We start from the raw sequence: 57,671 nt of genomic DNA on the forward strand, positions 1-57,671 counted from the left end.
CGTCAAATCATCATGCCCCTTATGACCTGGGCTACACACGTGCTACAATGGACGGTACAAACGGTTGCCAACCCGCGAGGGGGAGCTAATCCGATAAAACCGTTCTCAGTTCGGATTGTAGGCTGCAACTCGCCTACATGAAGCCGGAATCGCTAGTAATCGCGGATCAGCATGCCGCGGTGAATACGTTCCCGGGCCTTGTACACACCGCCCGTCACACCACGAGAGTTTGTAACACCCGAAGCCGGTGGGGTAACCCTTTTGGGAGCCAGCCGTCGAAGGTGGGACAGATGATTGGGGTGAAGTCGTAACAAGGTAGCCGTATCGGAAGGTGCGGCTGGATCACCTCCTTTCTAAGGATATTTAACGGAATGGTTGACCTTGTGGTCAAACCAACATTAACGTTTTGTGTTCAGTTTTGAAGGTTCAGCAATGAATTTTCAAATTGTGCTCCTGCCGCGAAGAAAAGCTAGGAAGTAATTCAAAGCTTTCGTCGCAAATCTGCACGGAGTATTTCACTGATGTTTAGTCACGATGTGATTGAAGTCAGCTGATTTGTTCTTTGAAAACTGGATAAAACGACATTGAAAGCAACAAAATTCAAGTAATTGATTGTGTAGTTCTTAAGTCTTTTCTTTTTTAGAAAAGCAGTAACTGATCTTTATAGGTTAAGTTATTAAGGGCGCACGGTGGATGCCTTGGCACTAGGAGCCGAAGAAGGACGGCACTAACACCGATATGCTTCGGGGAGCTGTAAGTAAGCTTTGATCCGGAGATTTCCGAATGGGGGAACCCACTGTTCGTAATGGAACAGTATCTTGACGTGAATACATAGCGTCTTGAAGGCAGACCCAGGGAACTGAAACATCTAAGTACCTGGAGGAAGAGAAAGAAATTATTCGATTCCCTGAGTAGCGGCGAGCGAAACGGGAAGAGCCCAAACCAAGAGGCTTGCCTCTTGGGGTTGTAGGACACTCTATACGGAGTTACAAAGGAATGAATTAGGCGAAGCGATCTGGAAAGGTCTGCCATAGCGGGTAAAAGCCCCGTAGTCGAAAGTTCATTCTCTCTTGAGTGTATCCTGAGTACGGCGGAACACGTGAAATTCCGTCGGAATCCGGGAGGACCATCTCCCAAGGCTAAATACTACCTAGTGACCGATAGTGAACCAGTACCGTGAGGGAAAGGTGAAAAGCACCCCGGAAGGGGAGTGAAATAGAACCTGAAACCGTGTGCCTACAAGTAGTTAGAGCCCGTTAATGGGTGATAGCGTGCCTTTTGTAGAATGAACCGGCGAGTTACGATTACGTGCAAGGTTAAGCTGAGAAGGCGGAGCCGTAGCGAAAGCGAGTCTGAATAGGGCGAATGAGTACGTGGTCGTAGACCCGAAACCAGGTGATCTACCCATGTCCAGGGTGAAGGTGAGGTAACACTCACTGGAGGCCCGAACCCACGCACGTTGAAAAGTGCGGGGATGAGGTGTGGGTAGCGGAGAAATTCCAATCGAACTTGGAGATAGCTGGTTCTCTCCGAAATAGCTTTAGGGCTAGCCTCGTGATAGAGAATACTGGAGGTAGAGCACTGTTTGGACTAGGGGGGCATCTCGCTTTACCGAATTCAGACAAACTCCGAATGCCAGATATTTATACACGGGAGTCAGACTGCGAGTGATAAGATCCGTAGTCAAAAGGGAAACAGCCCAGACCACCAGCTAAGGTCCCAAAGTAATCGTTAAGTGGAAAAGGATGTGGCGTTGCTTAGACAACCAGGATGTTGGCTTAGAAGCAGCCATCATTTAAAGAGTGCGTAATAGCTCACTGGTCGAGTGACGCTGCGCCGAAAATGTATCGGGGCTAAACGATTCACCGAAGCTGTGGATGGACATCTAAGATGTCCGTGGTAGGAGAGCGTTCTAAGTGCGTTGAAGTCAGACCGGAAGGACTGGTGGAGCGCTTAGAAGTGAGAATGCCGGTATGAGTAGCGAAAGATGGGTGAGAATCCCATCCACCGTATGACTAAGGTTTCCTGAGGAAGGCTCGTCCGCTCAGGGTTAGTCGGGACCTAAGTCGAGGCCGATAGGCGTAGACGATGGACAACAGGTTGATATTCCTGTACCACCTCCCCGCCGTTTGAGTAATGGGGGGACGCAGTAGGATAAGATAAGCGTACCGTTGGTTGAGTACGCCCAAGCAGTAAGGCGTGGAAGTAGGTAAATCCGCTTCCTGTAACGTTGAGCTGTGATGGGGAGCGAGTTTCTCGCGAAGTATCTGATTTCACGCTGCCAAGAAAAGCCTCTAGCGAGGCGGGAGGTGCCCGTACCGCAAACCGACACAGGTAGTCGAGGAGAGAATCCTAAGGTGTGCGAGAGAACTCTCGTTAAGGAACTCGGCAAAATGACCCCGTAACTTCGGGAGAAGGGGTGCTCTCAGCAATGAGAGCCGCAGTGAATAGGCCCAGGCGACTGTTTAGCAAAAACACAGGTCTCTGCAAAACCGTAAGGTGACGTATAGGGGCTGACGCCTGCCCGGTGCTGGAAGGTTAAGAGGAGGGGTTAGCGCAAGCGAAGCTCTGAATTGAAGCCCCAGTAAACGGCGGCCGTAACTATAACGGTCCTAAGGTAGCGAAATTCCTTGTCGGGTAAGTTCCGACCCGCACGAAAGGCGTAACGATCTGGGCACTGTCTCAACGAGAGACTCGGTGAAATTATAGTACCTGTGAAGATGCAGGTTACCCGCGACAGGACGGAAAGACCCCGTGGAGCTTTACTGTAGCCTGATATTGAATTTTGGTACAACTTGTACAGGATAGGTAGGAGCCAGAGAACTCGGAGCGCCAGCTTCGAGGGAGGCGTCGGTGGGATACTACCCTGGTTGTATTGAAATTCTAACCCATACCCGTAAGCCGGGTAGGAGACAGTGTCAGGTGGACAGTTTGACTGGGGCGGTCGCCTCCTAAAAGGTAACGGAGGCGCCCAAAGGTTCCCTCAGAATGGTTGGAAATCATTCGTAGAGTGTAAAGGCACAAGGGAGCTTGACTGCGAGACCTACAAGTCGAGCAGGGTCGAAAGACGGGCTTAGTGATCCGGTGGTTCCGCATGGAAGGGCCATCGCTCAACGGATAAAAGCTACCCCGGGGATAACAGGCTTATCTCCCCCAAGAGTCCACATCGACGGGGAGGTTTGGCACCTCGATGTCGGCTCATCGCATCCTGGGGCTGTAGTCGGTCCCAAGGGTTGGGCTGTTCGCCCATTAAAGCGGTACGCGAGCTGGGTTCAGAACGTCGTGAGACAGTTCGGTCCCTATCCGTCGTGGGCGTAGGAAATTTGAGAGGAGCTGTCCTTAGTACGAGAGGACCGGGATGGACACACCGCTGGTGTACCAGTTGTCTTGCCAAAGGCATCGCTGGGTAGCTATGTGTGGACGGGATAAGTGCTGAAAGCATCTAAGCATGAAGCCCCCCTCAAGATGAGATTTCCCATTACGCAAGTAAGTAAGATCCCTCAAAGACGATGAGGTAGATAGGTTCGAGGTGGAAGTGTGGTGACACATGGAGCTGACGAATACTAATCGATCGAGGACTTAACCAAATCTTGAATGCAGTCAATGTCTTTATCCAGTTTTGAGAGAACAAAGTTCTTTCAACTAAATAAGTCTAGTGATGATGGCAAAGAGGTCACACCCGTTCCCATACCGAACACGGAAGTTAAGCTCTTTAGCGCCGATGGTAGTTGGGGGCTTCCCCCTGTGAGAGTAGGACGTCGCTAGGCAAATGAAACCACTGAGGATTCAGTGGTTTTTTTATTGTGTTTTAGAAACCCCCTACTGTGCAGGGAATTGAGGATAACTTTAGCTATGGAAAATAAAAAACTCCAATCGTACAATAAAGTCAGGTCTGGTAAACTGACTTCTTACGAATGGAGTATCCAATTTAAAAAATAAAAGTTTAGCACATACAGAATGAATTTCTACGTATTACATAGTTGTTGCGCCAAAGTATAGAAGACAAATGATTTATTGAAAAATCAAAGCGGATATAGGAAAAATACTTTGCCAACTATGTGGGAGAAAAGGGGTTGAAATAACTGAAACGAAAGCATGTCTCAATCACATACATAAATTGGTGAGTATTCCCTCTAAGTTAGGCTCATTATAACTTTATAAATTGAGCAAGACTCAGTGGTGCGTTTTTAGGAATTATTGAAACACACCATCACGAACGATTTTGGTATTTACTGTGACGTTCACTTTCATTTCTGTATACATTTCATGCCACTTTTCTAAATCAATATTTGCTTTTCGAACTTGGGCTTTATAGCGTTCGCCAAATCGGAAAATATCGGAATTAATTTCTTGGCTATATTGAATAATTCGATTTATTTCACTTTCTATTTTCTTATTTATTGCTTTTTCGAGATTTTCAGTTGATTCTATATTCTTTATACGTAAATTAGAAGGAACTTCTACTAATCGACTTTCAAGATCGATTAATAAATCAAATTCAGGTACCGTTTTATCAGCTAATTTGATTTTTCGCTTCGATTTAATAGAATCAACGGCTATTTGTATTTCTTCAGAAGAATCATCAGAGCTTAATTCTAAAGTTGTAGTGGGTAATGCTAACCCAAGTGAACCATCTTGTAGATTATCTCGAATCATTTTAATATAAAGAAAGTCTTCTGCAGGAAGACTTCCAACAAATTTATCCTCTTTAAAAAAACCAATACTTGAGATTTCAACATATTCTCCTTGCTTTTTTAACATGGGTAGCGAATAATCACCTAATTTGGAAAGGTTTTCGCGATTTATTTCATGAAGCGTTGATGAAAGAACATGGTTTTGGTCTATATTATGCTCGATTAACTGAAAAATATGTTGACCAATATCCGTAATATTTTTATAGTTATTTTCAATTAAGGATTTGGAATTCCCCTCAACTACAGCTAAGTAGATACCGTTACTGATTTCAGGATTTATTTTTAATGTGTGTATACTATCAACAATACCAGCTTTCGCTAACTCCTCACCGAATAATACAACTCTTAGTTGTCCGGAGCCAATTTTTTTTGACGTTTTTAGATCGATTTTCAAACGAGCGCCTCTGCTTGTAGGTTCTGTTGCAGATTGTATTTCTACATTACTTTCTAGATCGGGGTTGATCTGTCGGATAGCAGCAGTAACAGTAATCTGATCATCTTCTGCTAAATCATAACCAATTAACGTTGTTAAACTAGTTCTCTCAAGAATATGCTGCTCTGTGCAACCCATTAAGATAATACAGGTTGTACAGAGCAGAACTAATAATTTATAGGAATTCAACTTTTTCTCACCTATCGTTTTATGATTTTTTTCTTAAAAAATGCAATCAAATATACAAATAACGGAAATGTAAACACTAAATAAAATGAAGTTTGCGAAACAAACGTGCTAATTTCCTCCAGTTGCATTTGCGTTTGGATAAGTAAGGTTCCGATAAAAATAATCATTGAAAAAATTAAAATGAACTTTTTCTCATTTATTTTAATCATGCGTTTAAAAGCACGATAGGCTGACCAAGCAAATATACAAAGATTCGGTAAAATAATAATTATCCAAAAACAAACAGTAAAAATTTCAATTCTTTCAAAGAAAGGGAGGCGAATAATGCTAAACAATGATAATGTAGCCCATATTACTCTCTCAAGCTGTTCTCCACTAAAAAAAGTTAAGGAAATTAGCATAACAAAAAGATAAATGATCAGTGTGTAGAGTAAACCTAAATGGACATACAATTTCGCTTTCTTCTTTTCTTTAACGAAAGGATAAAGTACATTTATTACTTCGAAACCTACTATTGTTAAGGTCATGGAGTAGGCCCCTTTTAGAAGACTTATAATATCATTATCAAAGATAGGGAAAAGGTAATTTATATTGGCAAATTCTAATGGATACAATAGGATAACGAGCATCCATTGCGGAAAAAAGAAACATAAAAAACAAAGGCCAATAATTACTCTTAGTCCACCTGTGAAAGCATAAATAACAAGTAATAGTATGGTAATGACGATAAAAGATGGATTTAAGTTGGGAAATACCCATGTAACAATCACTTCTGTGAAGTTTTCAATGATAACGGTAAATAATAATCCATAATAAACAATAAATATTAAATTAACGAAGTTACCTAAAAATTTACCAAATAAATCTAAGTGTATTCCGTAGATATCATCTGACTTATATAACTCCAGTGTTTTAAAAATGATAACTACAAGAATATGTGCTGCAAGAAAACTAATGATAATAGAAATCCATGAATCTTGTTTTGCATCTTTATAGATGACGCTCTGGAACCCATAGACTCCGATACCAATTTGAACTTTACTAATAATAAAAAAGAGAAGAAAAGCATTAAACTTTTGAGTAGAATTTACTTGTAACATACTGTTCACTCTTTCACCTTCTCTTTGCCTTCCAATGTCATGCTAACAGTTTGATCATCTGTATTACTTACCCTTGCATTTGGTGACTTTCGAATCATGAATGGGATCGGTAAGCGAATAATACTATCCCCCCAGTTTTTAAATCTCGGTGGGTAAAATGGTGACATATAAGGAGCACCTAAGCTTGTTTGACGCAATAAATGAATTATGAGAGCACAAAAAGCCAAAATAATTCCATAATATCCCCAGAATCCAGCTAAAATAATAATAGGAAATCGAAGTACTCTGATAACATTCCCCATCATATAGTTCGGTGTAGTAAAAGAGGAGAGTGCGCACAAAGCGATAATGATAATAAGAATATTACTCGTTATACCTGCTTGCACTGCAGCTGTACCTAGTACAATCCCCCCAACAATCCCGATGGTTTGACCAATTTTAGTAGGCAATCTTGCCCCTGCCTCACGAAGTAATTCAATAATTAATTCTAAAAAAAGAGCTTCCAGTATTGGTGGAAATGGCACGATAGCTCGTGATTCACTGAGTGGAACTAAAAGCGGTTGTGGAATCACTTCATAATGGAAAGTTAGAGATGCTACATACAAGGGTGTAAAAAAGATTGAAATAATAAGAGCCGCAAATCTTAATAATCGAACAAATGTGGCAACTGGCCATCGTAAATTCTTGTCTTCTCTACTATGAAAAAACTCAATAAATGAATAAGGACATAAGATGGCCATTGAGCTACCATCTACAAGAATACCTATTTTTCCACTAAGTAATCCGTCGCAAAATCGGTCAGGACGTTCGGTTAGTAACATTTGAGGAAACATAGATAAGGAATTATCATCAATTAGTTCTGAAAGCATTGTGCTGTCAAGTAAGTCTTGAATGTGCAGAGATTCTATTCTTTGGCGTACGGTATTAACATTTTGTTCAGTTGCGATACCGTCAATATATAGCAAAGCAATGTTGGTGTTGGTTTGTTTTCCAACCTTTAATTTTTCATTACAAAGATTCGGATTCATAATATACCGTCGAATAAGAGATATATTTGTTGAGATACTTTCATTAAAACCTACTTGAGAACCTATTACTTGTGATTCGTTTTCAGGTGTAGATAAAGTGCGTGACTCAATTGTTGGTATTTCAGCTAAAACTGATTGTGAATATCCTTCAATGTGAATAATGACAGCACCTATCAACATGGTATCAATACACATATTCAATTGATTGGATATACTAACTTGTGGTAGTGGTAAGGTTTTTTGAATGATAGTCGGTGTTTCTTCGTTAATGTTCTGCAATCTAGGCAGTATTTTTTCATTCAAAACATCTTCTTTAATTAAGTTTTCGATAAATACAACCGTGATAGTATCAGTGACATAATGAGTTACCAAATCAGCTGGTGAATGGAGTTTCTTCGTTATTGATTTAACAAATTCTTTAGTAGAAGATTCAATATCACCATTCAAAACCTTTTCAGTAGATGAATTACTTGATATTTCTTTTGATAAAATGTCACTTTTCGTTAGACCATTTCCATTTGTTTGATTTGATTTTTTACTATCAATGCTCTCATTAGGATTTGATGTTTTGGATAACGGAATTTTTTTTCTTTTTCTAAAAAATATGAGGATTACCTCCTTCTCATAGTTTTCTATTTGTATGAGTGATAGATAAATTAACCACTTTCTTTATTTCTTTATATCTAGGTGTAATAATTGATGATATTAGTGAATAGTCATTAACTCTATTAAGTTCTTCAGTAGACTATTTTCATAATGTCCATATTTTTCAAATTTTAATCTTAATAGATGGATATCTTTTTAATTTAGCAGAGGTTTTTAAAGAATTAGAGGTTATATACATAATTTTTCCAACCTATTTAAAATTTGAGGTTTCCATAGCTTGTAGTCGATATAATGGAGGAGAAGTATATGTTAATGGAGTGGTTTGCATAAAATTGTTGAGTCTATTATTCTTACTCAGGAGCATTTATCTAAAAATTAAGAGACGTAATTTTAGTTTGAAGAAAACCGGCCCCATGCGTACTTTTTGGCTGCAAGGATGTATATTATCTACAAATATAAATAGGATCTTTACTATATTCCTGGTTTTCAAGTTGTTCTATAAGATAGATAGCAACCAGCTTTAATATTTATTTCTGTATATTTATGGTTTAGCACTTGCAAATCTTATATTATATTGGTATATTAGTATTCTTCGCTAAAACGAGTTGGATAATTATTATTTAATAACAAATTTTAATTGACTCCACTTTTTTAACTTGATATAATAATTTAGCTGTCGGATAAACATTTTAGTCGTTAATAAAAAAGTTGTTGACAACTGTTTTGCTAGATGGTATTATTTAAAATTTGCTGTTCAAAGCGATGAAATAAAAGATTTAAAAAAGGGTTGACAACTAAGTTGTTAGCGAGTACAATATAAAAGTTGCCATTAGGAAATAGGCGGCGAAATGAACCTTGAAAACTGAACAACAAAACGTTAATGAACATAGTTTCCTCTATTAATTTAGAGAAACGAAATTTTGGACATCAAAATTGATGCCAGCAAAATTTGAGCTAATCAAATTTTCTCTTTTATGGAGAGTTTGATCCTGGCTCAGGACGAACGCTGGCGGCGTGCCTAATACATGCAAGTCGAGCGGACTTGATGGGAGCTTGCTCCTTGTCAAGTTAGCGGCGGACGGGTGAGTAACACGTGGGCAACCTGCCCTATAGTTGGGGATAACTCCGGGAAACCGGGGCTAATACCGAATAATACATTTCAACTCCTGTTGAAATGTTGAAAGATGGTTTACGCTATCGCTATGGGATGGGCCCGCGGCGCATTAGCTAGTTGGTGAGGTAACGGCTCACCAAGGCGACGATGCGTAGCCGACCTGAGAGGGTGATCGGCCACACTGGGACTGAGACACGGCCCAGACTCCTACGGGAGGCAGCAGTAGGGAATCTTCCACAATGGGCGAAAGCCTGATGGAGCAACGCCGCGTGAGTGAAGAAGGTTTTCGGATCGTAAAACTCTGTTGTAAGGGAAGAACAAGTACAGTAGTAACTGGCTGTACCTTGACGGTACCTTATTAGAAAGCCACGGCTAACTACGTGCCAGCAGCCGCGGTAATACGTAGGTGGCAAGCGTTGTCCGGAATTATTGGGCGTAAAGCGCGCGCAGGTGGTCCTTTAAGTCTGATGTGAAAGCCCACGGCTCAACCGTGGAGGGTCATTGGAAACTGGGGGACTTGAGTGCAGAAGAGGAAAGTGGAATTCCAAGTGTAGCGGTGAAATGCGTAGAGATTTGGAGGAACACCAGTGGCGAAGGCGACTTTCTGGTCTGTAACTGACACTGAGGCGCGAAAGCGTGGGGAGCAAACAGGATTAGATACCCTGGTAGTCCACGCCGTAAACGATGAGTGCTAAGTGTTAGGGGGTTTCCGCCCCTTAGTGCTGCAGCTAACGCATTAAGCACTCCGCCTGGGGAGTACGGTCGCAAGACTGAAACTCAAAGGAATTGACGGGGGCCCGCACAAGCGGTGGAGCATGTGGTTTAATTCGAAGCAACGCGAAGAACCTTACCAGGTCTTGACATCCCATTGACCGCTATGGAGACATAGCTTTCCCTTCGGGGACAGTGGTGACAGGTGGTGCATGGTTGTCGTCAGCTCGTGTCGTGAGATGTTGGGTTAAGTCCCGCAACGAGCGCAACCCTTGTTCTTAGTTGCCATCATTTAGTTGGGCACTCTAAGGAGACTGCCGGTGACAAGCCGGAGGAAGGTGGGGATGACGTCAAATCATCATGCCCCTTATGACCTGGGCTACACACGTGCTACAATGGACGGTACAAACGGTTGCCAACCCGCGAGGGGGAGCTAATCCGATAAAACCGTTCTCAGTTCGGATTGTAGGCTGCAACTCGCCTACATGAAGCCGGAATCGCTAGTAATCGCGGATCAGCATGCCGCGGTGAATACGTTCCCGGGCCTTGTACACACCGCCCGTCACACCACGAGAGTTTGTAACACCCGAAGCCGGTGGGGTAACCCTTTTGGGAGCCAGCCGTCGAAGGTGGGACAGATGATTGGGGTGAAGTCGTAACAAGGTAGCCGTATCGGAAGGTGCGGCTGGATCACCTCCTTTCTAAGGATATTTAACGGAATGGTTGACCTTTTGGTCAAACAACATTAACGTTTTGTGTTCAGTTTTGAAGGTTCAGCAATGAATTTTCAAATTGTGCTCCTGCCGCGAAGAAAAGCTAGGAAGTAATTCAAAGCTTTCGTCGCAAATCTGCACGGAGTATTTCACTGATGTTTAGTCACGATGTGATTGAAGTCAGCTGATTTGTTCTTTGAAAACTGGATAAAACGACATTGAAAGCAACAAAATTCAAGTAATTGATTGTGTAGTTCTTAAGTCTTTTCTTTTTTTAGAAAAGCAGTAACTGATCTTTATAGGTTAAGTTATTAAGGGCGCACGGTGGATGCCTTGGCACTAGGAGCCGAAGAAGGACGGCACTAACACCGATATGCTTCGGGGAGCTGTAAGTAAGCTTTGATCCGGAGATTTCCGAATGGGGGAACCCACTGTTCGTAATGGAACAGTATCTTGACGTGAATACATAGCGTCTTGAAGGCAGACCCAGGGAACTGAAACATCTAAGTACCTGGAGGAAGAGAAAGAAATTATTCGATTCCCTGAGTAGCGGCGAGCGAAACGGGAAGAGCCCAAACCAAGAGGCTTGCCTCTTGGGGTTGTAGGACACTCTATACGGAGTTACAAAGGAATGAATTAGGCGAAGCGATCTGGAAAGGTCTGCCATAGCGGGTAAAAGCCCCGTAGTCGAAAGTTCATTCTCTCTTGAGTGTATCCTGAGTACGGCGGAACACGTGAAATTCCGTCGGAATCCGGGAGGACCATCTCCCAAGGCTAAATACTACCTAGTGACCGATAGTGAACCAGTACCGTGAGGGAAAGGTGAAAAGCACCCCGGAAGGGGAGTGAAATAGAACCTGAAACCGTGTGCCTACAAGTAGTTAGAGCCCGTTAATGGGTGATAGCGTGCCTTTTGTAGAATGAACCGGCGAGTTACGATTACGTGCAAGGTTAAGCTGAGAAGGCGGAGCCGTAGCGAAAGCGAGTCTGAATAGGGCGAATTAGTACGTGGTCGTAGACCCGAAACCAGGTGATCTACCCATGTCCAGGGTGAAGGTGAGGTAACACTCACTGGAGGCCCGAACCCACGCACGTTGAAAAGTGCGGGGATGAGGTGTGGGTAGCGGAGAAATTCCAATCGAACTTGGAGATAGCTGGTTCTCTCCGAAATAGCTTTAGGGCTAGCCTCGTGATAGAGAATACTGGAGGTAGAGCACTGTTTGGACTAGGGGGGCATCTCGCTTTACCGAATTCAGACAAACTCCGAATGCCAGATATTTATACACGGGAGTCAGACTGCGAGTGATAAGATCCGTAGTCAAAAGGGAAACAGCCCAGACCACCAGCTAAGGTCCCAAAGTAATCGTTAAGTGGAAAAGGATGTGGCGTTGCTTAGACAACCAGGATGTTGGCTTAGAAGCAGCCATCATTTAAAGAGTGCGTAATAGCTCACTGGTCGAGTGACGCTGCGCCGAAAATGTATCGGGGCTAAACGATTCACCGAAGCTGTGGATGGACATCTAAGATGTCCGTGGTAGGAGAGCGTTCTAAGTGCGTTGAAGTCAGACCGGAAGGACTGGTGGAGCGCTTAGAAGTGAGAATGCCGGTATGAGTAGCGAAAGATGGGTGAGAATCCCATCCACCGTATGACTAAGGTTTCCTGAGGAAGGCTCGTCCGCTCAGGGTTAGTCGGGACCTAAGTCGAGGCCGATAGGCGTAGACGATGGACAACAGGTTGATATTCCTGTACCACCTCCCCGCCGTTTGAGTAATGGGGGGACGCAGTAGGATAAGATAAGCGTACCGTTGGTTGAGTACGCCCAAGCAGTAAGGCGTGGAAGTAGGCAAATCCGCTTCCTGTAACGTTGAGCTGTGATGGGGAGCGAGTTTCTCGCGAAGTATCTGATTTCACGCTGCCAAGAAAAGCCTCTAGCGAGGCGGGAGGTGCCCGTACCGCAAACCGACACAGGTAGTCGAGGAGAGAATCCTAAGGTGTGCGAGAGAACTCTCGTTAAGGAACTCGGCAAAATGACCCCGTAACTTCGGGAGAAGGGGTGCTCTCAGCAATGAGAGCCGCAGTGAATAGGCCCAGGCGACTGTTTAGCAAAAACACAGGTCTCTGCAAAACCGTAAGGTGACGTATAGGGGCTGACGCCTGCCCGGTGCTGGAAGGTTAAGAGGAGGGGTTAGCGCAAGCGAAGCTCTGAATTGAAGCCCCAGTAAACGGCGGCCGTAACTATAACGGTCCTAAGGTAGCGAAATTCCTTGTCGGGTAAGTTCCGACCCGCACGAAAGGCGTAACGATCTGGGCACTGTCTCAACGAGAGACTCGGTGAAATTATAGTACCTGTGAAGATGCAGGTTACCCGCGACAGGACGGAAAGACCCCGTGGAGCTTTACTGTAGCCTGATATTGAATTTTGGTACAACTTGTACAGGATAGGTAGGAGCCAGAGAACTCGGAGCGCCAGCTTCGAGGGAGGCGTCGGTGGGATACTACCCTGGTTGTATTGAAATTCTAACCCATACCCGTAAGCCGGGTAGGAGACAGTGTCAGGTGGACAGTTTGACTGGGGCGGTCGCCTCCTAAAAGGTAACGGAGGCGCCCAAAGGTTCCCTCAGAATGGTTGGAAATCATTCGTAGAGTGTAAAGGCACAAGGGAGCTTGACTGCGAGACCTACAAGTCGAGCAGGGTCGAAAGACGGGCTTAGTGATCCGGTGGTTCCGCATGGAAGGGCCATCGCTCAACGGATAAAAGCTACCCCGGGGATAACAGGCTTATCTCCCCCAAGAGTCCACATCGACGGGGAGGTTTGGCACCTCGATGTCGGCTCATCGCATCCTGGGGCTGTAGTCGGTCCCAAGGGTTGGGCTGTTCGCCCATTAAAGCGGTACGCGAGCTGGGTTCAGAACGTCGTGAGACAGTTCGGTCCCTATCCGTCGTGGGCGTAGGAAATTTGAGAGGAGCTGTCCTTAGTACGAGAGGACCGGGATGGACACACCGCTGGTGTACCAGTTGTCTTGCCAAAGGCATCGCTGGGTAGCTATGTGTGGACGGGATAAGTGCTGAAAGCATCTAAGCATGAAGCCCCCCTCAAGATGAGATTTCCCATTACGCAAGTAAGTAAGATCCCTCAAAGACGATGAGGTAGATAGGTTCGAGGTGGAAGTGTGGTGACACATGGAGCTGACGAATACTAATCGATCGAGGACTTAACCAAATCTTGAATGCAATCAATGTCTTTATCCAGTTTTGAGAGAACAAAGTTCTTTCAACTAAATAAGTCTAGTGATGATGGCAAAGAGGTCACACCCGTTCCCATACCGAACACGGAAGTTAAGCTCTTTAGCGCCGATGGTAGTTGGGGGCTTCCCCCTGTGAGAGTAGGACGTCGCTAGGCAAATGTAAAACCACTGAGGATTCAGTGGTTTTTTTATTTAGTAAACAAACTATAACTTGAAAATGGTTTAGCCTGTTTACTGATCAGAGTAGAGGTTCATTAGCAACCATAACCAATTTCTTCTTTAAATATTTTTAAAATAATACGCTCCCTATATTTACCTGATTTTAGTTAACCGATGTATAATTTTATATATGCTGTTTGAATGAAAGGGGATGAAGGAAGTTGAAGTTTTATGGGGATTTTACAAAGAAAGATTGGTTAGATGCTTTTGGTGTAGATGAGAAACAAATTCCTTTATCATTCATAATTCACGGTGAATGGAACCACGAAGAAAATCTAGCCTTTTGGAAAGACCTCTTAAAAAAAGAATTGTGGTTGCCGAAATGGAACACTATTATTGGGGAATACAAAGAAACCAAAATTGGATTTGCCAATGTATATGGTAGCCCTATTGCAACTATGATCACACATCAATTTGCTTTGGCTGGAACCAATCAGTTTATCCAGACAGGTTATTTTGGTGGCTTATCCATTGATGTAAAATACGGTGATATTTTAATTGTTTCACAGGCAGAAATGCAGGATGGTGCGTCTCATTGGTATCTACCTAATTCCAAAATGGTTAAATCCGACGAAGAATTATTAAGTGCCGCAATCGATTATTGTGAAAAAAGAGGGTACTCATATGTAGTTGGAAGTGTTCTATCTACTAGCGTAATGTTGCTTGAAACCCAAGAAATGATTAATGAATGGGCATCGAACGGTCATTTGGGAGTAGATATGGAAACAGCAGCGACTTTATCGGCAGCCAAAAGGTTCGATAAAAAAGCGATTGCTTTGTTAAATCTGTCAGACCATTTAATAGTAGGAGATTCACTTTACTCTTACACAAAAGAAAGAGAATTAATTGAAGCAGAAACAGATATAAAAATAAGGGACCTAGCACTATATTTATCATCAATCTCAAAGTAGCTTAAATAATGGTATTTTTTTAAATGCAACGATTCATTATTTCTACTAAGGATCCTTATCCAATTCACTTCCGTTTTCACTCTCTATACGACTATAATAGGAAGGGATAAATGAACGGAGTGAGAAGATGAAAAGGGAAAGACCGGTCGTTTCGGCTCTACAAAAATTTGCTAAAGATGAGCCAATGAGTTGGCATGTTCCGGGACATAAAAACGGCTTATTATCAAACTTACCAAGAAATCTCAAAGAAGCACTTACATACGATCTAACAGAGTTGACAGGCTTGGATGATTATCACCATCCAGAAGAAGCCATTGCGCAGGCAGAAATGCTTTTAGCCAGTGCATACCAAACAAATAGAAGTTTCTTTTTAGTGAACGGTTCGACAGTAGGAAATCTGGCAATGATCTATGCAACCTGTAAACGAAATGAAAAAATTATCGTGCAAAGAAATGCACATAAATCCATTTTTCATGCTTTAGAGCTTGTAGGGGCAAAAGCTATATTTGTGGCACCTGCATGGGATATGACAACCACTACTGCTGGAGCTGTTTCAACAACAACATTGAAAGAAGCATTGCAGCTTCATCCTGATGCTAAAGCCGTTGTATTAACTTATCCTACCTACTATGGGTTAGCAGGTAAGGAGCTGGAGACACAAGTAAAATTGTGTCATGAAATGAAAATACCAGTTCTTGTTGACGAGGCTCATGGCGCCCATTTCATAGCGAGTCAATCATTCCCACCCTCTGCCATCCAATTAGGGGCAGATGTTGTTGTACAATCTGCACATAAAACACTTCCAGCTATGACCATGGCCTCTTTTTTACATGTGAACTCAAATTTACTTAAAGTAGAAAAGATTAATCATTATTTACGTATGCTTCAATCCAGTAGTCCGTCATATTTGCTTCTTGCTTCTTTAGATGACGCAAGAGACTATATAGATACCTATTTAGAAAGTGATGCAACCTATTTACAAGAGAAAAGAAATCAGTGGATAGAAGCATTGCGTTCAATAGATCCTTTACAGGTCATTGAAGTTGATGACCCGTTGAAGCTATTATTACGCTTCCCGGGATATACTGGCTTTCAGTTGAAAGAGGTACTTGAACAACAACGGATATATGTCGAGCTTGCTGATGCTTATCAAGTATTATTTATCCTACCGCTACTAAAACATGGACAAGCTTACCCATTTGCTGAGGCACGAATACGAATAAAAGAAGCCATTTTTAATTTAAGGAAAAAAGGGGTAAATACCATTCAAACGGTTACACCATCCAATGAATATACAACCGTTTCGATGCCGGAGTATTCCTATGATGAATTAGAACAACTTGAAAAGGAGTGGGTTCCATATATGCGGGCAATTGGACGTGCTGCTGCAAGCATGTTGATTCCATATCCACCCGGTATCCCATTATTCGTGCCAGGAGAAAAAATTACAGTGGCTAAATTGAGTCAACTAGAAGAGTTACTTGCAGTAGGTGCAGCTTTTCAAGGACAACATCGTTTGGACGAAAAGCTGATTTACGTCATAAAGTAACAGTCGGAGGAATATAGAAATGAAAAGCAATCTATTTATTACATTTGAAGGCCCTGAAGGAGCAGGAAAAACGACCATTTTAACGAAAATTTCCGAGCGACTGCGTGAACAAAACATCGATTTATTAGCCACGCGAGAACCAGGTGGTATTGAAATTGCGGAAAAAATCCGTGAAGTAATCTTAAACCCTGCAAATACAGCAATGGATGAAAGAACAGAAGCATTATTGTATGCTGCTGCTCGAAGCCAGCATTTTTTCGAAAAAGTAGAGCCAGCCATCAAACAAGGAAAACTCGTATTATGTGATCGTTTTATCGATTCTTCATTAGCCTATCAAGGATATGCTCGTGGAATTGGCATGGATGAAGTATTATCGATAAATGAATTCGCAATTGGGAAACGTATGCCGGATTTAACCATATTATTTGATTTAAATCCTGCAGTTGGACTAGCCCGAATTCATGCACACAATGAGCGTGAGTTGAATAGACTTGATGTTGAGAGCTTATCATTTCACGAAAAAGTTAGGGAAGGTTATCATGAAGTAGTAAAGCGTTATCCTAATAGAATTAAAGTAGTGAATGCTGATCAGTCTGTGGAGAATGTAGTAGAAGAAGTCTGGCGTCTAATATGTGAAGCGCTAGATGAAAAGTAAATGAAGTAGGCTACTTTGTATGCTATAATATAAACACCAATTCAATATAGGGAGTGAGTGCGGATGAAGTTAGTTGTTGCAGTCGTTCAGGACCAAGATAGTAATCGTTTGTCTAGCGCGTTAACTAAAAATAATTTTCGCGCAACGAAATTAGCAAGTACTGGCGGGTTTTTACGTTCAGGAAACACAACCTTTATCGTCGGAACGGAGGATTCTTTAATTCCCCAATTGCTTGATATAATTCGAGATAATTGTCGTTCCCGCGAACAGATGGTGTCACCCGTTTCACCTTTAGGTGGGAATGCAGACTCCTATATCCCGTATCCCATTGAAGTTGAAGTTGGGGGAGCAACAGTATTTGTGTTACCAATCGAACAGTTCCACCATTTCTAACCTTATTTAGTAGAAATTTTCTTATAGTTCATTCATCGATTTAATGTAGAATTTATATAGCGAGATTTTCAACAAACAGTGAGGTTAACCGTGGTGGTTGTCAACTATGTATCATGAACATATAGACACACCTGCGCTATTCGGTTTTTGATAGGTGGAGGCGAAAGGTAATTGAAGATAAATCAAGATTTGCGATTGGGTTTAAAAACGAATCATCATGATATAAAACATGCGAACCAATCAGGAAATCGCTTTGGCGAAGTGCTTGTTAAACAGGGCACTAAGCTTCAAAACGAGCAGTTAACCAGATTAATGGGCGATATATCTGCTGCTGGTGACCGTGTTGCAAGGTCTCGTAATCTGCGTGAGTTGACTCGTTTTAAAATGCTAATCAAACGTTTCTTACAAGAAGCCGTAGAATATGGTCTTGATATGAAACAATCTCATACATGGAATCGTTTTGGAGAAGGGCGTCGTCTCAAAATTGTCGAAACGATTGATGAGCGATTAGTAGAACTTGCACAAGATATTTTAATTGAAGAGAAGAGTTCAATTGATTTGCTTGATAAAATCGGTGAAATAAAAGGATTATTAGTGAATCTATATATGTAAAACCCGTGTCTATTTACTTTCCTGTATGGGACACGGGGTTTTTTCTAAAATAAGTTAAATTGGAAGACTTAACTTCATTTTGATAAATGTTACGGTTAGAGAAAAAGGTGATCAAAGTGGTAGAAAATGTCGAAGAACTTAAGGTGTTACAGCCTTTAGTAATGAAGCAGTTACTCACGATTTTTGAAAAGAATAGAACCGGCCATGCGTACATATTTGATGGTGAAAAAGGAACGGGTAAAAATCAAATCGCAATTTTTTTCATAAAACTACTTTTGTGTCTGAACCCGTCGAAAAATGTTCCATGTGAAACATGTCGAAATTGCAAACGCATTGAAACAGGGAATCATCCAAATGTGAAGCAGTTGGAACCAGATGGACAATTTATCAAAATCGACCAAATTCGAGAGCTTATTTCTGGAATGACGAAAACTAGCATGGAGGAGGGACGTAAAATTTATGTCCTTCATCACGCAGATCGCATGAATATCTCTTCCGCTAATACACTACTAAAATTTTTAGAAGAGCCTGAAGGTAATGTGACAGCTATTCTATTAACAGAAAGCTATCAGTCCATCTTACCGACAATACAGTCACGTTGCCAGCATATAAAATTTGCTACTATTCCACGTGATATTTTATTGAAGCAACTTCAAGAACAGGGTATCACCTTTTCAATGGCGTCTACTGTTAGCATGTTAACTAATAGCTTAGAAACAGCGATTTTATTAGCACATGATGAGCAGTTTGCACATGCAAGAAAAACAGTGTTAAAATTAGTAGAGACAGTCAGAAAAAATGTCCATGAGGCATTGTTAGTTGTGTATGAAGATTGGCTGGTTTCGTTTAAGGAAAAAGACGAAATAGAACAAGCCTTAGATTTACTACTATTCGCATATCGTGATATTGTAGCTATAAAAGCGAATCCACAAAGCTCATGTACATATCCAGACATGTTGCAAAGTTGGAAGGAAATCGCGTTACACACAACTTATGATCGTCTGTCAGATCAATTGCAGGCAATTTTACAAGCTAGACAAAATTTGCAGCGCAATATGAATCGGTCGCTTTTGATGGAGCAGCTAATGCTTAATCTGCAGGAGGGGTATACATTTGTATAATGTAGTAGGAGTCCGTTTTAAAAAAGCGGGTAAAATATATTATTTTGACCCCGGTGATTTTCTACTTGAAAAAGGGCAGTATGTTATAGTAGAAACAGCAAGAGGGGTCGAATACGGAAAGATTGTCGTTCCAACGAAGCAAGTTGGGGAGAATGATGTTGTTTTACCATTAAAACAAGTATTACGCCCAGCGGATGAACGAGATCGAATCCAGGTTGAGGAAAATAGGCAAGAATCACAGCGAGCTTTTGAACTAGCCAGCACGAAAATTAGTGAGCATAAGTTAGAAATGAAGCTAGTTGATGTTGAGTATACATTTGATCGAAATAAAATTATCTTTTACTTCACGGCTGAAGGAAGAGTTGACTTTAGGGAATTAGTAAAAGATTTAGCTTCGATTTTCCGTACACGTATTGAACTACGACAAATTGGTGTGCGTGACGAAGCAAAACTTCTTGGTGGGATTGGCCCTTGTGGTAGAATGCTTTGCTGTTCGACATTTTTAGGAGATTTTGATCCAGTGTCGATTAAAATGGCAAAGGACCAAAACCTATCATTAAATCCGACGAAAATCTCCGGACTTTGCGGTCGTCTCATGTGTTGTCTTAAGTATGAGAATGATGATTATGAAAACGCAAAAGAAGGAATGCCTGATATCGGTGATTCAACCATGACACCAGATGGCCCAGGTAAAGTAGTAGGAATTAATGTTTTAGAAAGATTGATTCAAGTCTTCTTAGAAGAGCAGGTACGTACTGTTGAATATACATTAGAAGAAATTATAGAATGTGAGAAGAATTTGATTTAGATAAACAATGGGGTGGCATTCTAGTGAAGGACCGTAATTTCTTAGATACTGTTATGGAATTCGAACAACAGCTCGAAACACTACAGCAACAATATAATGATTTGAAAAAATATGTTGCACATATGGTGGAAGATCATCAAGCTATTCAAACGGAGAACCTTCACCTGCGTAGACGTCTAGAAGAGCTTTTATCTACAGATTCTACAGATGAAAGTAGTAATGAAGAGAAAGCGAGCTTATTAGATATTGGAGAGGGATATGATAATTTAGCACGTCTATACCAAGAAGGGTTCCATGTTTGCCACGTACATTTTGGCGGTTCTCGAAAAGGTGAAGATTGTTTATTTTGCCTATCGTTTTTGAATAAACAAAATGCATAATTTCCCTCTGAACGATAAAAGGCTGATACCACTCCACGTGGTTTTCAGTCTTTTCTTTTGGATAAGAGTTACAAAGTTATTAAAGGAGGTTGTTTATGGAACAATGGTTAAAAGAGGATGAGCGGCTTGATTATTTATTGGCTGAGGATTTAAGAATCATCCAAAGCCCTTCTGTATTCTCTTTTTCGTTAGATGCAGTCTTATTATCAAGGTTTGTCAATGTCCCTATAAATAAAGGGAAAATTGTCGACCTATGTTCTGGAAACGGAGTAATTCCATTATTCCTGAGTGCTCGTACAAAGGCTGAAATTATTGGTGTCGAATTACAAGAGAGACTATTTGATATGGCTGAACGGAGTATAAAGTATAATGGATTAGAAAATCAAATAAAGATGATTCTTGGAGACGTTAAAACGATTCCTCCTCAATTAGGAATTGAAAAATTTGACGTAGTAACATGTAACCCACCATATTTTTTAGCACATGAGCTGAGTGATAAAAATGTTAGTGAGCATTATGCTATTGCTCGTCATGAACTATATCTTACATTAGATGAAGCAATAGAGTCCGCAAGCAAATTGTTAAAACAGGGTGGAAAAGCAGCCTTTGTCCATCGACCGGGGAGACTATTGGATATTGTTACAGCAATGCGAGCAAATCGACTTGAACCAAAGCGCATCCGATTTGTCTATCCGAAAGTTGGTAAAGAAGCAAATACCTTATTAATAGAGGGAATAAAGGATGGGAAACCTGATTTAAAGGTATTACCTCCATTATACGTATATGATGACAACAATGAGTATACGGATGAAGTGAGTGAGATACTTTATGGAGACAAAAAATAATCATTTCTTTTATGTACTGGAGTGTGCGGATCATTCTCTTTATGCTGGCTATACAAATAATCTCGATAAACGAGTTGCTGCCCATAATTCTGGAAAAGGGGCAAAATATACAAAAGCCCACTTGCCTGTAAAATGCGTTTATTTTGAAACCTATGAAACGAAGCAAGAAGCAATGCGTGCAGAATATGCATTTAAACAATTAAAAAGAAGTGAAAAATTAAAGTATATTGGAGGGGCACCAAGATGAAATCACAAAAAAGCAGTCAGCATGAACAGGGAAGCTGTTTGTATTTGGTGGCAACGCCAATAGGAAATCTAGAAGATATGACGGTCCGTGCATTACGAATTTTGAAAGAAGTCGATGTAATTGCGGCTGAAGATACACGAAATACGAAAAAGCTATGTAATTATTTTGAAATCCAAACACCTCTTGTGAGCTATCACGAGCATAATCTTGAGCAAGGGGGAGAGAAGCTGCTAGGCTATCTAAGAGAAGGAAAATCTGTCGCCTTGGTTAGTGATGCTGGGCTACCTTGTATATCAGATCCGGGTGCAGATATCGTCGTAAAAGCAATTGAAGAAGATTTTGCGGTCGTACCGCTGCCAGGTGCAAATGCAGCTTTAACTGCATTGATTGCATCAGGAATAGCACCTCAACCCTTTTATTTCTTTGGATTTTTAAATCGCCAAAAGAAAGAGCGAAGATTACAGCTAGAGAAGTTAGCAAAACGAGAAGAGACAATGATTTTTTATGAGGCTCCTCATCGTTTAAAGGAAACATTAAAGGATTTAGAACTAGTTTTAGGGGACAGGAATATTGTATTAGCCCGAGAACTGACTAAGAAATTTGAAGAATTTTTGCGCGGAACTATTTCAGAAGCAGTGAAATGGGTCAATGAGAACGAAATTCGAGGCGAATTTTGCGTCATTTTGGAGGGGAATATGAACGGCGAGATGGAAGAGGAAGAAACAGCTTATTGGGCAAATTTATCAATCGTCGAACACATCGACCAATTAGTTGAAGAAAAACAGATGAACTCAAAGGATGCCATTAAAGAAGTAGCAAAATTAAGAGGTTTACCTAAGCGAGATGTCTACCAGCAATATCATATCTAATTTCTAATATTTGTATTACTGGATTGTATCTTGGTTAATATACATATATATTAACTTCTTAACTAGTAATAAAAAAGCATTGCTATTAATAATTCGATTAAATAGCAATGCTTTTTGCTATTTATGGCTATATAAAAAGAAAACGACTCTCGCTTTGTTGGCGAAAATCGCATTTTTCTCATGGTTTATTTTGAAAAGTGTTGTTGAATTTCTTTTACTAAAAGTTCCGCACCTTCTGGACTTAAGATTAATTTTCCTCCAGCAAGACGGAAATTCTCATCTGAAACTTCGCCAGTTACAGCACATGTCATGTTAGGCATGTATTTTTTAAGAATGATTTTATCGTCATCAACGTAAATTTCCAATGCATCTTTTTCTGCAATTCCTAGTGTGCGACGAAGTTCAATAGGAATAACTACACGTCCTAATTCATCGACTTTACGAACGATACCTGTTGATTTCATGACAATATTTCCTCCTATATTTTGTATAATATATTTTACATTCGTCAAAATTCGACATCTTTTTCCTGTCTGAATAGAATCATACCAAGTAATACCATAAACGTCAATTATTTAGTATTAATGGGTGAAACTTGATGTGAACAGGTTGTGAACGCTATTATAGATAAATGAGGTTTAATGATATTTAAATAGCATAAATTAGAGAATATTATTATAAAACGACAAATTTAGTTGTAAAGTTTCAATAAATTTACACCTTCTCCTAATGGTATTTTTCGACAAAATCCTGTAATAATATTCTTTCATTGAAACAATTTTCTTACTTCGATAAAATAAACATTATACAGTTGACAATGGAGGCCATATTAAGTGAACGAAAAGAACACATTTTATATAACAACCCCAATTTATTATCCAAGTGGCAAGTTTCATATCGGTACCGCTTACACAACAGTGGCATCAGATACAATCTCACGTTACAAACGTTTAAGAGGGTATGATGTTCGCTTTCTAACAGGAATGGACGAGCATGGGCAAAAAATTCAAGAAAAGGCCGCAGAAGCTGGCAAGAATCCTCAAGAGTATGTAAATGAAATTGCTGAAAGTGCTAAAAAACTTTGGGCTTTAATGGATATTTCCTACGATGATTTTATCCAAACCACACAAGATCGCCATAAGAAAAGTGTAGAAAAGATTTTCCAAAAGTTTTTAGATAATGGCGATATTTATAAAGGGGAGTATGAAGGCTGGTACTGTACACCTTGTGAATCATTCTATACGGAAACTCAATTAGTAGACGGAAATTGCCCAGACTGTGGACGCCCCGTACACAAAGTAAAAGAAGAATCTTACTTCTTTAATATGAAAAAATATTCGGAGCGCTTACTTCAGTATTATGAAGAGAATGTCGAATTTATTGAGCCTGAATCACGTAAAAACGAAATGATCAACAACTTCATTAAACCTGGTCTGGAAGATTTATCTGTATCTCGTACTTCGTTTGACTGGGGCATTAAAGTTCCTGGCGACCCAAGACATGTAATTTATGTATGGGTGGATGCATTGACGAACTATATTACTTCTTTAGGTTATGGCTCACATAATGAAGAATTATTTAACAAATACTGGCCAGCAGATGTGCATGTTGTCGGAAAAGATATTGTTCGATTCCATACGATATACTGGCCAATTTTCTTAATGGCTTTAGATCTACCACTACCTAAAAAGGTATTTGCACACGGCTTTATTATGATGAAGGACGGAAAAATGTCGAAATCCAAAGGAAATGTTGTTTATCCTGAAATGTTAATCGAACGCTATGGATTAGATGCAACACGCTACTTCCTTCTTCGGGAGCTTCCTTTTGGTTCGGACGGCGTATTCTCACCTGAATCCTTTGTTGAAAGAACAAATTTCGACTTAGCAAATGATTTAGGAAACTTATTAAATCGTACAGTATCCATGATGAATAAATATTTTGATGGTACTATTCCAACAGAAAATATTGTTGAAACCGAATTTGACGCTGCTTTAAAAGTACATGCGAAAGAAACGCGTTTAATTTACGAGAAAAATATAGAGAAAATGCAATTTAGTGTAGTATTATCAGATGTTTGGTCACTTGTTTCCCGTACAAACAAGTATATCGATGAAACGCAGCCATGGGTTTTAGCAAAAGACGAGGAAAATCAAGGTAAATTAGCTTCTGTAATGTTAAATTTAGCCGAAAGTCTTCGCCATATTGCAGTTATGTTACAGCCATTTATGACATCAACGCCTAAGCAAATTGTCGAACAATTAGGTTTAGACACGACTCATCTTGCTTGGGAAACAATTGAAACATTCGGAAATACTATTCCAGCAAACATTAAAGTGGTAGAAAAAGGAATTCCGATTTTCCCGCGTTTAGATGTCGAAGTAGAGGTTGCTTATATACGAGAACAAATGAGAGCATCAGTCAAAACGCCGCAAGAAGAGGAGAAAAAAGCAGAAGTGGAAGTACCGGAAGTACCGGAAATCTCCATCGATGATTTTATGAAGGTTGACTTGCGTGTTGCGACTGTTACAGCGTGTGAACCAGTTCCAAAAGCAGATAAATTATTAAAGCTTCAAGTTGACCTTGGGTACGAGCAACGCCAAGTGGTATCGGGGATTGCACAATACTATAAGCCTGAGGAATTAGTAGGTCAAAAAGTAATTGTTGTAGCAAACTTAAAGCCAGTAAAACTACGCGGTGAGCTATCACAAGGTATGATCTTGGCAGGATCACATGATGGGGTTTTAACACTTGCCACGGTAGATCCAAAACTTCAAAATGGTGCAAAAGTAAAATAATCAATAATATTTCATGAGCCTGTTGGACAAACTTCGTTCAACAGGCTTTTCACACGAAGTCTTTATACCTAAAAAGCTATATTATGATAATAAAATCATTTTATATAATTGTCGAAATAGGGAAATTATACTAAAACGAGTAGAAAGTTGTATGATTTATGACATAAATAATTCAGCTTGTAATACTTCTGTAATTTAGTTGTCAACTAAGAAATGATTTAATCCACTACAATAGGTTAGGAGAAAATAATATGTTTATAGATACACATGTCCATTTAAATGCAGATCAATATGATGATGATTTACAGCAAGTAATCGAGAGAGCATTAGAAGCAAAAGTTGAAAAAATGGTAGTAGTCGGTTTCGATCGAAAAACAATCGAAAGAGCTATGAAGCTGGCAGATGAGTTTGAATTTATATATGCGGTAATTGGTTGGCATCCTGTTGATGCAATCGACTGCACATCCGAAGATTTAGAGTGGATAGAAAAACTTGCCGCTCATCCCAAGGTAGTCGGTATTGGAGAGACTGGTTTGGATTATTATTGGGATAAATCACCAAAAGATGTGCAACAAGAGCTATTCCGCAAACAAATTCATCTAGCACAAAAATTGAAACTACCAATTATCATTCATAATCGCGATGCAACTGGTGATGTTGTGAAAATATTACGTGAAGAAAATGCTGCATCCGTTGGCGGTGTCATGCATTGTTTCAGTGGAAGTGTTGAAACGGCTCGTGAATGTATAGATATGAAGTTCATGATTAGTTTAGGTGGTCCTGTTACATTCAAAAATGCTCGAATGCCAAAAGAGGTAGCGAAAGAAATTCCGTTAGAGCATTTAATGATTGAAACAGATGCACCATATCTCGCACCACATCCTTATCGTGGAAAGCGTAACGAACCTTCATATGTGCCACTAGTTGCTGAAGAAATTGCTCGCCAAAAAGAGCTATCGATTGATGAAGTTGCCAAAGCGACAACCTCTAATGCTATTAAATTTTTTAATCTCGATGAATAGATTTCCTAAATGCCTCCAATACTGCGTTTAGGAAGGCTTGGTGTAAATGGACTATATTTTCGAAAAAGTTAATTTGGTTGACAGCTAGAAAAGTAGTCCGTATAATCCAACGAGTGCTAAGGAGGCGTTTTTTCATGTCAAAAATAAGTTCCATGAAAAACTTGTTCCGAGGATCATTGAGGAGTAAGCAAACAGTGGTTGGTGTAATTTCACTGATTCTGTTTGTTTCAGTAGTTTCGTTCGTAGTATACCAGGTCACCAAGGATACGGTGATCATCAATACCAACGGAAATGAAGAAGAAATATTAACTCACGCAAATACAGTAGGCGACCTTCTGGAAGAAGAAGGTATCGTAATCGCTCAATATGATAAAGTATCACCCTCACTGAATACAAAAATCGTTAATGATATGACGATTGATTGGGAACAAGCAAGAGAAGTAACAATTTCAGTTGACGGAAGTCAGTCAAAAGTTTGGACAACTGAAAGTAAAGTGAAGAACATTTTGGAAGAAGCAAATATCGAAGTAACAGAGCATGATGTATTATCTCAAGCTCTTACCGCTGAAGTAGGCGAGACTAACCAAATTGATATTCAAAAGGCGTTTCAGTTGACGCTTGTCGATGGTTTAGAAGAAAGACAAGTTTGGTCCACTTCGACTACGGTCGCTAACTTTTTGAAACAACAGGGAATTCAGCTTAATGAGTTTGATCGTGTTGAAAATAATCTGGAGAAAGTTATAACACCAGAAGATAAAATCACAGTTGTTCGCGTAGAAAAGGTTACCGATGTAGTGGAAGAATCTATTGATTTCGCAGTAGAAACGAAATCAGACTCTTCATTGTTAAAAGGAAAAGAAAAAGTTGTAACTAATGGCGAGAAAGGGAAAGTCGCTCGTACCTACGAAGTTACAAAAGAAAATGGTAAAGTGATAGATAAAGTTATTAAGTCAGAAGAAGTGATTCAAAAACCAACTACAAAAGTAGTAGCTGTTGGGACAAAAGTTGTCACAGCATCGGTTTCTCGTAGTAAGAGTTCAGCCTCTTCTTCTAGTAGCAGTAAAGAATTTTATGTAACCGCAACAGCATATACAGCAGATTGCTCAGGCTGTTCAGGTGTTACAGCAACTGGTTTAACTTTAAAAGATGGCATGAAGGTAATTGCTGTAGACCCGAGTGTAATTCCATTAGGAACAAAAGTATGGGTTGAAGGATACGGTAATGCGATTGCTGCTGACAAAGGCAGTGCCATTAAAGGGAATAAAATTGACGTATTTGTAAGCTCTGATAGCCAAGCAAACAATTGGGGACGCAAAAAAGTACGTATTAAAATTTTAAACTAATTCTAGCAACTTAAAAAAAGTTTAGCATATTTCAACCAAAATGTATGAAAGCCTTCCTGTAGACTGACAGGGAGGCTTTTCTTTTTAAACAATTAGATTGAAGGTGCGCACGCAATTTGTTTTTAGAGGAGATGAAACGCGTTCTGAAGGAGAATTGAATCCGAGCTGTGTTTCATAAGTATAGAATCTAATTTTATTGGGAGGTACCTTTCAATAAATGAATGAAAACGACGGCCCATGACTTTTCATGTTATTATAGTCAGAGATTGCTTTAGAAGAGGGGTATATTTTTGAATATACAAGAAATCATTGTTGTAGAAGGAAAAGATGATACAACGGCGATTAAAAGAGCAGTAAATGCAGATACAATAGAAACAAATGGTTCTGCTATTTCCGAGGAAACGATTCGTCGTATCCAACACGCTCAAACTAAACGTGGTGTAATTGTATTTACAGACCCAGATTACCCTGGACGTCGCATACGTGCAATTATTGAAGAAAGTGTTCCTGGAGTGAAGCATGCATTTTTAGCTAAGGAAAAAACGATCGCGAAAAATGGAAAGGGTCTTGGGATTGAGCATGCACGTGATGAGGATATTCGAGAAGCATTAAGTCACGTTTATACACCAAATCCAAACTTTAAGACCGAGATCGATATAACAATGGAAGATTTGCTACTAGCTCGACTGATTGGGCATCCACAATCAAAACAACGTCGCAATCGTTTAGGGGAAATCCTGAATATCGGGATGACAAATGGTAAACAATTGCATAAACGACTTGCAATGTTCCAAATTACTGCTGAGCAATTTGGTGAAGCAGTAGCTCAACTAGATCAGGAGGATCAAAATGAATAAAGATATCGCAACACCAATACGTACAAAAGAAATTCTAAACAAATATGGCTTTTCATTTAAAAAAAGTTTGGGACAAAACTTTTTAATTGATCCGAATATTTTACGAAATATTCTAAGCCATGCTAATTTAACAGAAGAAAGTGGAGCTATTGAGGTGGGACCTGGAATAGGTGCATTAACCGAGCATCTTGCTCGTGGTGCCAAAAAAGTAGTTTCTTTTGAGATTGACCAACGCCTTTTACCTGTACTTGAAGACACATTAAGTCCCTACAATAATGTTAAAATTGTTCATTCTGATATTTTGAAAGCGGATGTAGAAAAAGTAATAAAAGAGGAAATGCCAGGTATAGAAGATATCATGGTTGTGGCAAACTTACCTTATTACGTTACAACACCAATTTTATTGAAATTGTTAAATGACCGTCTACCTATTCGTGGTTTTGTGGTAATGATGCAAAAAGAAGTAGCGGATCGTATTACAGCTAAGCCAGGCACAAAGGAATATGGTTCATTATCAATTGCCATTCAATATTATGTAACAGCAGAGGTTGCAATGGTTGTTCCGAAAACGGTCTTTATGCCACAACCAAATGTGGATTCTGCCGTTATTCGTCTAATCAAGCATGATGCCCCCCCTGTAAAAGTGATTAATGAGGATTTCCTATTCGAAGTAACAAGGGCTTCGTTTGCACAACGCAGAAAAACGATTTTAAATAACCTGCAATCAGGGTTGCCTAGTGGGAAAGAAAAGAAACAGCTTATATTGGATGCACTAGAAACAGCGGGTGTGGAACCAACAAGAAGAGGGGAAACCCTTTCAATTCAAGAGTTCGGTAAATTGGCAGATGCACTCTACCCTCACTTTGGCAATCTACAATAGTTTGAACAAGAATCTATAATCTATAATATTTATGATTTTTTTATATAAAAAAAGTTGACAAAGATATTTGTCTGCTGATAAAATATTATAATTTGTTGACAGTTATCCATAAATGGGCTATAATATTGTGTAGTGAGGTGTATGCGAAATGCCAAAAACGTTAGCTGACATTAAGAAGTCTCTAGATTGTAATTTGGGTAAACGTTTGCGATTAAAAGCAAACGGTGGTCGCAAGAAAACGGTTGAGTGTGATGGAGTACTTAGTGACACATATCATGCAGTCTTTGTCGTAGAGCTCGATCAAGAAGATAACACTTGTAAACGTGTATCTTATAGCTACACAGATATTTTAACAGAAGCAGTAGAAATCACTTTTTTAGATGATGTACAGGTTGCCATTGCCAAATAGTTTTATTTGTCTTATTAAAACACTCGATTTTTCGGGTGTTTTTTATTTTCTTTCGCACATACTATTATCGTCAACCTACTTATTCCTAAGGAGGCAAAACTGCATGGCCAGAAGAAAAGGTATCATGTCGAGTCGTCTAAAAGAAGAGATAGCCAAGGAACTCGGATTTTACGATGTAGTCGAACGTGAAGGCTGGGGTGGAATTAAGTCACGTGATGCAGGTAATATGGTAAAGCGAGCAATTGAAATGGCCGAACAAGGTCTAGCACAGCAAAACCAAAACAATATGAATAAGTAGTGTTGACATATTGCCAATAGCTCCTAATGGAGTCTATTGGCTTTTACTTTATGCAAAAATTACGTAGCAAGGCAAGAATAATGAGCTAGCGACACTTGTACGTACAATATGTTAAAATATATGAAAGAATGAAGCTAAAATTTAAAAGCGAACAAAAGATTTGGATGGCAATCCGAGGAGGATATATATGCTTTATGTGAAAGCTCCAGCAAAAATAAATTTAACTTTAGATGTTTTATATAAACGCCCTGATAATTATCATGAAGTAGAAATGATTATGACAACTGTGGACTTAAGCGATCGTATAGGACTAGAGTCAAGAAATGATGGTTTGATCAAAATAATTTCAACAAATGGTTTTATCCCCGATGATAACCGAAATCTGGCTTATCAAGCGGCACAACTAATCAAAGATACATACGGTGTAGCTGAGGGTGTTACAATTTCCATTGAAAAAGAAATCCCGGTTGCTGCAGGACTTGCCGGTGGTAGTAGTGATGCTGCAGCTACATTGAAAGGGTTAAACGAGTTATGGAATTTAAACTTATCCATCGATACTTTAGCTGAACTGGGTGCAAAAATCGGTTCAGATGTTTCATTTTGTATTTATGGTGGGACGGCTCTTGCGACTGGACGCGGAGAAAAAATTCAAAAATTACCTGCTCCTCCGACTTGCTGGGTAGTCTTAGCCAAACCAAAAATCGGTGTTTCAACAGCACAAGTATATGGTGGACTAAATCTTGAGGGACTTGAACACCCAAATACGAAACAAATGATTCAATCAATTGAAACTAACGATTATGATTTAATGTGTAATTCGCTTGGAAATGTCTTGGAATCCGTTACATTCAAACTGCACCCGGAAGTGGTTATGATTAAAGAACAAATGAAACGTTTTGGTGCTGATGCAGTGTTAATGAGCGGCAGTGGACCGACAGTATTTGGTTTAGTGGATAATGAATCAAGACTGGGAAGAATTTATAACGGTCTAAGAGGATTTTGTGATGAGGTTTTTGCGGTCCGTTTATTAGGTGAAAGGAATTCACTTGCTTAAATGCGGATGTTTATGGTACTTTTTCTATAAAATATTCGTGTTTATAATGTGATTCAAATGAAAGAAACTCAAGAGAACTGTCTGCTATTAAATTAGTAGGCAGTTAATTTTACATGTATAGAAGTGGAGTGGATCTCGTGAAATGGAAACGAAGCGAACGCCTTGTTGATATGACGTATTATTTACTTGAGCATCCACATCAGCTAATCCCTTTAACTTTTTTTTCTGAAACATATCAATCTGCCAAATCATCTATTAGTGAGGATTTATCAATTGTTAAAGAAACGTTTGAAGAAAAGGGAATTGGGTTGTTGATGACCGTACCGGGAGCAGCAGGCGGGGTAAAATATATCCCTAAGATGTCTGGTAGTGAAGTACGGGAGATTATTCAAATCTTGATTAGTGAGTTAAGTCAGTCGGACCGCTTGTTGCCAGGTGGCTATTTGTTCATGACTGATTTACTAGGAAATCCAGAGCTTATGAATAGAGTTGGAAAAGTATTTGCAAGTATTTATGCTGACCAACAAATAGATGTCATTATGACGGTGGCAACAAAGGGGATATCGATTGCTCATTCGATAGCCAGACATTTAAATGTTCCTGTTGTTGTGGTACGTCGTGACAGTAAAGTAACAGAAGGCTCTACAGTTAGTATCAACTATGTATCAGGTTCTTCACGTCGTATTCAAACAATGGTACTTTCTAAACGCAGTATGAAAGGCGGCCAACGAGTACTGATAACGGACGATTTTATGAAGGTTGGCGGTACGATGAATGGAATGAAAAATCTATTGGAGGAGTTCGGCTGTGAACTAGCAGGTATGGCCGTTCTAGTAGAAGCAGAGCATGCTGACGAAACATTAGTAGATGATTACTATTCTTTGGTTAAACTTCATGCTGTAAATGAAAAGGATCGTACGATTGCTTTAAGTGAAGGTAATTATTTTTTAAAGGAGAGAAAATAAAATGAAAACAGTATCTACAACTAATGCACCAGCTGCAATTGGACCATATGCACAAGGTATCGTAGTAAATGGAATCTTTTATAGCTCTGGACAAATTCCTTTAACAGCTGCGGGCGAATTAATAGAAGGCGATATCGTAGCGCAAACAAATCAAGTCTTTGAAAATTTAAAAGCGGTTTTAGAAGCAGCAAGTAGTTCATTAGATAAAGTTGTAAAAACGACTGTATTTTTAGGTGATATGAATGACTTCGCGGCTATGAATGAAACTTATGCAAAGCATTTCGGTGAGCATAAACCAGCACGCTCTGCAGTAGAGGTTGCTAGACTGCCAAAAGATGTAAAGGTAGAAATTGAAGTAATTGCAGTAGTTGAATAAAAATAGAAAGATGATGGAGGCGAAAATAGCAACCATCATTTTTTTTACAAAAAAATATTTATAATTTTTCAAATTTTTGTATAATGGAAGAAGGGAAATTGAAATTTTTGTAGAATCATATCTTTTAAAGGCATCATAGAAGAGAGGAGTGAAATAATGGAAGTAACTGACGTAAGATTAAGACGTGTCCAAACTGATGGGCGCATGCGAGCAATCGCTTCAATCACATTAGACGACGAGTTTGTCGTACATGACATTCGTGTGATTGATGGCAACAACGGATTATTTGTTGCAATGCCAAGTAAGCGTACACCAGACGGAGAATTCCGTGATATCGCACACCCTATTAACTCTGATACACGAAATAAGCTTCAAGAAGTAGTATTAGCTGCTTACCACGCATCCAGTGAAGAAGAAGTTCTAGTACTAGAAGAAGCAAATGCATAATTTGTAAACAATAGGAGTCTACTCATTGCGGAGTAGACTCTTTTTTTTATAATTGAAAAAATTATCATAAATTACCAACGCAGATGTCATTGATTTGTCAAGTCTGGAAACCTTGAAAACCGGGTGAATTTACTATATAGTCATAAGAGAATATGAATAAAATTGGAGGACTCAAAGATCATGACGAATATTTTTGCGGTCATTTTGGCTGCTGGTCAAGGAACTCGCATGAAGTCCAAATTATATAAGGTGCTCCACCCTGTTTGTGGAAAGCCAATGGTAGAGCATGTTGTCGAGAACATTCAATCATTGAATGTGAATCGTATTGTAACTGTTGTTGGACATGGAGCAGAAAAAGTAAAAGAACAACTTGGTGAAAAAAGCGAGTATGTACTTCAAGAAGAACAGCTTGGTACGGCACATGCGGTGATTCAAGCTGAAGGCATTTTGAGTTCACTTGAGGGAACAACATTAGTTGTTTGTGGAGATACACCATTAATTCAACCAGAAACAATGAAAGCGCTATATGAACACCACCATAATCAAAAAGCAAAAGCAACAATCCTAACAGCTGTAGCTGGCAATCCAACTGGATATGGTCGAGTGATTCGTGATGCAGATGGTCAGGTTTCGCAAATTGTAGAGCAAAAGGACGCTACACCGGATCAGCAGTTAGTTACAGAAATTAATACAGGCACATATTGCTTTGATAACAAAGCATTATTTGATGCATTAAAGCTCGTTAACAATGAAAATGCACAGGGGGAATATTATTTACCCGATGTCATCGAAATCTTACAAAAACAAGGTGAAATCGTTTCAGCTTATACATGTACTAATTTTGATGAAACACTAGGAGTAAATGATCGTGTGGCATTGGCTCAAGCTGAAGAGTTAATGCGTGCCCGCATTAACGAAAAACATATGCGAAATGGTGTAACACTCATTAACCCAATGTCTACTCATATCAGTGCGGATGCACAAATTGGCCGTGATACGGTTATTAAGCCAGGCACGATTATCGAGGGGCATTCAATCATTGGGGAGGATTGTATTATAGGGCCAAATTCTAATATCGTAAATAGTAGAGTTGGTGACCGTACTACGGTACAAAATTCTGTTGTAACTGATAGTTATATAGGAGAAGATACTGCAGTTGGACCATTTGCCCATTTACGTCCGGAATCTCAATTAGGAAACCATGTAAAAATCGGTAATTTCGTTGAAGTGAAGAAAAGCACTTTAGGTAACGATTCAAAAGTTTCACACTTAAGTTATATTGGCGATGCCGAAGTTGGAAGTAATGTCAATGTTGGCTGTGGATCGATTACAGTGAATTATGATGGCAAAAATAAATTCAAAACAACTATAGAAGATAATGTTTTTGTTGGATGTAATTCTAACTTGGTAGCACCGGTTACGTTGGGTGCTGGATCATTTATCGCCGCTGGTTCAACCATTACAAAAGATGTACCGGCAGATGCATTAGGAATTGGACGTTCAAGACAAGAGAATAAATTGGATTACGCGAAGAAGTTAAAATAAATTTGTAAAACTATTAGGAGGCCATCATGCCGTATCAATATGCTGACACAAAATTAAAAATCTTTTCTTTAAATTCTAACTACCCTTTAGCACAAGAAATTGCAGAACAAATGGGTGTAGAGCTTGGTAAATCATCTGTAAAACATTTCAGTGATGGAGAAGTTCAAATTAGCATCGAAGAAAGTATTCGTGGTTGTGACGTATTTATCGTTCAATCTACTTCTGCACCCGTTAATGAACATTTAATGGAATTATTAATTATGATTGATGCTGTAAAACGTGCTTCTGCTCGTACAATTAACGTTGTAATGCCATACTACGGCTATGCTCGTCAAGACCGTAAAGCAAAAGCTCGTGAGCCAATCACAGCAAAATTAGTAGCAAATTTATTAGAAACTGCTGGTGCTAACCGAGTAATCGTATTAGACTTACACGCTCCACAAATCCAAGGTTTCTTTGATATCCTAATCGACCATTTACAAGCGGTTCCAATTCTATCTACTTACTTTAAATCTAAAAACTTCAATCCGGATGAAGTAGTAGTTGTATCTCCAGACCACGGTGGTGTTACACGTGCTCGTAAAATGGCTGAGCGTTTAAAAGCTCCAATTGCTATTATCGACAAACGTCGTCCAAAACCAAACGTGGCAGAAGTGATGAATATCGTAGGTAATATTGAAGGGAAAATTTGTATTCTAATCGATGATATCATTGATACAGCGGGTACGATTACAATTGGTGCTAATGCATTGATCGAAGCAGGAGCGAAAGAAGTTTATGCTTGCTGTTCACATCCTGTTTTATCAGGCCCGGCAATTGAGCGTATTGAAAACTCAGTTATTAAGGAACTTGTAGTAACAAATACAATCCAGCTTTCCGAAGAAAAAATGTCTCCAAAAGTAAAACAACTTTCAGTAGCAAATTTGATGGCTGAAGCCATTTCTCGCGTATATGAAAACAAATCTGTAAGTACATTATTCGATTAATTCAATTATTAAAGACAAGGCAAACGCTGCCTTGTCTTTTTTTCATTCTTTGAAACCAATGAGATCTAAAAAAATCTTCTATTAATGTTTGGGAAGTTTTGGAAAGAACGGATAACCAATTTGTAGTTGTCTCAATAATTTGTCTATGTACTTTGTGAAGGGAATACTCAAAATTTATATCTTGCCAGGATACTTTGGCAGTGGTTACACAGTTTACATGATAGGCTGCAGATTCAATATAAATGACCGATTCTGGAATAGTAGGACATAGGGAACTAACTTTTTTAACAGATTAATATCTTCAAAATTTTTCCTGCTAGTCAAATTTATGTGCTAGAAAAGTTTAGGATTCAAGAAAAAAAGGAATACTAATAGTGGTCATAACTTTGAAAGGGGTCTATTTTATGGATATCATTTTAGAAGCTAAACCTAGAGAAACAGGAGCACGTTCTACTTTAACAAAACTTCGTAATGAGGGACAATTACCTGGAGTTATTTATGGGTATAAAGTTGATAATAAACCAGTAACAATTGATTACAAAGAAATGGCAAAAGCTGTTCAAAAGTATGGTCGTACAAGTGTTTTCCAAATCGATTTAGAAGGTAAGCAAATCAATGCAGTTTTAACAGATGTACAAAGATGCGCACTAAAAGGTACTGTGAAACATGTCGATTTACTATCTATTAATATGGCCGAGGAATTAGAAGTAGATGTACCGATTACGGTCATTGGCGAGGCAGCTGGCGTCAAAGAAGGTGGCGTATTAATGCAGCCTGTTCGTGAATTGAAAATTAAAGTAAAACCTTCAAATATTCCTGAGTCAATTGAAGTCGATGCTTCCAATGTAGGAATGAATGAATCGATCTCAGTTGCTGAAATAAGAGATACGGTTGCCTATGAAATACTTAATGCAGATGAAGATACGCTTGTTTCTGTTACCCCTCCAGTAGTCGTAAATGATGACACAGCTGGACAAGGCGATACGGAAACCCAAGACATAAAAGCAATCGATGCCTCTGAATCACAAAGCTAACGTGTAAAATGTATGAGTCAACCGCTCATACATTTTTATTTTGGGCAAGGGAATTATAAAAGTGCGTCCTTTTGTGTTTATATCTACAGAGTTAATCGTGTAGTATAAGAAGCCTACTTATAACGTAAATAAACTGAATTAGAATCTTTATAAGTCCTTCCTAAATTCAGGTCTAATTTAATACCAACCTACATTTTTTTATATTTCATAAAATTAAAGGAATTTCCATTTTTATGAAGTAATAAATACATAAGTATCTAGTTTTTTCTCTTTCAATACAGCCTATGTTAAAATATTTACGATTAGTGGAAAAAAGGATGAGTATTCATGAAATTAATAATTGGATTAGGAAATCCAGGGAAACAATATGAACATACACGCCATAATATAGGTTTTGAATGTATTGATGCATTAGCTGAAAAATGGGATGCGCCATTAAACCAAATGAAGTTTAATGGGATGTATGCAACGGTTCACCGACCTGAAGGAAAAGTAATTTTGTTAAAACCTTTAACATATATGAATTTATCGGGGGAATCCGTACGCCCATTAATGGATTACTTTGATATCGACATCGAGGATATCATTGTTATATATGATGATTTGGATTTAGAAACAGGCAAATTACGTTTGCGTCAAAAAGGCAGTGCTGGAGGACATAACGGAATAAAATCGCTGATCCAGCATTTAGGTACACAAGAATTTAACCGAATCCGAGTTGGTATTAGCCGACCACCTGCTGGAATGAAGGTTGCGGATTATGTATTGGCTAAATTTACGAAAGAAGATAATCCAGCAATAGAGCAAGCTATCGAAAAAACAGTTTCTGCAGTTGAAGCATCCTTATCCAAAAAATTTTTAGATGTGATGTCTGAATTTAACGCTATTCAGCATAAATAATTCCTTTACTCAAAATTTGGATGTGAATGGAAATTGTTTAACTCTGTGAAAACCCAAAGAATGTTGAATATAGTAAAGCCTCTTGTGGGTTGCACAGATTAAAAAAGGTGAGTTTTAAAAGTGGGTTCGAAAAAATCTGAACCAAATATGAAAAGCTCATATTTGATTTATGCATAAACAGGCAAAATTAGGTCAATACTTTGAGTATTACAAAGCCATCGCTTACATACTCGAGGAGGAGGACGATTATAATGCCTGTTAAATATCGTTGCCGACACTGTGAAACAGAAATAGGAACATTACCATTTGATGCAGATGATACGATTCGAAAATTGCATTTGTTTGAGGTTGGAGAAGTAGACGATTATATTGAAAAAAATGACCGGGGTGATACAACCGTGCATTGTATTTGTGAGCATTGTGAAGATTCTTTAAGGCAATTTCCGGATTATTATGCACTCAAAAAGTGGTTGCAATAGTGTAATGATTGCATAACTTATTTAAATGATAAACAATCATCAGTCATGTTAAAAACAACAGCTTCAAGCCAATGTGTGAAGGAGTGGGCGACTTAAAGACACAGTCTCCCGCTTTTTCCACTTTATTTTCTATAAAAAATATAGAAAAAAATTCATACAACATAAGACTAACTACATAAATAGAGATTATGGAAGGGGGTTTATGAATGAATGTTATTCATCAACTATTCTCTCAAGATAAACATATAAACACACTCATCAATCAAATTGGTGAAAAAACTTATGATTCCCAGCTTATTACGGGTTTAACCGGAAGTGCCCGACCGGTATTTATTCAAACAATATTTGAGGATTTAAACAAGCCTCTTTATATATTATCGCCCAATCTACTACAAGCTCAAAAATTGGTAGATGATTTGTCTTCTCTTGTAGGAGAAGAGGCTGTTCACTATTACCCGGCAGATGAGTTCATAGCAGCTGACATGACGATAGCCTCACCGGAGCTAAAGGCGGCACGAATTGCTACTTTAGATCATCTAGTAAAAAAAGAGCGAGCTATTTATGTGATCCCGATTGCCGGAATGCGTAAAATTATGACACCTCCACAACAATGGAAAGGGTACTCTCTAAAAGCAACGGTAGGAAAAGACATTGATATTGATGATTGGTTGCTTCACTTAGTGACGATGGGTTACACAAGAAGTCAAATGGTGACAACTCCTGGTGAGTTTGCGTTACGTGGGGGAATTCTCGATATTTACCCACCTTATGCAGAGTCACCTATTCGTATTGAGCTTTTTGATACGGAAATTGATTCCATTCGTACATTCTCAGCTGACGATCAACGCTCCATTGAAAAAATGGAAACTATCGAAATATTACCGGCTACGGAAGTATTATTAACAAAGGAACAGCGATTCCAACTAGCAGAAAGACTTGAGGCATCCCTCAGCAAGAGCTTGAAAAAAATAAAGAAACAAGAAACCCAGGAAATTCTATATCAAAATATTCAACATGATATAGAGCTATTAAACCAGGGGAGTATTCCTGAGCATGTAACAAAATATGGCTCTCTATTATATGACAGTTTGTCCTACTTAGGTGATTATTTTGATGAAAATGGACTCGTCTTATTCGATGAATTGGGCCGAATCCAAGAGGTTATGGATGCGTGGGAGCGAGAAGAAGAGGAATGGTTTATTTCATTGATAGAAGAAGGGAAAATTGTACATGATGTAAAGCCTTCCTTCTCTTTTAAAGAAATCAATTCGATGCTTGAACATCAAAAACTCTACTTTGCCTTATTTGCACGAACGTTTTCTGGGATTCAATTTAAAAAGACAACGAGTATCTCTTGTAAACCAATGCAACAATTCCACGGTCAAATTTCTCTTTTACAAAATGAAATCGAAAGATGGATGCAAGAGAATTTTACGGTCCTCTTTATTGTTGATGGAAAAGAAAGAGTTAAAAAACTCCAAAGTATGCTAGAGGAGTATGGAATTCATAGTTTAATAGGAACTCCAAATGACGCGGGAATCTATATTGTGGATGGCCAACTAGCATCAGGTTTTGAATTGCCTCTACAGAGGATTGCTGTTGTAACGGACGATGAATTATTTAAGCAACAGCCAAAAAGAAAAACACGTCGACCTCAAAAAATGAGCAATGCAGAACGCATTAAAAGTTATACAGAAATTAATCCTGGTGATTATGTTGTTCATATTCATCATGGGATAGGAAAATATATCGGTATTGAAACATTAGAAGTAAACGGTACTCATAAAGATTACCTCCATATCAAATACCGAGCTGATGATAAATTATTTGTACCAGTTGAACAAATTGATTTAATTCAAAAATATGTAGCTTCGGAAGGGAAAGAGCCAAAGCTTCATAAACTTGGTGGGGCAGAATGGAAAAAGGCCAAAGCAAAAGTTTCATCTGCTATTAATGATATAGCGGATGATTTAATCAAACTTTATGCGAAACGTGAAGCGGAAAAAGGTTATGCCTTCAGTCCTGATACTGACGAACAACGTGCCTTTGAAACCGCCTTCCCATATGAAGAGACTGAGGATCAATTGCGTTCGATTATTGAAGTAAAACATGATATGGAACGGGAACGCCCGATGGATCGCCTTGTATGTGGAGATGTTGGCTACGGAAAAACAGAAGTTGCCATCCGTGCAGCCTTTAAGGCAATCATGGATGGAAAACAAGTAGCATTTCTCGTACCAACAACCATCTTAGCCCAACAGCATTTCGAAACGATTCAAGAGCGGTTTGAAGGTTTTCCTATTAATGCGGGCTTATTAAGTCGCTTCCGTACAAAGAAACAACAAACTGAAACCATTAAGGGATTAAAAGAAGGAACTGTTGATATTGTCGTAGGGACACACCGAATTTTATCAAAGGATCTAGTGTTCCGCGATTTAGGCTTATTGATTGTTGACGAAGAACAGCGATTTGGTGTGACTCACAAAGAAAAAATTAAACAATTAAAAACAAATGTAGATGTTTTAACTCTAACCGCTACGCCAATTCCTCGTACATTACATATGTCGATGGTTGGGGTTAGGGATTTATCAGTTATCGAAACACCACCACAAAACCGATTCCCGGTACAAACTTATGTAATGGAGTATAATGGAGCACTAGTACGTGAAGCGATTGAAAGAGAAATGGCCCGTGGTGGACAAACGTTTTATCTCTATAATCGGGTAGAGGACATGACAAGAAAAGTAGAGGAAATTCAAATGCTTGTCCCGGACGCACGTGTTGGCTATGCCCATGGGAAAATGACCGAATCTCAACTAGAATCGATCATCTTAAACTTTTTAGATGGCGAATACGATGTCCTTGTTACTACAACCATCATCGAAACGGGTGTAGATATTCCAAATGTGAATACATTAATTGTTCATGATGCGGATCGCATGGGATTATCACAGCTTTATCAGCTACGCGGTCGTGTAGGTCGTTCAAACCGTGTTGCATACGCTTATTTCATGTATCAAAGAGATAAAGTATTAACAGACGTGGCAGAGCAACGACTGCAAACAATCAAAGAGTTTACAGAGCTCGGCTCAGGATTCAAAATCGCCATGCGAGATTTATCGATTCGTGGCGCAGGTAACCTATTAGGAGCGCAGCAGCATGGCTTTATCGACTCTGTTGGGTTTGATCTATACTCACAAATGCTTGAGGAAGCTATTGAAGAGCGACGAACGGGTGTTGTGAAAGAGGAAAAACCGGATGTTGAGATTATTCTTCAAACAGATGCCTATATACCAGATGCCTATATACCAGATGGCTATCAAAAAATTCAAATGTATAAGCGCATTAAATCCATGGACCGTGTGGAAGACTTTGATGAAATTTGGGACGAATTAGTGGACCGTTTTGGTGACGTACCAGTTGAAACAGAAAAGCTGTTACGTATTGCCCGAGTTAAAGTATGGGCACTTGAAGCCGGTATCACTGCGATAAAAGAAAAGCAAAAAGTAATCTCCCTCTACTTATCTGAAGAGGGGACTGCCAAAGTGGATGGAAGTATAGTCGTATCGGAGTCCATGAAATTTGAGCGTGCAGTTGGATTTGTGATGGATGGAGCAAAACTGACGCTAACAATTGATGAGAAAAAATGTGGCAAGGTTCCACCTTTTGAAGTATTAGAACAGTTGGTTGAAATTGTTGCTAAAGCTAAAAAACAGTAAGTTTTTTGCTATATAAGGAATATAAGTATCGAGTGAATATTAATTTAATGATTTAGGATTTGTTGCCCGACTTTAGAATTTAAACCTCTTCATACACTTTCTGCATACATTGACCAATTCTTAACCATACTATCAATGTGAATGAAAAATTGATTCTGAAAGAGAGGCAGCAAAGATGAAAGCAACAGGAATTGTTCGTCGTATCGATGACTTAGGTCGCGTTGTTATTCCAAAGGAAATCCGTAGAACGATGCGTATTCGTGAAGGAGATCCATTGGAAATTTATACGGACCGTGAAGGTGAAGTTATCTTAAAAAAATATTCACCTATAAATGACTTAAGCGAATTTGCAAAAGAGTATGTTGAATCACTTTATGAAACTGTCGGTACACCTGCTTTAATAAGTGACCGAGATGAAATGATTGCTATTGCTGGTTTAACAAAGAAGGAATATGCAAATCGACGATTATCAGTATTTGCTGAAGATTTCATGAAGCAACGCTCTGTCATGTTGGAAAAAAATGAGACGACAATTGAACTTGTTCCAGGACAGTTTGAACAAGTGAAATCTTACTGTGTAGCACCAATAGTTACAAATGGTGATGCGATTGGAGCAGTATATTTAATCTCAAAAGTTCACGTCATAAGTGAAGTTGAATCAAAAGCGGCTGAAACAGCGGCGAACTTCTTAGCAAAACAAATGGAAAACTAATCTTTTATTAAAACGTCTCTCATTCCAATGGAGACGTTTTTTCTATGTGCTCAAAATGATTTACAGAATTCATACATAGTAAACTTCTTATTTGGAAGTCGAGCGCCTCTTTATTTCGTGATATACTATTGGCATTGTTGTGGAGGATAGGATGAAAATGGCAGATAATTTTGGAATGAAGGAGTATATGAAAGGTGCACTGCTTTTAACGGTAGCAGCTTTAATTGTTAAAGTATTAAGTGCAGTTTATCGAGTACCCTTTCAAAATTTAGTAGGAGATCAAGGGTTTTATATATATCAGCAAGTATATCCGTTTATTTCATTGTTTGTTGTATGGACATCAGGTGGTTTTGCAGTAGCAATTTCCAAAATGTTGGCAGATTCCCAAACGTTTACGGAGCCAGAGGAAAGAAAAAATTTAATAAGAAGAACTATTTTTCAGTATTTAACGGTTTTATCTGTAATTTTCTTCTGCATATTATTTTTTGGAGCAAATTTTCTTTCCAGAATAATGGGGGATAATCAGTTAGCACCGCTTCTTCGTACCGGTGCATTTGTAACGTTGTGTATGCCAATATTGGCAATAATGAAAGGGAGCTTCCAGGCAAAAGCTGAAATGACACCAGTCGCCTATGCACAAGTGATTGAACAGTTGGTTCGAGTGGGTATTATCTTATTAGGTGCAACCTTTATTATGACAACGTCGAAGTCATTATATGCAGCAGGAAATGCAGCAGTTTTTGGTACTGTTATTGGGGAAATTGCTGGCGTAATTTTACTACTGTATTTCTCAAAAAAGATAAAGTTAATACCTGGAAAATTCAAAGGGAAAGAGCGTAAATGGCCAATTGTTAAAGAAGTAACGATTTTAAGTCTAAGCGTTAGTATGAGTAGCCTACTATTATTATGCTTTCAATTAATTGACTCGTTTACTGTATTTTCAATTCTATTGGATAATGGCATGGCAGAAATAGAAGCAATGAAAATGAAAGGGATCTATGATCGAGGTCAGCCTTTAGTACAGCTAGGCGTAATAATTGCTTCTTCACTTTCCCTAGCCATTGTCCCTTTAGTAGCGTACCAAACAAAGAAAAAAGATGGACGAGGGGCAGCTCCGTTCATTCAATTAACCTATCGGGTTTCACTTCTTTTAGGTGTTGCAGCATCGATTGGCCTAGTAATCGTTATGCCTTACGTAAATGAAATGCTTTTTAAAACAAATAGCCTTTCAATCGTCTTAATGATCTATGTGTTACAAATTATTCCTTTATCTATCATATTAACTTTTACTGCTATACTTCAAGGTATGAATAAGTTAAGGATTCCGGCATTCATTCTATTAGGTGGCATTGCTTTAAAGTGGATCTGTAATCTAGTGTTGATTCCTAATTTAGATGTTTTAGGAGCTGCTATCGCAAGTAATGTGGGTTTATTTATTTGTGCAGGATTACTAATGGTCTATTTAAAACAATTGTTGAGGATTAAACTAGCAAAACGAGATTTCTACATAAAGCTTGGCTTTGCCAGTGGAAGTATGATTTTATCAGTAATTGTCATAAACACCCTTTTACAAATTGCACTCGGTTCGCTATCGGGGAGGCTTTTAGCAGTTATTATTGGTGGATGCTTGATAGTAACGGGAGCTTTTGTTTATTTAACAATCGTTGCCAAATCAAGACTACTGGCAGAAAAAGAATGGTTTTTAGTCCCTTTTGGCCGAAGAATGGCGGCTTATCAGCTATTACTAAATAAAAAGAAGTAGGTGAACATATGCACAAGTTAACAGTTATCGGCCTCGGTGCAGCAGAACTAAGTCAGCTGCAAATTGGCGTCTATAAAAATTTAAAATCAGCGCGGAAAATTTATGTTCGAACAATGGATCATCCTGTCATCAGTGAATTGAAGGAAGAAGGTATCGTATTTGAGAGTTTCGATACTGTTTACGAAAAACATCGTTCATTCCAACCGGTTTACGAAGAAATTACAGCAAAGCTAATAGAAATTACGCAGACAGAACCTGTCATGTATGCTGTTCCAGGACATCCGTTAGTAGCTGAGCAAACGGTACAGCTCTTAATTAAGGCGGAAAAAGAAGGTAAAATTGATCTGACGATTGAGGGAGGGCAAAGCTTTTTAGACCCAATTTTCGGTGCCCTTAAAATTGACCCTATAGAAGGCTTCCAATTGTTGGATGGTACCAGTTTTTCAATTCATCATGTCAATATGCGCGGACACTTGCTAATTGCCCAAGTTTATGATGCTTTTAGTGCGTCAGAGGTAAAGCTGTCATTAATGGAAAAATATCGAGATGATTATCCAGTTACGATTGTAACGGCTGCAGGTTCGTCATTAGAGAGCTTAACGACCGTTCCTTTGTATGAGCTTGACCAATCGATGGAGATAAATAATTTAACGACAATCTATGTACCGCCAGTGGAAAGTGACTTAGAAGCCCTGCGTGATTGGTCGACCTTTAGACAAATTATCGCAACTTTACGTGGACCAAATGGTTGCCCATGGGATCAAAAGCAGACCCATGAAAGCTTAAAGAAATATTTGCTTGAAGAGGCACATGAATTTTTAGCAGCCATCGATGCAGAAGATGATTTCGGCATGGTAGAGGAACTAGGAGATGTGTTGCTGCAAGTCTTCCTACATGCACAAATAGGCGAAGATAATGGCTACTTCAACTTAGAAGAAGTTTTAGCATCAGTTAGTGAGAAAATGATTCGCAGGCATCCACATGTGTTTGGAGATGTGGCAGTTCAGGATGCAGAGGAAGTGGTTGCGAATTGGGATGCTATAAAGAAACAAGAAAAAGGGGAACAAACCGGCTCGCTACTAAAAGAAGAGTACCGAGCAACTTCGTCTCTTCAGACCTCTTTTAACTATCAAAAGAAGGCCGCTTCGGTGGGCTTTGATTGGCCAAACGAGGAAGGGGCATGGGAGAAGTTTCTAGAGGAATGGACGGAGTTTAAAGAGGAAGTTACAAAAGGCACTTCGACAAGTCGCTTAGATGAATTTGGCGATGTTTTATTTACTCTTGTCAATATCGCTCGATTCTATAAAATCTCTCCAGAAGAAGCAATGATTCATGCCAACGAAAAATTTGCACGCAGATTTAACTTTGTAGAACAAAAGGTTAAGGAAAGTGGTCTAAGCTTTCGTGACTTTACGTTGGAGCAATTAGATGCATTTTGGAATGAAGCAAAAGTTTTAGAAAAAAAGGAGAACTAGAGAATGCGAATAGATAAATTTTTAAAAGTCTCAAGATTAATTAAAAGACGTACGCTTGCGAAGGAAGTAGCTGATCAGGGAAGAATTACGATTAACGGCAAAGTAGCGAAAGCTGGATCGGCTGTAAAAGTAGGTGACGAGCTAGCTATCCGTTTCGGACAGAAGGTTGTAACGGCACGAGTAGAAGATTTACGAGAAAATGTACGTAAAGAAGAAGCAATGAAAATGTTTACGATTCTAAAAGAAGAAAAGCTTGATAAAATAGAACCTCAATTTATCGATGATGAAGAATAGAGAATAGAACTTAGTATCGAAAATAAATTATGAGAATAAAAAATATTAAATTTCTAGAGCATGACAACAAAATAGTTGTCATGCTTCTTTTAGTTTCTGCATAAAGTGAACAGAACAAACACAAACAAGCGAAGGAGGAACGATATGACGCTACATCAAGAAAGCAATCGTTACACTATGACATCTGGTGACCATCTTGTGACTGTGCGCAATCGAAAAAGAATGGACATGACTTCTGTAAAGGAAATTGAGCGTTTCGATCAAGAAGAGTTTTATATCCGAACAGCTCAAGGTCACTTACTAATCCGCGGTGAGGAATTACGTATTGTTCATTTAGACGTCGATAAAGGGTTATTGACATTGGAAGGAAATGTGAAACTAGTACAATATGATGATGAAGATAGTGGGTTATCAAAAGGCTTCCTCCATAAATTATTTGGATGACCATAAATGAACAGGTTGTAAGTATATTGATCATGGCGCTTAGTGGTTTACTAATTGGTGCAATTATTGATTGTACTAGGTTTTCCCTAAGTGCTTTAAGTCAAAAGTCAATCTTAAAAAGAATGGGATATGGAGTAGAGCTTATTGTTTGGGCACTTTTAGGTGCCCTAACATTTTATATTTTATTTACTATTAAGGGTGGAGAATGGCGTTTAGTTGATCCATTAGCTCAAATTTTAGGAATCTTTTTATATGAATCTGTGTTTCAGCCTTATTTCCGTTTTGTTGGACGAGTATTTATTTTCCTTATAATTAAGCCTATTATCGCAATTATTAAGTTCATAAAATATATCATTGTTAGTACTATAAGACTGATAATGCGTATTATTTTGATAATATCACTCCCTTTCCGCAAAATATATACCAGATTCCTCAAAAAACATATTCAGAGATTTTCTAAAAAATATAGAAGGACTTTCTTTAAAAAACGTTGAAATAGAAGTATAATAGAATGTACAGACTTTTGGAGGTGACGGATATGGTAAAGCGTCAAAAACGACAATTTAATAACGTTCGAGCGCTTGAAAATGACTATGTCCGATCAACTGAAACACACGCAAAATATTCAAAGAAACAAAAAGTGCGAATTCGTAGAAGGTTGCTTGTTTTCGGATTACTAGCTTCGGTTATTCTTGTTCTTTTAGTAAGCACGACTATTTCTCAAAATAAGCGGCTTGCAGAAAAACAAGAGCTAAAAGAAGACGTAGTGACTAAACTGGACGAAGTAAAAGAACAACAAGATATGCTAAGCTTGCAAATAGCTAAACTTGAAGATGATGAATACATTGCAAAGTTAGCGCGTAAAGAATATTTTTTATCAGACAATGGAGAAATTATTTTCACGATACCTGACGAAGAAGAAAAAGATGAAAAGTCCGATAAAAATTCCAATTAATAACATCTGATAGCGGTGAAAAGTCGCTTATTTTCAATTCAAAAAGTGGTTTTCGAGTGATAGAAAAAGAGTTGTCTTGTTGACACTCTTTTTTTGTTGGCTATAATAAAATATAAACGTGAATCAATTTTGCACGTTACACTAAATTTGACTACTGGCTTTTATAGCCGCTTAAATTTTAAGGAGGAGCATTTTTTTTATGTCAATTGAAGTAGGCAGCAAAGTACAAGGTAAAGTAACAGGAATCACAAATTTTGGAGCATTCGTTGAGCTGCCAGATGGCAAAACGGGCCTAGTTCACATTAGTGAAGTTGCAGACAACTATGTTAAAGACATCAACGAGCATCTTAAAGTTGGAGATGTTGTTGAAGTAAAGGTGATGAATGTTGAAGCGGATGGTAAAATCGGTTTATCAATCCGTAAAGCAAAGCCTCAACCAGAAAGAACTGAACGTCCTGAACGTCCTCATCGTCCACGTCGTGATAACAATCGTTCTAATGATCGAAATGGTCCAACAAAAGAAAACTTTGAGCAAAAAATGGCACGATTCCTAAAAGATAGTGACGAACGTCTTGCAACTTTAAAACGTGCAACTGAGTCAAAACGCGGTGGCCGTGGAGCTAGAAGAGGGTAGTTTGCTGTCTGTTTTAAAGCGTAGAAAAAGTGTTATATAGATAAAAGACTGTTTGTAGGGGAGAACCTACAAACAGTCTTTTTTGGTTTATTATCAAAGTGTATTGGGGTTAATTTGATTGAATCTATAATAGGATAATCAACACTTTCATAGCCTCTAACGTTTTGTGAAGTAAAAGTTACTTCCTTTTATTTACCTTTTTCGCTTAACAGCAGCCTGGTAACACCGAAAATGCCTATTCCACAAAGGATTAGGCCGCCAATTAGCATAATCAGCTGCCAAATTGCAGGGATTGTTAAAATGATACCTAATACGACTAAAATCGAGCCCGTCGAACATAAAAGAGCAAGTAAACTAAAGCTGTTTAACATGACAAATTGCCTCCGAATTTCAACTACATAAATTTATATTTCCAGTTTATCCTTCAAAACCCTATAAATAAAGTAGTCTATCTTCACCTTTTTCAAATATCCGACAAGTATTTTGGGTTGTTGTCTTATCGAAATTTAAGTCGAACGATTTTAACTCTATGATTTCACTACTAGACAAATTTTACGGAATCTCTTTTATATAATAGTCGCTAACACAATCTATCAAAGGAGATGTAAAAAATGGCAAATATTGAAATGATCAATGAAAAGTCATCAGGTCTATCTTTCTTTAAGAGCTTTTCTCTCAAGAAATCAAGTTTCCTGATACACATTTTCTTTTTATTGTTGGCATTGTTTCTATCAAGAGCAGTAATGTTTGAAGCGGCCGTTCCGTTTTTATTACCTCTTTGGGCAATTGTCAAACAGAGATACGAAAATGAGAAATGGGCAGTACTCGTAGGGGGCTTAATAGGAGCGTTATCTTTAAGTTTAGGGCAGGCATTTATTTTAGGTTTACAGCTTGTATTATATGACCTCATTACCCGTTTTAGATTTTGGAAACTACCAATGGGTATATCAGTGAGTTTAGCCATCTTTTTTGGACAATTTATATGGCAGGGGATTCACTATTTAGATATACCGCCATTAATTGTACAACTATATATTTACTATGAAGTAATACTTGCATTTTTAATGACGATTTTTGTGAATCTTTTTTTGGTTCAGCCTCACCGATTCTGGGCAGCCGGGTGGAGTTATGAGCGGGTAGGGGCAGGACTTGTCATTTTAGCAATGGTGTTAACCGGTGTTCAATCTGTAGTGGTTTCCTCGTTTGGTTTATATCCGTTCTTACTGCATTTAGCAATTTGTATTGCGGCAATAACAGGAGGAGTCCCTATTGCTGCTATGGTCGCGACCATTGTAGGTGCCTTGGTTGGAATTGCGAAGTTGTCCTTTACTGGGATGATTTCAGTATATGCCATGACAGGTGTAGTAGCAGGACTATTTAGTAAAGTGGGACGTTTTGGTGTTGTGATCGGTAGTGTTGTTCCAAGTGTCTTTTTCTTCTTTTACGATGCAACCCTTCCCTTAGATACTGTGTATTTTGTGTCAATTGCTATTGCGGGAATCGTTTTCTTTGCATTACCGAAAAGTATGTTTACATTCCTTTATGATGTAATCCATCCTAAACGAGATGAAGTTTTACTTCAACGGCAACAATGGTTGACAGAACATACAACAGAAAAGCTGGAGTCCTTTCAAAATTTTGTTGTGTTTATGAAAGAGTTAGTATTTGACCGTTTTACATCGACAGAAACAGTAAATGAAACTAGAAAGGTGGAACCATGTGCAACTTGTCTAAGTTGTTTTCGATATGATAGCTGTTGGGGTGCAAAAAATATCATGGAACCCATTATCGAGGATTGGTTTGTAGCGAGGGCGGGCATTAAGGAATCTGAACAAATCAGAGCGGAAAAACGTATTAAGGCACAATGCGTTAAATCAACAAGGCTGCTGGAAGAATTAGACCATCAACTTTATACCGACAAAATGAATGGTCAATTCTATCATGGTAAAAAAATGATTGCGCTGCAACTTCGAGATTTAAGTAATCATTTAAATAAACTTATGGAAGATATGAGAGATGAAACACTCTCTTTCAAAACAATAGAGGAAGAATTAGAGCAGCAATTTAAACGAGCACAAGTGCAATGTTTTCAAATTGACGTGTTAAATAATACAGTCGGAGAAAGAGTTGTTATTTGTTCATTTGCTCAAAAGAATAGGAGCCATGAGGATCAATATATGCTTTGTGAACGAATAGTTCTACCTATATTGTATGATGTCTTTTCAGAACCATTTCAAGTGGAGAAAATCTCTGACCAAAAAAATCCTTTTGCACATGTGCAAATACGCTTTCGCTCAGCAGTTCGCTATGAAATAGAGTATGATATATATAGTAGGGCGAAAAATTCGGCATGGGTTTCAGGAGATACACACGCCATTTTCCATATCCATCCGGGACTTGTGGCTGTGATGCTATCAGATGGTATGGGACAAAGCAGGGAAGCGCAGCGGGAAAGTCGTCGTTTAGTACGTTTAATGAGAGAGTGTTTAAGCTATAATATGAATCCAGAAACAGCGATGCACACTTTACACTATGTTATGTCTCTTAATCGGGAAGTAGACATGTATGCAACAATTGATTTTGCCTTAGTTGATTTGCAAAAAGGTTCACTTTGGTCATGGAAGGCAGGAAGTATGTCCACTTATATATTGCGTGGAGAGAGATTGCTAAAAGTAGATGGGGCAGCAGCTCCTGTCGGGTTCATGCCAGTATTTTCAATCGAGACAGAAAAAGTTAATTTGCTAGCAGATGATTTCGTTGTTATGGTTTCCGATGGTGTCTTTTCTAGTGAATTTGATTGGGAAGAACAAGAGAAATATCTAGTGAAGTTATTAAAGGCCCGCATACAGAATGATATGCCAATTGAAGTGATCTTGTATGATGTTATGGAGCAGTTTGGAGAAGTCTATCCAGTGGATGATGATTGTACAGTCATTATGTTTTCAGTCAATCATGTTGTTCCGAAATGGGCTGTATTTAGTCCTTTAAGTAAGGGAATTTCATAAATGATGAGTAATTATTGATTTACGCTGAGGTGAGAAGATGTGTCATTTGAATTAAAAATACAAAAATATATTTACGAACAACAACTAGTAGAAAAAGGCGACCGTCTTCTCATTGCTTGTTCTGGTGGAATGGATTCTATGGGTTTAGTCCACTTTTTTAAGAAGTTCCAACATATTTTTGAAATTAGATTATTTGTTGCTCATGTAGACCATATGCTAAGAGGAGAGACATCTCTAGAAGACCGAAGATTTGTCGAACAGTATTGTCATCATCACAATATCCCTGTTTTTAGTACCTCAATTCCTATCCCTCAATTACTTCGAGAAGAAGGAGGAAACTCACAAGCACTTTGCCGAAGAGAGCGCTACGCATATTTTGAAGAGATGATGGAAAAATACGATATTGATAAGCTGGTAACCGCTCATCATGCGGACGATCAACTGGAGTCAATTCTAATGGCCTTAACCAAGGCGGGTACCATTAGTGGTATGAAGGGTATATATGCGAAAAGAAAGTTCTCGAATGGTACAATTATTCGACCATTTTTAACGGTTACAAAAGTGGAGATAAGGGAATATCTAGAAGAGAATGAAGGTTCGTTTCGAGAAGATGCCAGTAATTTAAAAGATGATTACACACGCAATCGTTTTCGTCACCATGTCGTACCCTTATTAAAGAGCGAAAATAGGAATATTTCTTCACATGCAGTCCAATTTGCAGAACAATTGCAGCAGGATGATGATTTATTAAAAACTATGGCATTAGAGCGTTTTCCCCACATTGTCATAAAAAATGGAAAACAGTCATATACACTTAAAATTCCCTTATTTCAAAAAGAACCAGTTGCTTTACAAAGAAGAATCATTTTAATACTATTAAACTATCTTTACAATAGTTATAAATTTATCCAAAGTCATACACTTATTTCCTCAATTTTAAATTTGTGCGGAACCATCCATGGAAGTGCAAGTCTTCATTTACCAGAAAAGTTCATTGCAAAGCGAAATTATGATGAAGTAAAGTTTGAAAAATTAACAGATTCAGGATATGAAAATCTTCCTCAACAAACGCTGTTGGTGGAAGAGTGGACGCAACTGCAAAATGGCATTCGATTATACATAGGAGAAGCCTCTAATGTTGTACACACTTTTGGACAGGAGTTAGGTAAATATTATTTTAATTCGAATATGGTTACTATGCCAATTTCAATAAGAACTAGGGCAAGTGGGGATCGGATATTATTAAAAGGAATGGAAAATCCGAAAAGACTGTCCAGATTATTTATTGATGAAAAGGTTCCGTTAGATGAACGAGAGCGTTGGCCGATTGTTGTTGATGCCAAAGATCAAGTGTTAGCAGTTATAGGTTTACGTGTAAATAAATCACTATCCACTATTAAACAGGCCAATGATGACAAGGTTCTCATAATCGCAAGGGAAAATAGTAACGATTTATGAATAAAATAAGCTATTATAAATAGTAATGATATATTTTTAAACAGCGCGAATTTTATGCGTTATGCTCAGGATTTATATTTTTCACATAAAGTAAGTTAAAAACGATTAAATTTCTAATCAATTGAACACATTTTTAAAGGGTATTTACATTAATTTTATTATTGTTTTAGGTGTTTGAAAATTCAAGGAGGAACCACCATGATTCAAAATGACATTGAAAAAATTTTATTAACAGAAGAACAAATCCAAGAAAGAATAGCTGAACTCGGAGCTCAACTAACAGAAGAGTACAAAGATCAGTTCCCACTTGCAATAGGTGTTTTAAAAGGTGCTATACCTTTTATGACAGATTTAATGAAGCGTTTTGAATCATACATTGAAATCGACTTTATGGATGTATCTAGCTATGGAAATGCCACGGTATCATCAGGGGAAGTAAAAATTTTAAAAGACTTAAATACAAGTGTAGAAGGTCGCGATGTTATCATTATCGAAGACATTATCGACAGTGGTTTAACATTAAGCTATCTAGTAGATTTATTTAAATATCGTAAAGCAAAAACAATTAAAATTGTCACACTTTTAGATAAGCCATCTGGCCGTAAAGTTGACCTGAAAGCAGATGTTGTTGGTTTTGAAGTACCAGATGGATTTGTAGTTGGATATGGATTAGATTACGCAGAAAAATATCGTAACCTGCCATACATCGGTATCTTAAAAAGAGAAGTTTATTCCTTCTAAAATTTTAATTTTTGTATAATTTTCAACAAAAATTGTAAATTGCGAATTTTACCGGTGCTTTTCGTTGTATGAAAAAATAATGGTATGTTAAGATTTTACTTATAGTTTTTCTGTTATGTTGTGAGGAGGCTGGGGATGAATCGAATATTTCGATACACCATATTTTACTTATTAATTTTTCTCGTGATAATCGGTATTTTTGGAACTTTCAATGGAGGAAATACACCTTCAGAAGAGTTAACGTATCACGAGTTTTTAGAGGCATTAGATACAGGTACAATTGAAAAGGCGAATATTCAACCTGACGCAGGTGTACTTGTAGTAGAAGGGGAGTTAAAGGGAGCTAAAGAAGGGCAAACCTTTATTGTTAATCTCCCACAGGATAACCAAGCTTTAATGACAAAGATTAATGAAACAGCGGCAAATAATCCGAATATTAATTGGCTAAAAGCCCCAGAAACTAGCGGGTGGGTTCAATTCTTTACCGGTATTATCCCGTTCATCATTATTATCATTTTATTCTTCTTCCTATTGAGTCAATCTCAAGGTGGCGGTAATAAAGTGATGAACTTCGGAAAAAGTAAAGCGAAGTTATACGACACTGAAAAGAAAAAAGTACGATTTAATGATGTTGCTGGTGCAGATGAAGAAAAAGCTGAACTAGTTGAGGTAGTAGACTTCTTAAAAGATCATCGTAAATTTACTGAAATGGGTGCACGTATACCAAAAGGTATTTTACTAGTAGGTCCTCCTGGGACAGGTAAGACATTACTTGCTCGTGCGGTTGCTGGAGAGGCTGGCGTACCATTCTTCTCGATTTCAGGTTCTGACTTCGTAGAAATGTTCGTCGGTGTTGGTGCAAGCCGTGTTCGTGACTTATTCGAAAATGCAAAGAAAAATGCACCATGTATCATCTTTATCGATGAAATTGATGCAGTTGGTCGTCAACGTGGAGCAGGACTTGGTGGCGGTCACGATGAGCGTGAACAAACGCTAAACCAATTGCTTGTAGAAATGGATGGGTTCGGCGTAAATGAAGGTATTATCATTATCGCTGCGACTAACCGACCAGATATTTTAGACCCAGCGTTACTTCGTCCAGGACGTTTTGACCGTCAAATTACTGTTGGTCGTCCAGACGTTAAAGGCCGTGAGCAAATCTTAAAAGTACACGCACGTAACAAACCATTACGTGAAGATGTAGATCTTAAAGCGATTGCTCAACGTACACCGGGCTTCTCGGGTGCCGATTTAGAAAACTTGCTAAACGAAGCGGCACTTGTTGCTACTCGTCGTAGTAAGAAGAAAATCGATATGATGGATATTGATGAAGCAACTGATCGTGTTATTGCAGGTCCAGCAAAATCAAGTCGTGTTATATCTGAAAAAGAACGTAATATTGTTGCCTTCCATGAAGCTGGTCACGTTGTTGTTGGTTTAACTTTAGACCAGGCTGAAAAAGTGCATAAAGTGACAATTGTTCCTCGTGGTCAAGCGGGAGGTTATGCAGTAATGCTTCCTAAAGAGGATCGTTACTTCATGACTAAACCAGAGTTATTAGACAAAATTGCCGGGCTATTAGGAGGTCGTGTTGCCGAGGACATCACATTCGGTGAAGTATCAACAGGCGCACATAATGACTTCCAACGTGCTACTGGTATTGCTCGTTCGATGGTTACAGAATATGGGATGAGTGATAAGTTAGGACCAATGCAATTCGGTTCTTCACAAGGTGGTAACGTGTTCTTAGGCCGTGACTTTAACTCGGAACAAAACTATTCTGACTCGATTGCATATGAAATCGACAAAGAAATGCAATCCATTATCGTGGATCAGTATGAACGTACAAAACAAATCCTAACGGAAAAACGTGATTTATTAACATTAATCGCTAAAACATTACTTGATGTAGAAACTTTAGATGCTGCACAAATTGAGCATTTAAGAGATCACGGGACCCTTCCAGAGCGTAAAGATTATTCAAAGGTTGAAGAAAATGCATCAGTTGAATTATCTAAGCCAAGCTCGGATAACCTTGAATCAAAAGATTTAGCAGTTGAAACTGCAGGTAATACGTCGTTGGAAAAAGAAATTGTAGGTCAAACACCCGACCCGGCGGTAACGAATTTACCAAAAGAAAATGATTCAACTCAATCAACTGACGGTGTCAAAGAAGATCGAGAAAAATAATCATTTCATAAAGTGGTAGGATTCAAACAAAAGAATTAAATGATTTTGGACTGAATGAGTATGCTAAGGCAATGCTCATTCAGTTTTTTATTTTTAGATTGTTTGATGAAAGAGTCGAAGAAAGTATTTTTCCATTCACAATCTCTTTGTTTTGACTCTGAGACGAGCAAATACTTAATTGTAAATTGAGGAAGTGATTGAAAGTAGTTGGTATAATTGTTATGACTGTGTATATGTACCAATAATATGATATTATTTTTTAAAATTGGACTAAAAATTAGGTGTGATTAGATGATCCTTGTACTGAATGCAGGCAATTCGAATATTGCCTTGGGAATATATGAGCAGGATAAATTAAAGCATCATTGGCGAATGGAAACAAATCGTCATAAAACAGAAGATGAATATGCCATGCATGTGAAATCGTTTTTTTCGCATGTTCAAATTTCTTTTAATGATATAAAAGGAATTATCATATCGTCAGTTGTTCCGCCAATCATGTATGTATTAGAAGAAATGTGCCGAAAATATTTTCATATTAAGCCGTTAATAGTGGGTCCGGGAGTCAAAAATGGGTTAAACATTAAATATGAAAATCCGCGAGAAGTAGGAGCTGATCGAATAGTAAATGCTGTTGCGGCTCTTGAAGAGTACGGGGGTAAAAACCCGTTGATTGTTATCGATTTTGGAACTGCTATAACATATTGCTTTATAAATGAAAAAGGTGACTATCTCGGTGGCGCGATTGCTCCTGGAGTTGCTATATCCACAGAGGCACTGTACTCACGAGCTTCAAAATTACCCCGTATTGAAATAACGCGACCTACCAATGTTATTGGTAAAAATACAGTTTCAGCAATGCAGGCCGGTGTCATATTTGGTTTTGTCGGTCAAGTTGAAGGGATTGTTAGTCGAATGAAAGAAAATAGCAAAGTAGAACCACTCGTAGTAGCAACGGGAAGTTTGGCAAAGCTAATAGCGAATGAAACGACAATGATTGATATTGTGGATGAATTATTAACGTTAAAGGGCTTACATGTCATTTATAAAAGAAACCAATAAGAAATGAGGAATAGCTTCATGAGTGATTACCTAATTAGAGCATTAGGATTTAATGGGAATGTGCGTGCATTTGCAGCAAGAACGACAGAGACGGTTGGAGAAGCGCAGAAGAGGCATAATACATGGCCAACTGCAACGGCTGCAATAGGTCGTTCAATGACTGCAACTGTCATGATGGGTGCGATGTTAAAAGGTGAAGATAAACTAACGGTGAAGATTGAAGGAAACGGTCCAATTGGTCCAATGGTGATCGATGCCAACGCAAAAGGAGAAGTTCGTGGTTTTGTCACAAATCCACAAGTTCATTTTGACTTAAATGATGTCGGGAAACTTGATGTCCGTCGTGCAGTTGGAACAGAAGGTGCGCTTACAGTTGTAAAGGACTTAGGTCTACGTGATATGTTCACAGGACAAACACCTATCGTTTCTGGCGAGATTGCAGAAGACTTCACCTATTATTTTGCTGTATCTGAACAAGTTCCTTCTTCTGTAGGACTGGGAGTACTTGTTAATCCGGATAATAGTGTATTAGCAGCAGGTGGCTTTATCATTCAATTACTGCCTGGATGCGATGAAGAAACGATATCTGAAATCGAAAAACATTTACAAAATATCGAACCTGTTTCAAAAATGATTGAAAAAGGTTTAACTCCAGAACAAATTTTAGAGGTAGTGTTAGGTGAAAATAATGTTCAGGTACTTAGTAAGTCTCCAGTAGAATTTAAATGTCAATGTTCTAAAGAGCGTTTTGGTGCAGCGATTATGAGTTTGGGTGCTCAGGAAATTCAAGAAATGATCGACGAGGATGGAGGAGCAGAAGCGGAGTGCCATTTCTGCTTAGAAAAATATCAATTCGATCAACAGGATCTTGAAGGATTTATCAATGAAATCAAAGCACAGTAATTACGCAAATCAAGCTGTAAGCCAAACGCCTTCTACGCAACGGAGACTTAAAACAAAACCAACTTTAACATTATTAGCGATCTTATTTATAGGGAATATTCTATGGTTCATTCTTTGGATCTGGCCAGAAGGTAAACAACAGGATGGTGGCGACGAAATTGTCGCTACCATTGATGAATCGAAGATAACGCGCCAGGACTGGATGGCTGCCATGGAAAGTAGATACGGGAAAGAGACGCTACAAACCTTAGTGAATGAAGCCGTTATGGAAAAAGCGGCAAAAGAGTATGATATTAAGGTCTCGGATGAAGAGATTGATTTAGAGATAGCCCTCATGCGATCTGCACAGGATAAGACCGATACGACCATTCAAGAATTAACAGATGAGCAGCTGCATCAAAAAGTACGAGCACAGCTCATTCTTGAAAAGGTACTGACAAAAGACGTTGTAACTGATGAAGAGCAAGTAGCAGATTACTA

Annotated in this window: 48 protein-coding genes, 6 rRNA genes and 1 pseudogene (2 of these 55 cut by a window edge); 50 read left to right on the plus strand and 5 right to left on the minus strand. The window is 38.6% G+C overall.

All coding sequences use genetic code 11. The features are described 5' to 3' along the window. From C1N55_RS00240 to C1N55_RS00255, 4 genes and pseudogenes are all read left to right on the plus strand, one after another. Nucleotides 1–353: ribosomal RNA gene (locus tag C1N55_RS00240) — 16S ribosomal RNA — on the plus strand (it extends 1,201 nt beyond the left edge of the window). Nucleotides 354–666: 313 nt separating this feature from the next. Beyond that, nucleotides 667–3,587: ribosomal RNA gene (locus C1N55_RS00245) — 23S ribosomal RNA — on the plus strand. A gap of 64 nt (nucleotides 3,588–3,651) precedes the next feature. Then, nucleotides 3,652–3,767 (plus strand): 5S ribosomal RNA (gene rrf, locus C1N55_RS00250). The 16S, 23S and 5S rRNA genes sit together here, the layout of an rRNA operon. A gap of 194 nt (nucleotides 3,768–3,961) precedes the next feature. After that, nucleotides 3,962–4,144, plus strand: a pseudogene (locus tag C1N55_RS00255) (transposase); the annotation flags it as partial. 50 nt (nucleotides 4,145–4,194) lie between these two features. On the opposite strand, the gene C1N55_RS00260 reads toward C1N55_RS00255, so the two are convergent. Genes C1N55_RS00260 through C1N55_RS00270 form a run of 3 tightly spaced genes read right to left on the minus strand, consistent with a single transcriptional unit; the run spans nucleotide 4,195 to nucleotide 7,891 of the window. Then, on the minus strand, nucleotides 4,195–5,316 hold the full coding sequence (locus C1N55_RS00260) for a Ger(x)C family spore germination protein (protein WP_240758340.1): 1,122 nt from the start codon (nucleotides 5,314–5,316) through the stop codon (nucleotides 4,195–4,197). Nucleotides 5,317–5,327: 11 nt separating this feature from the next. After that, nucleotides 5,328–6,416, minus strand: coding sequence for a GerAB/ArcD/ProY family transporter (locus C1N55_RS00265; protein WP_240758341.1), 1,089 nt, complete (start codon nucleotides 6,414–6,416; stop codon nucleotides 5,328–5,330). A gap of 5 nt (nucleotides 6,417–6,421) precedes the next feature. Continuing rightward, on the minus strand, nucleotides 6,422–7,891 hold the full coding sequence (locus C1N55_RS00270; protein WP_240758342.1) for a spore germination protein: 1,470 nt from the start codon (nucleotides 7,889–7,891) through the stop codon (nucleotides 6,422–6,424). 1,130 nt (nucleotides 7,892–9,021) lie between these two features. Between C1N55_RS00270 and C1N55_RS00275 the strand changes: the two genes are divergently transcribed. The 14 genes from C1N55_RS00275 to rsmI all read left to right on the plus strand — a co-directional run bounded on the left by C1N55_RS00275 (nucleotide 9,022) and on the right by rsmI (nucleotide 22,444). After that, nucleotides 9,022–10,576: ribosomal RNA gene (locus C1N55_RS00275) — 16S ribosomal RNA — on the plus strand. A 313-nt stretch (nucleotides 10,577–10,889) separates the two neighbouring features. Next, nucleotides 10,890–13,810, plus strand: a 23S ribosomal RNA gene (locus C1N55_RS00280). Nucleotides 13,811–13,874: 64 nt separating this feature from the next. Next, a 5S ribosomal RNA gene (gene rrf, locus C1N55_RS00285) occupies nucleotides 13,875–13,990 on the plus strand. A 225-nt stretch (nucleotides 13,991–14,215) separates the two neighbouring features. Beyond that, on the plus strand, nucleotides 14,216–14,965 hold the full coding sequence (locus tag C1N55_RS00290; RefSeq protein ID WP_137726970.1) for a phosphorylase family protein: 750 nt from the start codon (nucleotides 14,216–14,218) through the stop codon (nucleotides 14,963–14,965). A gap of 127 nt (nucleotides 14,966–15,092) precedes the next feature. Next, nucleotides 15,093–16,514 carry an aminotransferase class I/II-fold pyridoxal phosphate-dependent enzyme gene (locus C1N55_RS00295; protein WP_137726971.1) on the plus strand — a complete coding sequence of 474 codons (1,422 nt, stop codon included), beginning with the start codon at nucleotides 15,093–15,095 and terminating at the stop codon, nucleotides 16,512–16,514. A 19-nt stretch (nucleotides 16,515–16,533) separates the two neighbouring features. Then, the gene (tmk, locus tag C1N55_RS00300; RefSeq protein ID WP_137726972.1) at nucleotides 16,534–17,169 is read left to right on the plus strand and encodes a dTMP kinase; all 636 of its coding nucleotides are present in this window, start codon (nucleotides 16,534–16,536) and stop codon (nucleotides 17,167–17,169) included. Between the two features lie 63 nt (nucleotides 17,170–17,232). Next, a complete protein-coding gene (locus tag C1N55_RS00305; protein WP_137726973.1) occupies nucleotides 17,233–17,562 on the plus strand; it encodes a cyclic-di-AMP receptor in 330 nt (109 codons plus the stop codon). A gap of 171 nt (nucleotides 17,563–17,733) precedes the next feature. Beyond that, nucleotides 17,734–18,174: a YaaR family protein gene (locus tag C1N55_RS00310; protein WP_137726974.1), complete on the plus strand. Its 441-nt coding sequence runs from the start codon at nucleotides 17,734–17,736 to the stop codon at nucleotides 18,172–18,174. 116 nt (nucleotides 18,175–18,290) lie between these two features. Next, nucleotides 18,291–19,295: a DNA polymerase III subunit delta' gene (holB, locus tag C1N55_RS00315; RefSeq protein ID WP_137730480.1), complete on the plus strand. Its 1,005-nt coding sequence runs from the start codon at nucleotides 18,291–18,293 to the stop codon at nucleotides 19,293–19,295. Continuing rightward, nucleotides 19,288–20,103, plus strand: coding sequence for a PSP1 domain-containing protein (locus C1N55_RS00320; RefSeq protein ID WP_137726975.1), 816 nt, complete (start codon nucleotides 19,288–19,290; stop codon nucleotides 20,101–20,103). Before holB ends, C1N55_RS00320 begins: the two co-directional genes overlap by 8 nt. A gap of 23 nt (nucleotides 20,104–20,126) precedes the next feature. Further along, entirely contained in the window at nucleotides 20,127–20,483 is a 357-nt protein-coding gene (yabA, locus tag C1N55_RS00325) for a DNA replication initiation control protein YabA (protein WP_137726976.1), read from the plus strand. Nucleotides 20,484–20,578: 95 nt separating this feature from the next. Continuing rightward, nucleotides 20,579–21,328, plus strand: a complete 750-nt coding sequence (locus C1N55_RS00330) for a tRNA1(Val) (adenine(37)-N6)-methyltransferase (RefSeq protein WP_137726977.1) — start codon at nucleotides 20,579–20,581, stop codon at nucleotides 21,326–21,328. Next, nucleotides 21,312–21,575 (plus strand): GIY-YIG nuclease family protein, encoded by a 264-nt coding sequence (locus tag C1N55_RS00335; protein WP_137726978.1) that lies wholly within the window; start codon nucleotides 21,312–21,314, stop codon nucleotides 21,573–21,575. The genes C1N55_RS00330 and C1N55_RS00335 overlap by 17 nt, the downstream gene beginning before the upstream one ends. Beyond that, entirely contained in the window at nucleotides 21,572–22,444 is an 873-nt protein-coding gene (rsmI, locus tag C1N55_RS00340) for a 16S rRNA (cytidine(1402)-2'-O)-methyltransferase (protein ID WP_137726979.1), read from the plus strand. The genes C1N55_RS00335 and rsmI overlap by 4 nt, the downstream gene beginning before the upstream one ends. Before the next feature lie 185 nt (nucleotides 22,445–22,629). Here rsmI and C1N55_RS00345 read toward each other — a convergent pair whose 3' ends face one another. Beyond that, nucleotides 22,630–22,914, minus strand: a complete 285-nt coding sequence (locus C1N55_RS00345; RefSeq protein ID WP_305036287.1) for a transition state genes transcriptional regulator AbrB — start codon at nucleotides 22,912–22,914, stop codon at nucleotides 22,630–22,632. A gap of 363 nt (nucleotides 22,915–23,277) precedes the next feature. Between C1N55_RS00345 and metG the strand changes: the two genes are divergently transcribed. From metG to C1N55_RS00470, 25 genes are all read left to right on the plus strand, one after another. Further along, nucleotides 23,278–25,242, plus strand: a complete 1,965-nt coding sequence (gene metG, locus C1N55_RS00350; protein WP_137726981.1) for a methionine--tRNA ligase — start codon at nucleotides 23,278–23,280, stop codon at nucleotides 25,240–25,242. 251 nt (nucleotides 25,243–25,493) lie between these two features. Then, complete coding sequence (locus C1N55_RS00355; RefSeq protein ID WP_137726982.1) at nucleotides 25,494–26,264, plus strand: TatD family hydrolase; 771 nt, start codon at nucleotides 25,494–25,496, stop codon at nucleotides 26,262–26,264. 134 nt (nucleotides 26,265–26,398) lie between these two features. Continuing rightward, entirely contained in the window at nucleotides 26,399–27,607 is a 1,209-nt protein-coding gene (locus tag C1N55_RS00360) for a G5 and 3D domain-containing protein (RefSeq protein WP_137726983.1), read from the plus strand. A 290-nt stretch (nucleotides 27,608–27,897) separates the two neighbouring features. Continuing rightward, nucleotides 27,898–28,464, plus strand: coding sequence for a ribonuclease M5 (gene rnmV / locus C1N55_RS00365; protein ID WP_137726984.1), 567 nt, complete (start codon nucleotides 27,898–27,900; stop codon nucleotides 28,462–28,464). Then, on the plus strand, nucleotides 28,457–29,344 hold the full coding sequence (gene rsmA, locus C1N55_RS00370; RefSeq protein ID WP_137726985.1) for a 16S rRNA (adenine(1518)-N(6)/adenine(1519)-N(6))-dimethyltransferase RsmA: 888 nt from the start codon (nucleotides 28,457–28,459) through the stop codon (nucleotides 29,342–29,344). Before rnmV ends, rsmA begins: the two co-directional genes overlap by 8 nt. A gap of 148 nt (nucleotides 29,345–29,492) precedes the next feature. Continuing rightward, nucleotides 29,493–29,753, plus strand: coding sequence for a biofilm formation stimulator Veg (gene veg / locus C1N55_RS00375; protein ID WP_137726986.1), 261 nt, complete (start codon nucleotides 29,493–29,495; stop codon nucleotides 29,751–29,753). Nucleotides 29,754–29,856: 103 nt separating this feature from the next. Continuing rightward, nucleotides 29,857–30,051 (plus strand): small, acid-soluble spore protein, alpha/beta type, encoded by a 195-nt coding sequence (locus C1N55_RS00380; protein WP_036197869.1) that lies wholly within the window; start codon nucleotides 29,857–29,859, stop codon nucleotides 30,049–30,051. A gap of 187 nt (nucleotides 30,052–30,238) precedes the next feature. Continuing rightward, nucleotides 30,239–31,105, plus strand: coding sequence for a 4-(cytidine 5'-diphospho)-2-C-methyl-D-erythritol kinase (gene ispE / locus C1N55_RS00385; protein ID WP_137726987.1), 867 nt, complete (start codon nucleotides 30,239–30,241; stop codon nucleotides 31,103–31,105). Nucleotides 31,106–31,242: 137 nt separating this feature from the next. Beyond that, the gene (purR, locus tag C1N55_RS00390; protein WP_137726988.1) at nucleotides 31,243–32,070 is read left to right on the plus strand and encodes a pur operon repressor; all 828 of its coding nucleotides are present in this window, start codon (nucleotides 31,243–31,245) and stop codon (nucleotides 32,068–32,070) included. 1 nt (nucleotide 32,071) lies between these two features. After that, a complete protein-coding gene (locus tag C1N55_RS00395; RefSeq protein WP_137726989.1) occupies nucleotides 32,072–32,446 on the plus strand; it encodes a RidA family protein in 375 nt (124 codons plus the stop codon). A gap of 156 nt (nucleotides 32,447–32,602) precedes the next feature. Further along, nucleotides 32,603–32,893, plus strand: coding sequence for a septation regulator SpoVG (spoVG, locus tag C1N55_RS00400; protein WP_137726990.1), 291 nt, complete (start codon nucleotides 32,603–32,605; stop codon nucleotides 32,891–32,893). 180 nt (nucleotides 32,894–33,073) lie between these two features. Continuing rightward, the gene (gene glmU, locus C1N55_RS00405; protein ID WP_137726991.1) at nucleotides 33,074–34,438 is read left to right on the plus strand and encodes a bifunctional UDP-N-acetylglucosamine diphosphorylase/glucosamine-1-phosphate N-acetyltransferase GlmU; all 1,365 of its coding nucleotides are present in this window, start codon (nucleotides 33,074–33,076) and stop codon (nucleotides 34,436–34,438) included. 26 nt (nucleotides 34,439–34,464) lie between these two features. Next, nucleotides 34,465–35,424, plus strand: a complete 960-nt coding sequence (locus C1N55_RS00410) for a ribose-phosphate diphosphokinase (protein WP_137726992.1) — start codon at nucleotides 34,465–34,467, stop codon at nucleotides 35,422–35,424. 404 nt (nucleotides 35,425–35,828) lie between these two features. Further along, nucleotides 35,829–36,458 carry a 50S ribosomal protein L25/general stress protein Ctc gene (locus C1N55_RS00415; RefSeq protein ID WP_137726993.1) on the plus strand — a complete coding sequence of 210 codons (630 nt, stop codon included), beginning with the start codon at nucleotides 35,829–35,831 and terminating at the stop codon, nucleotides 36,456–36,458. A gap of 327 nt (nucleotides 36,459–36,785) precedes the next feature. Then, nucleotides 36,786–37,358 carry an aminoacyl-tRNA hydrolase gene (gene pth / locus C1N55_RS00420; protein WP_137726994.1) on the plus strand — a complete coding sequence of 191 codons (573 nt, stop codon included), beginning with the start codon at nucleotides 36,786–36,788 and terminating at the stop codon, nucleotides 37,356–37,358. A 251-nt stretch (nucleotides 37,359–37,609) separates the two neighbouring features. Beyond that, complete coding sequence (locus C1N55_RS00425; RefSeq protein ID WP_107936314.1) at nucleotides 37,610–37,837, plus strand: anti-sigma-F factor Fin; 228 nt, start codon at nucleotides 37,610–37,612, stop codon at nucleotides 37,835–37,837. A 206-nt stretch (nucleotides 37,838–38,043) separates the two neighbouring features. Next, a complete protein-coding gene (mfd, locus tag C1N55_RS00430) occupies nucleotides 38,044–41,556 on the plus strand; it encodes a transcription-repair coupling factor (protein WP_137726995.1) in 3,513 nt (1,170 codons plus the stop codon). A gap of 175 nt (nucleotides 41,557–41,731) precedes the next feature. Beyond that, nucleotides 41,732–42,268 (plus strand): stage V sporulation protein T, encoded by a 537-nt coding sequence (gene spoVT / locus C1N55_RS00435; protein WP_137726996.1) that lies wholly within the window; start codon nucleotides 41,732–41,734, stop codon nucleotides 42,266–42,268. 157 nt (nucleotides 42,269–42,425) lie between these two features. After that, a complete protein-coding gene (locus tag C1N55_RS00440; protein WP_137726997.1) occupies nucleotides 42,426–44,030 on the plus strand; it encodes a putative polysaccharide biosynthesis protein in 1,605 nt (534 codons plus the stop codon). Between the two features lie 8 nt (nucleotides 44,031–44,038). Further along, a complete protein-coding gene (gene mazG, locus C1N55_RS00445; protein WP_137726998.1) occupies nucleotides 44,039–45,505 on the plus strand; it encodes a bifunctional methyltransferase/pyrophosphohydrolase YabN in 1,467 nt (488 codons plus the stop codon). 3 nt (nucleotides 45,506–45,508) lie between these two features. Then, nucleotides 45,509–45,799, plus strand: a complete 291-nt coding sequence (locus C1N55_RS00450) for an RNA-binding S4 domain-containing protein (protein WP_137726999.1) — start codon at nucleotides 45,509–45,511, stop codon at nucleotides 45,797–45,799. Nucleotides 45,800–45,943: 144 nt separating this feature from the next. Further along, a complete protein-coding gene (gene yabP / locus C1N55_RS00455; protein ID WP_036197841.1) occupies nucleotides 45,944–46,243 on the plus strand; it encodes a sporulation protein YabP in 300 nt (99 codons plus the stop codon). Beyond that, complete coding sequence (gene yabQ, locus C1N55_RS00460; protein ID WP_137727000.1) at nucleotides 46,240–46,737, plus strand: spore cortex biosynthesis protein YabQ; 498 nt, start codon at nucleotides 46,240–46,242, stop codon at nucleotides 46,735–46,737. The genes yabP and yabQ overlap by 4 nt, the downstream gene beginning before the upstream one ends. A gap of 44 nt (nucleotides 46,738–46,781) precedes the next feature. Beyond that, nucleotides 46,782–47,198 (plus strand): FtsB family cell division protein, encoded by a 417-nt coding sequence (locus C1N55_RS00465; protein ID WP_137727001.1) that lies wholly within the window; start codon nucleotides 46,782–46,784, stop codon nucleotides 47,196–47,198. A 199-nt stretch (nucleotides 47,199–47,397) separates the two neighbouring features. Next, nucleotides 47,398–47,832: a S1 domain-containing RNA-binding protein gene (locus C1N55_RS00470; RefSeq protein ID WP_137727002.1), complete on the plus strand. Its 435-nt coding sequence runs from the start codon at nucleotides 47,398–47,400 to the stop codon at nucleotides 47,830–47,832. A 188-nt stretch (nucleotides 47,833–48,020) separates the two neighbouring features. On the opposite strand, the gene C1N55_RS00475 is transcribed toward C1N55_RS00470, so the two are convergent. Further along, entirely contained in the window at nucleotides 48,021–48,203 is a 183-nt protein-coding gene (locus tag C1N55_RS00475; RefSeq protein WP_137727003.1) for a hypothetical protein, read from the minus strand. 240 nt (nucleotides 48,204–48,443) lie between these two features. Between C1N55_RS00475 and C1N55_RS00480 the strand changes: the two genes are divergently transcribed. The 7 genes from C1N55_RS00480 to C1N55_RS00510 all read left to right on the plus strand — a co-directional run. Further along, nucleotides 48,444–50,837, plus strand: coding sequence for a SpoIIE family protein phosphatase (locus tag C1N55_RS00480; RefSeq protein WP_137727004.1), 2,394 nt, complete (start codon nucleotides 48,444–48,446; stop codon nucleotides 50,835–50,837). 39 nt (nucleotides 50,838–50,876) lie between these two features. After that, nucleotides 50,877–52,295 (plus strand): tRNA lysidine(34) synthetase TilS, encoded by a 1,419-nt coding sequence (tilS, locus tag C1N55_RS00485; RefSeq protein ID WP_137727005.1) that lies wholly within the window; start codon nucleotides 50,877–50,879, stop codon nucleotides 52,293–52,295. Between the two features lie 198 nt (nucleotides 52,296–52,493). Then, the gene (gene hpt / locus C1N55_RS00490) at nucleotides 52,494–53,036 is read left to right on the plus strand and encodes a hypoxanthine phosphoribosyltransferase (protein ID WP_137727006.1); all 543 of its coding nucleotides are present in this window, start codon (nucleotides 52,494–52,496) and stop codon (nucleotides 53,034–53,036) included. Nucleotides 53,037–53,171: 135 nt separating this feature from the next. Continuing rightward, nucleotides 53,172–55,226: an ATP-dependent zinc metalloprotease FtsH gene (gene ftsH, locus C1N55_RS00495; protein ID WP_137727007.1), complete on the plus strand. Its 2,055-nt coding sequence runs from the start codon at nucleotides 53,172–53,174 to the stop codon at nucleotides 55,224–55,226. Nucleotides 55,227–55,517: 291 nt separating this feature from the next. Further along, nucleotides 55,518–56,288, plus strand: a complete 771-nt coding sequence (locus C1N55_RS00500) for a type III pantothenate kinase (RefSeq protein WP_137727008.1) — start codon at nucleotides 55,518–55,520, stop codon at nucleotides 56,286–56,288. Nucleotides 56,289–56,306: 18 nt separating this feature from the next. Then, nucleotides 56,307–57,191, plus strand: a complete 885-nt coding sequence (gene hslO, locus C1N55_RS00505) for an Hsp33 family molecular chaperone HslO (protein ID WP_137727009.1) — start codon at nucleotides 56,307–56,309, stop codon at nucleotides 57,189–57,191. Then, a protein-coding gene (locus C1N55_RS00510; RefSeq protein ID WP_137727010.1) for a peptidyl-prolyl cis-trans isomerase crosses the window boundary here: on the plus strand, nucleotides 57,172–57,671 show its 5' portion. 454 nt of this gene lie beyond the right edge of the window; the window shows 500 of its 954 coding nt (coding positions 1–500); the start codon lies at nucleotides 57,172–57,174; its stop codon lies beyond the right edge, outside the window. Before hslO ends, C1N55_RS00510 begins: the two co-directional genes overlap by 20 nt.

Origin of the sequence: Lysinibacillus sp. SGAir0095, assembly GCF_005491425.1 — a bacterium.
In the GTDB taxonomy this organism is placed as follows: domain Bacteria; phylum Bacillota; class Bacilli; order Bacillales_A; family Planococcaceae; genus Ureibacillus.

Bases quoted from the DNA above. Each gene is read 5' to 3' on its own strand.
- rsmA (WP_137726985.1), top strand. From the start codon at position 28,457: ATGAATAAAGATATCGCAACACCAATACGTACAAAAGAAATTCTAAAC.
- C1N55_RS00305 (WP_137726973.1), top strand. From the start codon at position 17,233: ATGAAGTTAGTTGTTGCAGTCGTTCAGGACCAAGATAGTAATCGTTTG.
- spoVT (WP_137726996.1), top strand. From the start codon at position 41,732: ATGAAAGCAACAGGAATTGTTCGTCGTATCGATGACTTAGGTCGCGTT.
- C1N55_RS00295 (WP_137726971.1), top strand. From the start codon at position 15,093: ATGAAAAGGGAAAGACCGGTCGTTTCGGCTCTACAAAAATTTGCTAAA.
- C1N55_RS00415 (WP_137726993.1), top strand. From the start codon at position 35,829: ATGGATATCATTTTAGAAGCTAAACCTAGAGAAACAGGAGCACGTTCT.
- tmk (WP_137726972.1), top strand. From the start codon at position 16,534: ATGAAAAGCAATCTATTTATTACATTTGAAGGCCCTGAAGGAGCAGGA.
- glmU (WP_137726991.1), top strand. From the start codon at position 33,074: ATGACGAATATTTTTGCGGTCATTTTGGCTGCTGGTCAAGGAACTCGC.
- C1N55_RS00480 (WP_137727004.1), top strand. From the start codon at position 48,444: ATGGCAAATATTGAAATGATCAATGAAAAGTCATCAGGTCTATCTTTC.
- C1N55_RS00475 (WP_137727003.1), bottom strand. From the start codon at position 48,203: ATGTTAAACAGCTTTAGTTTACTTGCTCTTTTATGTTCGACGGGCTCG.
- rsmI (WP_137726979.1), top strand. From the start codon at position 21,572: ATGAAATCACAAAAAAGCAGTCAGCATGAACAGGGAAGCTGTTTGTAT.
- C1N55_RS00265 (WP_240758341.1), bottom strand. From the start codon at position 6,416: ATGTTACAAGTAAATTCTACTCAAAAGTTTAATGCTTTTCTTCTCTTT.
- C1N55_RS00330 (WP_137726977.1), top strand. From the start codon at position 20,579: ATGGAACAATGGTTAAAAGAGGATGAGCGGCTTGATTATTTATTGGCT.
- C1N55_RS00395 (WP_137726989.1), top strand. From the start codon at position 32,072: ATGAAAACAGTATCTACAACTAATGCACCAGCTGCAATTGGACCATAT.
- C1N55_RS00380 (WP_036197869.1), top strand. From the start codon at position 29,857: ATGGCCAGAAGAAAAGGTATCATGTCGAGTCGTCTAAAAGAAGAGATA.
- C1N55_RS00465 (WP_137727001.1), top strand. From the start codon at position 46,782: ATGGTAAAGCGTCAAAAACGACAATTTAATAACGTTCGAGCGCTTGAA.
- pth (WP_137726994.1), top strand. From the start codon at position 36,786: ATGAAATTAATAATTGGATTAGGAAATCCAGGGAAACAATATGAACAT.
- C1N55_RS00425 (WP_107936314.1), top strand. From the start codon at position 37,610: ATGCCTGTTAAATATCGTTGCCGACACTGTGAAACAGAAATAGGAACA.
- hslO (WP_137727009.1), top strand. From the start codon at position 56,307: ATGAGTGATTACCTAATTAGAGCATTAGGATTTAATGGGAATGTGCGT.
- mazG (WP_137726998.1), top strand. From the start codon at position 44,039: ATGCACAAGTTAACAGTTATCGGCCTCGGTGCAGCAGAACTAAGTCAG.
- C1N55_RS00500 (WP_137727008.1), top strand. From the start codon at position 55,518: ATGATCCTTGTACTGAATGCAGGCAATTCGAATATTGCCTTGGGAATA.
- ispE (WP_137726987.1), top strand. From the start codon at position 30,239: ATGCTTTATGTGAAAGCTCCAGCAAAAATAAATTTAACTTTAGATGTT.
- hpt (WP_137727006.1), top strand. From the start codon at position 52,494: ATGATTCAAAATGACATTGAAAAAATTTTATTAACAGAAGAACAAATC.
- C1N55_RS00440 (WP_137726997.1), top strand. From the start codon at position 42,426: ATGGCAGATAATTTTGGAATGAAGGAGTATATGAAAGGTGCACTGCTT.
- veg (WP_137726986.1), top strand. From the start codon at position 29,493: ATGCCAAAAACGTTAGCTGACATTAAGAAGTCTCTAGATTGTAATTTG.
- yabQ (WP_137727000.1), top strand. From the start codon at position 46,240: ATGACCATAAATGAACAGGTTGTAAGTATATTGATCATGGCGCTTAGT.
- C1N55_RS00410 (WP_137726992.1), top strand. From the start codon at position 34,465: ATGCCGTATCAATATGCTGACACAAAATTAAAAATCTTTTCTTTAAAT.
- C1N55_RS00450 (WP_137726999.1), top strand. From the start codon at position 45,509: ATGCGAATAGATAAATTTTTAAAAGTCTCAAGATTAATTAAAAGACGT.
- mfd (WP_137726995.1), top strand. From the start codon at position 38,044: ATGAATGTTATTCATCAACTATTCTCTCAAGATAAACATATAAACACA.
- ftsH (WP_137727007.1), top strand. From the start codon at position 53,172: ATGAATCGAATATTTCGATACACCATATTTTACTTATTAATTTTTCTC.
- C1N55_RS00335 (WP_137726978.1), top strand. From the start codon at position 21,312: ATGGAGACAAAAAATAATCATTTCTTTTATGTACTGGAGTGTGCGGAT.
- C1N55_RS00355 (WP_137726982.1), top strand. From the start codon at position 25,494: ATGTTTATAGATACACATGTCCATTTAAATGCAGATCAATATGATGAT.
- C1N55_RS00360 (WP_137726983.1), top strand. From the start codon at position 26,399: ATGTCAAAAATAAGTTCCATGAAAAACTTGTTCCGAGGATCATTGAGG.
- spoVG (WP_137726990.1), top strand. From the start codon at position 32,603: ATGGAAGTAACTGACGTAAGATTAAGACGTGTCCAAACTGATGGGCGC.
- yabP (WP_036197841.1), top strand. From the start codon at position 45,944: ATGACGCTACATCAAGAAAGCAATCGTTACACTATGACATCTGGTGAC.
- C1N55_RS00470 (WP_137727002.1), top strand. From the start codon at position 47,398: ATGTCAATTGAAGTAGGCAGCAAAGTACAAGGTAAAGTAACAGGAATC.